The sequence below is a fragment of the Bordetella trematum genome, from assembly GCF_900078335.1.
Taxonomy (GTDB): Bacteria; Pseudomonadota; Gammaproteobacteria; order Burkholderiales; family Burkholderiaceae_B; genus Bordetella; species Bordetella trematum.
Genome location: NZ_FKBR01000012.1, coordinates 1 through 56,999 on the forward strand (window position 1 = coordinate 1; position 56,999 = coordinate 56,999).

At 65.1% G+C, this 56,999-nt stretch carries 53 protein-coding genes and 2 pseudogenes; 26 read left to right on the plus strand and 29 right to left on the minus strand.

Annotation, left to right across the window (positions count from 1 at the left end):
- Window positions 1-149: 149 nt before the first annotated feature.
- Window positions 150-344 (plus strand): hypothetical protein, encoded by a 195-nt coding sequence (locus A7V84_RS21020; RefSeq protein ID WP_147297408.1) that lies wholly within the window; start codon window positions 150-152, stop codon window positions 342-344.
- A 450-nt stretch (window positions 345-794) separates the two neighbouring features.
- Window positions 795-884: pseudogene (locus A7V84_RS21025) on the plus strand (transposase); the annotation flags it as partial.
- Window positions 885-1,180: 296 nt separating this feature from the next.
- On the opposite strand, the gene A7V84_RS06005 reads toward A7V84_RS21025, so the two are convergent.
- The 7 genes from A7V84_RS06005 to A7V84_RS06035 form a co-directional block, all read right to left on the minus strand.
- The gene (locus A7V84_RS06005) at window positions 1,181-2,479 is read right to left on the minus strand and encodes a citrate synthase (protein WP_025517791.1); all 1,299 of its coding nucleotides are present in this window, start codon (window positions 2,477-2,479) and stop codon (window positions 1,181-1,183) included.
- Window positions 2,480-2,499: 20 nt separating this feature from the next.
- On the minus strand, window positions 2,500-2,760 hold the full coding sequence (locus tag A7V84_RS06010) for a succinate dehydrogenase assembly factor 2 (protein WP_025517792.1): 261 nt from the start codon (window positions 2,758-2,760) through the stop codon (window positions 2,500-2,502).
- Between the two features lie 26 nt (window positions 2,761-2,786).
- Window positions 2,787-3,503, minus strand: a complete 717-nt coding sequence (locus tag A7V84_RS06015) for a succinate dehydrogenase iron-sulfur subunit (RefSeq protein ID WP_025517793.1) — start codon at window positions 3,501-3,503, stop codon at window positions 2,787-2,789.
- Window positions 3,504-3,515: 12 nt separating this feature from the next.
- Window positions 3,516-5,294, minus strand: a complete 1,779-nt coding sequence (gene sdhA / locus A7V84_RS06020; protein WP_025517794.1) for a succinate dehydrogenase flavoprotein subunit — start codon at window positions 5,292-5,294, stop codon at window positions 3,516-3,518.
- Between the two features lie 3 nt (window positions 5,295-5,297).
- Complete coding sequence (sdhD, locus tag A7V84_RS06025) at window positions 5,298-5,681, minus strand: succinate dehydrogenase, hydrophobic membrane anchor protein (protein ID WP_025517796.1); 384 nt, start codon at window positions 5,679-5,681, stop codon at window positions 5,298-5,300.
- On the minus strand, window positions 5,681-6,094 hold the full coding sequence (sdhC, locus tag A7V84_RS06030; protein WP_025517797.1) for a succinate dehydrogenase, cytochrome b556 subunit: 414 nt from the start codon (window positions 6,092-6,094) through the stop codon (window positions 5,681-5,683). The genes sdhD and sdhC overlap by 1 nt, the downstream gene beginning before the upstream one ends.
- 121 nt (window positions 6,095-6,215) lie before the next feature.
- The gene (locus A7V84_RS06035) at window positions 6,216-6,995 is read right to left on the minus strand and encodes a GntR family transcriptional regulator (protein ID WP_063492590.1); all 780 of its coding nucleotides are present in this window, start codon (window positions 6,993-6,995) and stop codon (window positions 6,216-6,218) included.
- Window positions 6,996-7,291: 296 nt separating this feature from the next.
- Between A7V84_RS06035 and A7V84_RS06040 the strand changes: the two genes are divergently transcribed.
- From A7V84_RS06040 to A7V84_RS06145, 22 genes are all read left to right on the plus strand, one after another.
- Entirely contained in the window at window positions 7,292-8,281 is a 990-nt protein-coding gene (locus tag A7V84_RS06040; RefSeq protein ID WP_025517800.1) for a malate dehydrogenase, read from the plus strand.
- 226 nt (window positions 8,282-8,507) lie between these two features.
- Entirely contained in the window at window positions 8,508-9,401 is an 894-nt protein-coding gene (prpB, locus tag A7V84_RS06045; RefSeq protein ID WP_025517802.1) for a methylisocitrate lyase, read from the plus strand.
- Between the two features lie 75 nt (window positions 9,402-9,476).
- Window positions 9,477-10,655, plus strand: a complete 1,179-nt coding sequence (prpC, locus tag A7V84_RS06050) for a bifunctional 2-methylcitrate synthase/citrate synthase (RefSeq protein ID WP_025517804.1) — start codon at window positions 9,477-9,479, stop codon at window positions 10,653-10,655.
- Window positions 10,656-10,727: 72 nt separating this feature from the next.
- Complete coding sequence (locus A7V84_RS06055) at window positions 10,728-12,179, plus strand: bifunctional 2-methylcitrate dehydratase/aconitate hydratase (protein WP_063492055.1); 1,452 nt, start codon at window positions 10,728-10,730, stop codon at window positions 12,177-12,179.
- A 72-nt stretch (window positions 12,180-12,251) separates the two neighbouring features.
- Window positions 12,252-12,674, plus strand: coding sequence for a CopD family protein (locus A7V84_RS06060; RefSeq protein ID WP_025517807.1), 423 nt, complete (start codon window positions 12,252-12,254; stop codon window positions 12,672-12,674).
- Between the two features lie 28 nt (window positions 12,675-12,702).
- On the plus strand, window positions 12,703-14,277 hold the full coding sequence (locus A7V84_RS06065) for a THUMP domain-containing protein (RefSeq protein ID WP_063492054.1): 1,575 nt from the start codon (window positions 12,703-12,705) through the stop codon (window positions 14,275-14,277).
- Between the two features lie 165 nt (window positions 14,278-14,442).
- Window positions 14,443-14,628, plus strand: coding sequence for a hypothetical protein (locus A7V84_RS06070; RefSeq protein ID WP_025517810.1), 186 nt, complete (start codon window positions 14,443-14,445; stop codon window positions 14,626-14,628).
- Window positions 14,629-14,896: 268 nt separating this feature from the next.
- The gene (locus tag A7V84_RS06075) at window positions 14,897-15,799 is read left to right on the plus strand and encodes a LysR family transcriptional regulator (RefSeq protein WP_033534226.1); all 903 of its coding nucleotides are present in this window, start codon (window positions 14,897-14,899) and stop codon (window positions 15,797-15,799) included.
- Window positions 15,800-16,035: 236 nt separating this feature from the next.
- Window positions 16,036-17,052: a methionine ABC transporter ATP-binding protein gene (locus tag A7V84_RS06080; protein ID WP_063492589.1), complete on the plus strand. Its 1,017-nt coding sequence runs from the start codon at window positions 16,036-16,038 to the stop codon at window positions 17,050-17,052.
- A 2-nt stretch (window positions 17,053-17,054) separates the two neighbouring features.
- A complete protein-coding gene (locus A7V84_RS06085) occupies window positions 17,055-17,726 on the plus strand; it encodes a methionine ABC transporter permease (protein WP_025517814.1) in 672 nt (223 codons plus the stop codon).
- A gap of 34 nt (window positions 17,727-17,760) precedes the next feature.
- On the plus strand, window positions 17,761-18,537 hold the full coding sequence (locus A7V84_RS06090; RefSeq protein WP_063492053.1) for a MetQ/NlpA family ABC transporter substrate-binding protein: 777 nt from the start codon (window positions 17,761-17,763) through the stop codon (window positions 18,535-18,537).
- Window positions 18,538-18,575: 38 nt separating this feature from the next.
- Entirely contained in the window at window positions 18,576-19,712 is a 1,137-nt protein-coding gene (locus tag A7V84_RS06095; protein ID WP_063492052.1) for a trans-sulfuration enzyme family protein, read from the plus strand.
- Window positions 19,709-20,944 carry an MFS transporter gene (locus tag A7V84_RS06100; protein WP_232826098.1) on the plus strand — a complete coding sequence of 412 codons (1,236 nt, stop codon included), beginning with the start codon at window positions 19,709-19,711 and terminating at the stop codon, window positions 20,942-20,944. The genes A7V84_RS06095 and A7V84_RS06100 overlap by 4 nt, the downstream gene beginning before the upstream one ends.
- 4 nt (window positions 20,945-20,948) lie before the next feature.
- The gene (locus A7V84_RS06105) at window positions 20,949-22,127 is read left to right on the plus strand and encodes a M20 metallopeptidase family protein (RefSeq protein WP_025517819.1); all 1,179 of its coding nucleotides are present in this window, start codon (window positions 20,949-20,951) and stop codon (window positions 22,125-22,127) included.
- A gap of 257 nt (window positions 22,128-22,384) precedes the next feature.
- Window positions 22,385-22,636 carry a hypothetical protein gene (locus tag A7V84_RS21425; protein ID WP_063492051.1) on the plus strand — a complete coding sequence of 84 codons (252 nt, stop codon included), beginning with the start codon at window positions 22,385-22,387 and terminating at the stop codon, window positions 22,634-22,636.
- Between the two features lie 61 nt (window positions 22,637-22,697).
- Window positions 22,698-23,417 (plus strand): DUF4198 domain-containing protein, encoded by a 720-nt coding sequence (locus tag A7V84_RS06115; protein ID WP_063492050.1) that lies wholly within the window; start codon window positions 22,698-22,700, stop codon window positions 23,415-23,417.
- 42 nt (window positions 23,418-23,459) lie between these two features.
- The gene (locus tag A7V84_RS06120; protein ID WP_025517823.1) at window positions 23,460-23,945 is read left to right on the plus strand and encodes an RDD family protein; all 486 of its coding nucleotides are present in this window, start codon (window positions 23,460-23,462) and stop codon (window positions 23,943-23,945) included.
- Between the two features lie 59 nt (window positions 23,946-24,004).
- On the plus strand, window positions 24,005-24,877 hold the full coding sequence (locus A7V84_RS06125) for a UDP-2,3-diacylglucosamine diphosphatase (RefSeq protein WP_101604737.1): 873 nt from the start codon (window positions 24,005-24,007) through the stop codon (window positions 24,875-24,877).
- 140 nt (window positions 24,878-25,017) lie between these two features.
- Window positions 25,018-26,697, plus strand: coding sequence for an acyl-CoA synthetase (locus tag A7V84_RS06130; protein WP_025517826.1), 1,680 nt, complete (start codon window positions 25,018-25,020; stop codon window positions 26,695-26,697).
- A 4-nt stretch (window positions 26,698-26,701) separates the two neighbouring features.
- Entirely contained in the window at window positions 26,702-27,223 is a 522-nt protein-coding gene (locus A7V84_RS06135) for a gamma carbonic anhydrase family protein (RefSeq protein ID WP_025517828.1), read from the plus strand.
- A 37-nt stretch (window positions 27,224-27,260) separates the two neighbouring features.
- Window positions 27,261-28,181: an Hsp33 family molecular chaperone HslO gene (gene hslO, locus A7V84_RS06140; RefSeq protein ID WP_025517829.1), complete on the plus strand. Its 921-nt coding sequence runs from the start codon at window positions 27,261-27,263 to the stop codon at window positions 28,179-28,181.
- 91 nt (window positions 28,182-28,272) lie between these two features.
- Window positions 28,273-28,908, plus strand: a complete 636-nt coding sequence (locus A7V84_RS06145) for a hypothetical protein (RefSeq protein ID WP_038855268.1) — start codon at window positions 28,273-28,275, stop codon at window positions 28,906-28,908.
- A gap of 64 nt (window positions 28,909-28,972) precedes the next feature.
- Here A7V84_RS06145 and ftsB read toward each other — a convergent pair whose 3' ends face one another.
- The 16 genes from ftsB to A7V84_RS06225 form a co-directional block, all read right to left on the minus strand.
- On the minus strand, window positions 28,973-29,329 hold the full coding sequence (ftsB, locus tag A7V84_RS06150) for a cell division protein FtsB (RefSeq protein WP_025517831.1): 357 nt from the start codon (window positions 29,327-29,329) through the stop codon (window positions 28,973-28,975).
- Window positions 29,330-29,397: 68 nt separating this feature from the next.
- Window positions 29,398-30,684, minus strand: a complete 1,287-nt coding sequence (eno, locus tag A7V84_RS06155) for a phosphopyruvate hydratase (RefSeq protein WP_025517832.1) — start codon at window positions 30,682-30,684, stop codon at window positions 29,398-29,400.
- Window positions 30,685-30,688: 4 nt separating this feature from the next.
- Window positions 30,689-30,973, minus strand: coding sequence for a DUF1330 domain-containing protein (locus A7V84_RS06160; protein ID WP_025517834.1), 285 nt, complete (start codon window positions 30,971-30,973; stop codon window positions 30,689-30,691).
- Window positions 30,974-31,131: 158 nt separating this feature from the next.
- Window positions 31,132-32,784, minus strand: coding sequence for a CTP synthase (locus A7V84_RS06165; protein WP_025517835.1), 1,653 nt, complete (start codon window positions 32,782-32,784; stop codon window positions 31,132-31,134).
- 206 nt (window positions 32,785-32,990) lie between these two features.
- Complete coding sequence (locus A7V84_RS06170; RefSeq protein WP_063492049.1) at window positions 32,991-34,781, minus strand: aminopeptidase P family protein; 1,791 nt, start codon at window positions 34,779-34,781, stop codon at window positions 32,991-32,993.
- 32 nt (window positions 34,782-34,813) lie between these two features.
- Window positions 34,814-35,632, minus strand: coding sequence for a M55 family metallopeptidase (locus tag A7V84_RS06175; RefSeq protein WP_063492048.1), 819 nt, complete (start codon window positions 35,630-35,632; stop codon window positions 34,814-34,816).
- 2 nt (window positions 35,633-35,634) lie between these two features.
- Window positions 35,635-36,708 carry a DmpA family aminopeptidase gene (locus A7V84_RS06180; protein ID WP_025517840.1) on the minus strand — a complete coding sequence of 358 codons (1,074 nt, stop codon included), beginning with the start codon at window positions 36,706-36,708 and terminating at the stop codon, window positions 35,635-35,637.
- An 89-nt stretch (window positions 36,709-36,797) separates the two neighbouring features.
- Window positions 36,798-37,691 (minus strand): glutathione ABC transporter permease GsiD, encoded by an 894-nt coding sequence (gene gsiD, locus A7V84_RS06185; RefSeq protein WP_025517842.1) that lies wholly within the window; start codon window positions 37,689-37,691, stop codon window positions 36,798-36,800.
- A 7-nt stretch (window positions 37,692-37,698) separates the two neighbouring features.
- Window positions 37,699-38,619, minus strand: coding sequence for a glutathione ABC transporter permease GsiC (gene gsiC / locus A7V84_RS06190; protein ID WP_025517843.1), 921 nt, complete (start codon window positions 38,617-38,619; stop codon window positions 37,699-37,701).
- Between the two features lie 59 nt (window positions 38,620-38,678).
- The gene (gsiB, locus tag A7V84_RS06195) at window positions 38,679-40,232 is read right to left on the minus strand and encodes a glutathione ABC transporter substrate-binding protein GsiB (protein ID WP_025517845.1); all 1,554 of its coding nucleotides are present in this window, start codon (window positions 40,230-40,232) and stop codon (window positions 38,679-38,681) included.
- A gap of 76 nt (window positions 40,233-40,308) precedes the next feature.
- Entirely contained in the window at window positions 40,309-42,198 is a 1,890-nt protein-coding gene (locus A7V84_RS06200) for a dipeptide ABC transporter ATP-binding protein (RefSeq protein WP_033534220.1), read from the minus strand.
- A 37-nt stretch (window positions 42,199-42,235) separates the two neighbouring features.
- Entirely contained in the window at window positions 42,236-43,213 is a 978-nt protein-coding gene (locus tag A7V84_RS06205) for an isoaspartyl peptidase/L-asparaginase family protein (protein ID WP_025517848.1), read from the minus strand.
- Entirely contained in the window at window positions 43,210-44,097 is an 888-nt protein-coding gene (locus tag A7V84_RS06210) for a MurR/RpiR family transcriptional regulator (protein WP_063492047.1), read from the minus strand. Before A7V84_RS06210 ends, A7V84_RS06205 begins: the two co-directional genes overlap by 4 nt.
- A 187-nt stretch (window positions 44,098-44,284) precedes the next feature.
- Window positions 44,285-44,938: a 3-oxoacid CoA-transferase subunit B gene (locus tag A7V84_RS06215; protein ID WP_025517851.1), complete on the minus strand. Its 654-nt coding sequence runs from the start codon at window positions 44,936-44,938 to the stop codon at window positions 44,285-44,287.
- Window positions 44,939-44,950: 12 nt separating this feature from the next.
- Window positions 44,951-45,649, minus strand: a complete 699-nt coding sequence (locus tag A7V84_RS06220) for a CoA transferase subunit A (protein ID WP_025517852.1) — start codon at window positions 45,647-45,649, stop codon at window positions 44,951-44,953.
- 95 nt (window positions 45,650-45,744) lie between these two features.
- Window positions 45,745-46,131 carry an acyl-CoA thioesterase gene (locus A7V84_RS06225; RefSeq protein ID WP_081695138.1) on the minus strand — a complete coding sequence of 129 codons (387 nt, stop codon included), beginning with the start codon at window positions 46,129-46,131 and terminating at the stop codon, window positions 45,745-45,747.
- A gap of 191 nt (window positions 46,132-46,322) precedes the next feature.
- Here A7V84_RS06225 and A7V84_RS06230 point away from each other — a divergent pair, with 191 nt between their 5' ends.
- Both A7V84_RS06230 and A7V84_RS06235 read left to right on the plus strand, forming a co-directional pair.
- The gene (locus tag A7V84_RS06230) at window positions 46,323-47,972 is read left to right on the plus strand and encodes an electron transfer flavoprotein-ubiquinone oxidoreductase (RefSeq protein WP_033534219.1); all 1,650 of its coding nucleotides are present in this window, start codon (window positions 46,323-46,325) and stop codon (window positions 47,970-47,972) included.
- A 75-nt stretch (window positions 47,973-48,047) separates the two neighbouring features.
- Window positions 48,048-48,881, plus strand: a complete 834-nt coding sequence (locus tag A7V84_RS06235) for an NAD-dependent epimerase/dehydratase family protein (protein ID WP_025517855.1) — start codon at window positions 48,048-48,050, stop codon at window positions 48,879-48,881.
- Here A7V84_RS06235 and ltaE read toward each other — a convergent pair.
- The 6 genes and pseudogenes from ltaE to A7V84_RS06265 form a co-directional block, all read right to left on the minus strand.
- Window positions 48,878-49,891, minus strand: coding sequence for a low-specificity L-threonine aldolase (ltaE, locus tag A7V84_RS06240; RefSeq protein ID WP_025517856.1), 1,014 nt, complete (start codon window positions 49,889-49,891; stop codon window positions 48,878-48,880). The two genes, A7V84_RS06235 and ltaE, sit on opposite strands and share 4 nt — an antisense overlap.
- Window positions 49,888-50,793 (minus strand): DMT family transporter, encoded by a 906-nt coding sequence (locus tag A7V84_RS06245; protein ID WP_025517857.1) that lies wholly within the window; start codon window positions 50,791-50,793, stop codon window positions 49,888-49,890. Before A7V84_RS06245 ends, ltaE begins: the two co-directional genes overlap by 4 nt.
- A gap of 217 nt (window positions 50,794-51,010) precedes the next feature.
- Window positions 51,011-52,990 carry an acetate--CoA ligase gene (gene acs, locus A7V84_RS06250; RefSeq protein WP_063492046.1) on the minus strand — a complete coding sequence of 660 codons (1,980 nt, stop codon included), beginning with the start codon at window positions 52,988-52,990 and terminating at the stop codon, window positions 51,011-51,013.
- A gap of 171 nt (window positions 52,991-53,161) precedes the next feature.
- Window positions 53,162-54,388, minus strand: coding sequence for an MFS transporter (locus tag A7V84_RS06255; protein WP_025517859.1), 1,227 nt, complete (start codon window positions 54,386-54,388; stop codon window positions 53,162-53,164).
- A gap of 80 nt (window positions 54,389-54,468) precedes the next feature.
- Window positions 54,469-54,891 carry a heme-binding protein gene (locus A7V84_RS06260; RefSeq protein ID WP_025517861.1) on the minus strand — a complete coding sequence of 141 codons (423 nt, stop codon included), beginning with the start codon at window positions 54,889-54,891 and terminating at the stop codon, window positions 54,469-54,471.
- Window positions 54,891-56,804 (minus strand): annotated as a pseudogene (locus A7V84_RS06265) (propionate--CoA ligase); the annotation flags it as partial. The gene A7V84_RS06260 and the pseudogene A7V84_RS06265, both read right to left, overlap by 1 nt.
- Window positions 56,805-56,999 lie beyond the last annotated feature (195 nt).

Consider the following 56,999-nt stretch of genomic DNA (forward strand, 5'->3'; position numbering starts at 1 on the left):
GGCTGGCCATGGCCGCATAGTTTCTACTTTTGAAACCCGTGCAAAACGGGGGCATTACCCAAGGCGCCAAAGGCACTCTGTTTGGACTCCCGTATAGACCAGGCAGCTTGGCAGACAAAGTAGTAGAAGCTTTCGCAGGAACTCACGACATGATCGGAGGAAAGTGGAGCGGTCTTTATGACAAGGAAGGAAATGCAACCCGAGATCGTTCAAAATTTGTTTCAACAGCGCAAAATGCGTGGTCTGTTGCTGCGATAGCACCGGCAGCCCCGTTTGCCATGTCCGAGGCACTGCCAGCAAATGTGTGGCAGGCAATTTCATTGCTATTGAAGGCTGCCAAATGAGATCTGGGTTCTGGTGGAAGAAAATGGCATCATCGCTGACACTCGCCTTCCTGGCCGGCTGTGCCATTGGCAATGGTCAAATATGTGGACCGCAAACTCCAGCTGCTTATTGCGATAGCAACGCGTATAAGCAACTCACTCAGCCTCCTCCTCTACGTGATTCTTGGGTTGGCTCAAGTCTTCAATCACGGGCACAGGATTGGGTTCATTGCGGAGGCTCCTCTGATGGCTGGTTCGACGTCCAGACCAATGACCCCTCCGGGAATGATTACAACCAAAAGGCAAAAGAAAAATCGCACAGTATCCAGCGCTGCATGCTGAAGAACGGTTACCGCTACACAGGACAGTGCGATAGCTCAGTAATGAAGCAGGCACCAGCATGCCTCGATAATCCCCCAGCAAAAGCCACGCAGTCAGGAGTAGGATTTTCTCGTTGAGGAGTTCTACCGCATCAGGAAGTCGAGATTTACGGATAGCCAGATCCTTGAAGCCATCAAGCGCGTGGAGGCTGGTTTTCCCGTTCCAGAGCTGTGCCGGGAGCTGAGAACCGGCGTAGCGGCCTCGACAACGGACTGGGTGAGCTTGACCTTGGTGACGCCTGTTTCGAGCCAGTTCCCAGAAGCCTCGTAGAGGCCAAACGGTAGGAAAGCCGGTCCAGTCCTAGAAAGCACCGGCATATATTGAACGCACGTAAGTACTTGATAAACCAGCTGTATCGTGTTCTGGCATCTAGATTCAGGAGTCATCCTGAAATAAAAAAAACCCCGCGCAGGCCTGAGCCGTTGGCGGGGTTTTCCGGGCATGGCAGCGGAGCCGCAATGCCGCTCAAGCGATGATCAGCGCTTGACGTTGCGCACTTCGGAGCCGGTGTACAGCTGGCGCGGGCGGCCAATCTTGTATTCCGGATCGGACAGCATTTCGTTCCACTGGGCGATCCAGCCCACCGTGCGGGCCAGCGCGAAGATGGCCGTGAACAGCGAGGTCGGGATGCCGATGGCACGTTGCACGATGCCCGAGTAGAAGTCCACGTTCGGGTACAGCTTGCGCTGCACGAAGTAGTCGTCTTCCAGGGCGATGCGCTCCAGTTCCATGGCCAGCTTGAAGAGCGGATCGTTCTCCAGGCCGAGGGCGCCCAGGACTTCCTTGCAGGTTTCCTGCATCAGCTTGGCGCGCGGGTCGTAGTTCTTGTAGACGCGGTGGCCAAAGCCCATCAGGCGCACGCCCGAGTTCTTGTCCTTGACCTTCTCCATGAACTCGCCGACCTTCGCCACGCCGCCATTGGCCTGCAGGTCTTCGAGCATCTGCAGGCAAGCCTCGTTGGCGCCGCCGTGAGCCGGGCCCCACAGGCAGGCCACGCCGGCAGCGATGGCTGCGAACGGGCTGGTGCCAGACGAGCCGCACAGACGCACCGTCGAGGTCGAGGCGTTCTGTTCGTGGTCGGCGTGCAGGATGAAGATGCGGTCCAGCGCGCGCTCGACCACGTCGTTGACCTTGTACTCTTCGCAAGGCGTGGCAAACATCATGCGCAGGAAGTTGCCGGTGTACGACAGGTCATTCTGCGGGTAGATGTAGGGCTGGCCTTGCGAATACTTGTAAGCCATGGCGACCAGCGTCGGCATCTTGGCGATCAGACGGATGGCCGAGATGTGGCGATGCTGGGCGTTGGTGATGTCGGTCGAGTCGTGATAGAAGGCCGACAGAGCGCCCACCAGACCGGTCAGCACAGCCATCGGGTGCGCATCGCGACGGAATCCGCGCAGGAAGAAGTGCATCTGCTCGTTGACCATCGTGTGATGGGTCACTTGCGAGTCGAAGTCCTTCTTCTCTTCACCGTTGGGCAGCTCGCCGTTCAGGATCAGATAGCAGATGTCCAGGAAGTCGCACTTGACGGCCAGCTGCTCGATCGGATAGCCGCGATACAGCAGCTCGCCCTTGTCGCCGTCGATATAGGTGATGCCCGACGAGGTCGCGGCCGTCGACATGAAACCCGGGTCATAGGTGAACATGCCCGTTTGACCGTACAACTTGCGGATGTCGATCACATCCGGGCCGACCGTACCTTTGTACACCGGCAATTCGATGGGTGCGCTGCCATCCGATAGGGATAGAGTCGCTTTCTTGTCAGACAGGTTCATCGCTATTTCCTCGTAATGAATCAGAGCTCGCGCATCCGGGCAATGATGGCGCGCAGCCGCGGCGTGTCGAGTTCGCCCTCGAGCTCCTTGCGCGCCAGCAGCAGGTCGAGCAGGTCGTTGTCTCCCATCTCGAACAGCTGCGTCAGTACCGATACGTCCTCATCGGTAAGCTGGAGCTCGTAAGCGTCCAGATACCGGGTGATGATCAGGTCATTCTCGAGCAAGCCACGACGCGCGCGCCAGCGTAGCCGAGCCCTCTGCAATTCCGTGAGCTTGCTCATTGAAAGCCTTCTTTGCCAATAACCACTTAGACCGTACGCCGGACCATCAATTCCTTGATCTTGCCGATCGCCTTGGTCGGGTTCAGTCCCTTGGGACAGACGTCGACACAGTTCATGATCGTGTGGCAGCGGAACAGACGATACGGGTCTTCCAGGTTGTCCAGGCGGCGGGCGGTGGCTTCATCGCGGCTGTCCGCGATAAAGCGATAGGCCTGCAGCAGGCCGGCGGGGCCGACGAACTTGTCGGGGTTCCACCAGAACGACGGGCAGGAGGTCGAGCAGCAGGCGCACAGAATGCACTCGTACAGACCATCCAGCTCTTCACGCGCTTCGGGCGACTGCAGACGCTCGTGCTCGGGCGGCGGCGTGTCGTTGATCAGGAACGGGCTGACCGAGTGGTACTGATTGAAGAAGTGCGTCATGTCCACGATCAGGTCGCGGATCACGGGCAAGCCGGGCAGCGGCTTGAGCACGATCGGTTCTTTCAGTTCACGCAGGTTGGTCGTGCAGGCCAGGCCGTTCTTGCCATTGATGTTCATGGCATCGGAACCGCACACGCCTTCGCGGCAGGACCGGCGCATGGCCAGGCTGTCGTCGACGTCGTTCTTGATACGCACCAGCGCATCGAGCAGCATCTTGTCGGTCGGCTCAAGCTCGACCTCAAGCTTCTGCATATAGGGACGCTCGTCCTTGTCCGGATCGTAGCGGTAGATTTCGAATTTAACGATTCGCTTATTGCTCATGCCAGATCCTGCTTAGAAAGTACGGGCCTTGGGCGGGAAGGACTCGACCGTCAAGGGCTTCATCTGCACCGGTTTGTAATCCAGGCGGCTGCCTTCGGAATACCACAGCGTGTGCTTGAGCCAGTTCTCGTCGTCGCGGTTCGGGAAGTCGTTCAGGGCGTGAGCGCCACGGCTTTCCGTACGGTTGGCGGCCGACTTGATCGTGGCACGGGCTACTTCGGTCATGTTGGCCAGTTCCAGCGCCTCGACGCGCGCGGTGTTGAACACCTTGGACTTGTCCTTGAAGTAGATGCTCTTGGCGACCTTGGCCAGATCTTCGATCTGCTCGACGCCCTCGTTGAGCAGGTCCAGCGTGCGGAACACGCCGCAGTGACGCTGCATCGAGATGCGGATGGCGTTGGCCACGTCCTGGGTCTTCTCGCCGGAAGTGCGCGATTCGAGCTCGTTGACGCGGTTGAGCGAGAAATCGACGGCTTCCTTGGGCAGCGGCTGGTGAGCGCGCTGACGCTCGGGGTGCGACTCGACGATGTGGTTGCCGGTGGCGCGACCGAACACGATCAGGTCCAGCAGCGAGTTGGTGCCCAGGCGGTTGGCGCCGTGCACCGACACGGCGGCGCACTCGCCGACCGCGTACAGGCCGTTGACGATGCGGTTTTCGCCGTTGATGTACTCGAGCACCTGGCCGTGATAGTTGGCCGGGATGCCGCCCATCTGGTAGTGAATCGTCGGCACGACCGGGATCGGTTCCTTGATCGGGTCGACGTTGCCGAACTTGATGGCGATCTCGCGGATCGAGGGCAGACGCTTGTTGATGACGTCGGCGCCCAGGTGATCCAGCTTCAGCACCACGTAGCTGCCGTCAGGACCGCAGCCACGGCCTTCCTTGATTTCCTGGTCCATCGAGCGCGACACGAAGTCGCGCGGAGCCAGATCCTTCAGCGTGGGCGCATAGCGCTCCATGAAGCGCTCGCCATCCTTGTTCAGCAGGATGCCGCCTTCGCCACGCACGCCTTCGGTGATCAGCACGCCCGCGCCGGCCACGCCAGTCGGGTGGAACTGCCAGAACTCCAGGTCCTGCAGCGGGATGCCGGCGCGCGCCGCCATGCCCAGGCCGTCACCGGTGTTGATGAAGGCGTTGGTCGATGCAGCCCAGATACGGCCGGCGCCGCCGGTGGCCAGCACCGTGGTCTTGGCTTCCAGGATGTAGATCTCGCCCGTTTCCATTTCGAGGGCGGTCACGCCCACCACGTCGCCATCGGCGTTGCGCAGCAGGTCCAGCGCCATCCACTCGACGAAGAACTGGGTGCGGGCGGCAACGTTGCGCTGATAGAGCGTGTGCAGCAGGGCGTGGCCCGTGCGGTCAGCAGAGGCACAGGCGCGCTGCACCGGCTTCTCGCCGAAGTTGGCGGTGTGACCGCCAAACGGACGCTGGTAGATCGTGCCGTCGGCGTTACGGTCAAACGGCATGCCGAAGTGTTCCAGCTCGTACACGGCGTTGGGCGCTTCGCGGCACATGAACTCGATGGCATCCTGGTCACCCAGCCAGTCCGACCCCTTGACGGTGTCGTACATGTGCCAGTACCAGTTGTCTTCGCTCATGTTGCCCAGCGCGGCGCTCACGCCGCCCTGCGCCGCAACGGTGTGCGAGCGCGTGGGGAACACTTTGGACAGGACCGCAACCGAGAGTCCCGCCTGGGACAGTTGCAGCGAACAGCGCAGGCCGGCTCCACCGGCGCCTACGACCACCACATCAAATTGGCGGCGCGGCAAGGAATTCATGACAGCGACCACGGCTTAGATTCTCCAGATGATTTGCGCGAAATACACGACGGTGCCAAGCAGCCAGAGGACGGTCAGCACTTGCAGCGTCATACGCAGCCCCACCGGACGGACATAGTCCATCCACACGTCGCGCACGCCGATCCAGGCATGCCAGGCCAGCGCGATGAACGCCAGCGAAGCCAGGATCTGGCCCAGCGGAAGGGCATAGACGTGGAAGGTGAACAGCGCCTTCCAGTTTGCATAATCGAAGGCCGGCATGAGCAGCAGGCCGATGATCAGCACCAGCGTGTAGGCCGCCAGGACGACGGCGGTCAGGCGCTGGGCGATGAAGTCCATCGTGCCGTAATGCGCACCGACGACGAGGCGCTTGGGGCCATAGTTCTTGGTGTCTTGCATTACAGGACTCCGAACAGTTTGAGAGCGAAGATGAGGGTCAGGATCAGGCTGACGGCAAAGGAAGCAGCGGCGCTCTTGCGGCCGGCCTCTTTGTTCACGCCGATGTGCAGATCCATGATCAGGTAGCGGATGCCGGCACAGAAGTGGTGCAGGTAGCCCCAGATGAGGGCAAGCAGAACCAGCTTGACCAGGGGATTGCCCGCGTACTGGGCGATCTGGGCGAAGCTCTCGGGCGAGGCCAGACTGGCCGCGAACAGCGGCAGGATGACCAAGGGAAGACAGAAAAAGAGCAACATACCGCTGATGCGGTGCAGGATCGAAAGGCGCCCCGCTAAAGGCAAACGATAACGAAGAATTTGCGGGATGCTGATATTGCGAAACTGCGGACGCGGCTTGGCAGCTGAGTCGGACATGACGGCCTCGGTGTTTCGGAACTAGGGGATCGTGACGGCGAAAGTGCCATTGCCTTTGAGGGCAAACGCGCTATTTTCGCTCAGAGAACGGGTTCGTATCAAATCGTGGGGAAAAAACTCATCAATTCAAACTATTGCGGTAGTGATAGTGATCGGTAAGGTACAAGCCGCGGCGCATTTCCATCGGCCTGTCGCCATAGGTATACGAGATCCGGTCGACCTGCAAAAGCGGGGTGGCCGGGGCCACTTGCAACAAGGGCGCGATCTCCTCTGAGGCCGCCACGGCGCGGATTTTTTCATCGGCGCGCACCATGCTAACCCCGAACTCGGACTCAAACAGCCCGTAGAGCGGTACACGATTAGCCTTGAGCAATTCGAGGGTCAGACCCTTGAAGGCTGCGCCCGGCACCCAAATGTCGTCAATGATGGTCGGCACGCGGCCCAGCGACAACTGCCGGCGGATGGAAACCACGGTTTCGCCGGCGCGCAACTCCAGCGCGCGGGCCACTTCGGCCGTGGCGCGCAGGCGGCGACATTCCAGCACACGGCTTTCGACGCGGCCGGGCTCGCTGGCGTCATCGGGGGCAAGCCGCAGGAAGCGATATCGGATGCGGGCTTCATGGTGGGTGGCCACAAACGTGCCCTTGCCCTGGCGGCGCACCAGCATGTGCTCGGCAGCCAGCTCATCGACGGCCTTGCGCACCGTGCCCTGGCTGACCTGGAAGCGGGCGGCGAGATCGATTTCAGAGGGGATCAGTTCGCCAGGCTTCCATTCGCCCTGCTCCAACCCCTGCAACAACAGATCCTTGATCTGTCGGTAAAGCGGGCTGAAAGCAGCGCCAGCGCCCGCCTGCCGGATGGCACGGGAGCGTAGCGGAGAGTCGGGCCGGAAATCTGCCATGGGTGTCTTGGAAATCGGAGAAGTTTGCCCGGCGCGGGGCCAGCCCGGACGCATGAAAACATGCCGGCCCGATGAGGCCGGCACGACGGCGAACAAACGCGCCATTGTGACACAAACCTTCCAAAGCTGTCCAACGTCTTATGTCTTATATAAGATATAAGATAGTTTGACGTGAACGTAAAATCAAACTAGCATTTCCGGCTATTCGGAGCACCGCTGCCGACGCTTTCGCCGGGCTCCAGGGATTACACTATTTGGCGCGATTAATCTCGCCAGACCATCATTGGAGAACATTCATGTCCAAACCCGCCATGCGTGTCGCCGTCACCGGTGCCGCCGGCCAAATCGGCTACGCCCTGCTGTTCCGTATCGCCTCCGGCGAAATGCTCGGCAAGGATCAACCCGTCATCCTGCAACTGCTCGAAATCCCCGACGAGAAGGCCCAGAAGGCGCTCAAGGGCGTGATCATGGAGCTGGAAGACTGCGCCTTCCCGCTGCTGCAGGAAGTGACCGCCCACAGCGACCCGATGACCGCCTTCAAGGACGCCGACGTGGCCCTGCTGGTCGGCGCCCGTCCGCGCGGCCCCGGCATGGAGCGCAAGGACCTGCTGACCGTCAACGCCCAGATCTTCACCGCCCAGGGTCGCGCCCTGAACGCCGTGGCCAGCCGCGACGTCAAGGTGCTGGTGGTCGGCAACCCGGCCAACACCAACGCCTACATCGCCATGAAGTCGGCGCCGGACCTGCCCGCCAAGAACTTCACCGCCATGCTGCGCCTGGACCACAACCGCGCCCTGTCGCAACTGGCTGCCAAGTCGGGCAAGGCCGTGGCCGGCATCGAGAAGCTGGTCGTGTGGGGCAACCACTCGCCCACGATGTACCCCGACTACCGTTTCGCCACCGTTGACGGCCAGCCGCTGGCCAAGCTGATCAACGACGAAACCTGGAACCGCGAGACCTTCCTGCCGACCGTCGGCAAGCGCGGCGCCGCCATCATCGAGGCCCGTGGCCTGTCGTCGGCCGCCTCGGCCGCCAACGCCGCCATCGACCACGTGCGTGACTGGGTGCTGGGCAGCAATGGCAAGTGGGTCACCATGGGCATCCCCTCGGATGGTTCCTATGGCATCCCGGAAGGCATCATCTACGGTTTCCCGGTGACCACCGCCAATGGCGAGTACACCATGATCAAGGATCTGGAAATCGACGCCTTCTCGCGTGAGCGCATGGACTTCACGCTGAAAGAGCTGCTCGAAGAGCGCGACGGCATCAAGGATCTGCTCAAGTAATCCGCCTGCCGAAGCTGGGCCCGCCGCAAGCGGGCCCTGTTTCCAAGGGGCAGGCGCCATCGGCGCCCTCCCCTTGCCCGGCTCATCCGCCTGCCGTCTCGCACCCGTCATGGCGCTGCAAGACGGCAGACGGATAATCCGGCCTGCCGCTCAGGCGCGGCCGTATTCCTCAGAACAAGACACGCCGTGCGCCTGGCGCCCGGCACACACTCCGGAGACCCGAAGCATGTCCAAACCTGAATCGGCCGGCGCCCTGTTCCGCCGCGCCCTCGCCGAAGAACAGCCGCTGCAGATCATCGGCGCCATCAACGCCAACCACGCCCTGCTGGCCAAACGCGCCGGCTATCGCGCCATCTACCTGTCCGGCGGCGGCGTTGCTGCCGGTTCGCTGGGCCTGCCGGACCTGGGCATCAACACCCTGGACGACGTCCTGACGGACGTGCGCCGCATCACCGACGTCTGCGACCTGCCGCTGCTGGTGGACATCGACACCGGCTTCGGCCCTTCGGCCTTCAATATTGCGCGCACGGTCAAGAGCCTGATCAAGTTCGGCGCGGCCGCCTGCCACATCGAAGACCAGGTCGGCGCCAAGCGTTGCGGCCACCGTCCGGGCAAGGAAATCGTCAGCACCGAAGAAATGGCTGACCGCGTCAAGGCCGCCGCCGACGCCCGCACCGACAGCGACTTCTTCCTGATTGCGCGCACCGACGCGATCGCTTCGCACGGCGTAGACGCAGCCATCGAGCGCGCCATCGCCTGCGTGGAAGCCGGCGCCGACGCCATCTTCGCCGAGGCCGCCTACGATCTGCCCACCTATCGCCGCTTCGTGGATGCCGTGAAGGTGCCGGTGCTGGCCAATATCACCGAATTCGGCAAGACGCCGCTGTTCACGGTCGAAGAGCTCAAGAGCGCCGGCGTCGGCATGGTGCTTTATCCCCTGTCGGCCTTCCGCGCCATGAACAAGGCCGCCGAAACCGTCTACGAGACCATCCGCCGCGATGGCCACCAGAAGAACGTGCTGGACTTGATGCAGACCCGCGACGAACTCTACGATCGTATCGGCTACCACGCCTTCGAATCGCAGCTGGATTCGCTGTTCGCCAAGGACAAATCGAAGTAATGCATAGCGGCGGCAGGCCCGGCCCGCCGCCGCATGCCGATTGAGCCTATTTCCATCGCAAGGAGAACGTGAGACATGAGCACCCCGGAAAAGCAGGACGCACAAACTGAACAAAAACCCGCCTTCAAGCCGAAGAAATCGGTCGCGCTCTCGGGCGTGACCGCCGGCAACACGGCGCTGTGCACCGTTGGACGCAGCGGCAATGACCTGCACTATCGCGGCTACGACATCCTGGACTTCGCCGACACGGCCGAATTCGAGGAAATCGCCCACTTGCTGGTGCACGGCAAGCTGCCCAACAAGGCCGAACTGAAGGCCTACAAGGAAAAGCTGCGCGCCCTGCGCGGCCTGCCCGCCCAGCTGCAAAGCGCCCTGGAAGCCCTGCCGGCCGCCAGCCACCCGATGGACGTCATGCGCACGGCCGTCTCGGTGCTGGGCTGCGTGCTGCCCGAGAAGGATGACCACAACCTGCCCGGCGCGCGCGACATCGCCGACCGCCTGATGGCCAACCTGGGTTCGGCGCTGCTGTACTGGTACCACTACAGCCACAATGGCCGCATCATCGACGTGCAGACCGACGACGACAGCATCGGCGGCCACTTCCTGCATCTGCTGCACGGCGAGAAGCCCTGCGACGAGTGGGTGCGCGCCATGCACACCTCGCTCATCCTGTACGCCGAGCACGAGTTCAACGCCTCGACCTTCACCGGCCGCGTCATCGCCGGCACGGGTTCGGACATGTATTCGGCCATCACCGGCGCCATCGGCGCCCTGCGCGGCCCCAAGCATGGCGGCGCCAACGAAGTGGCCTTCGAAGTGCAAAAGCGCTACGAAAACCCGGATGAAGCCGAAGCCGACATCCGTCGCCGCGTCGAGAACAAGGAAGTCGTCATTGGCTTCGGCCACCCGGTCTACACGATCTCGGACCCGCGCAACAAGGTCATCAAGGAAGTTGCCCGCGAACTCTCCGAGGCAGCCGGCAGCACCAAGATGTTCGACATTGCCGAGCGCCTGGAAACCGTCATGTGGGAAATCAAGAAGATGTTCCCCAACCTCGACTGGTTCTCGGCCGTCAGCTACCACATGATGGGCGTGCCGACCGCCATGTTCACCCCGCTGTTCGTGATCGCACGCACCGCGGGCTGGTCGGCCCACATCATCGAGCAGCGCGTCGACAACAAGATCATCCGCCCGACCGCCAACTACACCGGCCCGGAAAACCAGAAGTACCAGCCGCTGGATGAGCGCAAGTAAGTTGCCAGTTTCTGGCAGGTAGTACCGGCGGGGCCATCCTGGCCCCGCCGCCGCATTGCAAGGGAGTGCCGTATGTCGTCTCATATCGCCAACGTCCGCCCCGAACCCGATCAGGTCCTGTCCGACATCGCGGACTATGTCCTGAACACCTCCCCGCCCAGCGCGCTCGCGCTGCAGACTGCCGCCCACTGCCTGATCGACACCCTGGGTTGTGGCCTGGAAGCCCTCGAATACCCCGCCTGCACCAAACTGCTCGGCCCGCTCGTGCCGGGAACCCTGGTGCCGCATGGCGCCAAGGTGCCGGGCACACCCTATCAGCTGGACCCGGTTCAGGCCGCCTTCAATATCGGCGCCATGATCCGCTGGCTGGATTTCAATGACACCTGGCTGGCCGCAGAGTGGGGGCACCCCTCCGACAACCTGGGGGCCATCCTGGCCTGCACCGACTGGCTCTCGCGCACGGCGGTGGCCGGCGGCCATGCGCCGCTGCGCATGCGTGATGTGCTGACGGCCATGGTTCAGGCACATGAGATCCAGGGCTGCCTCGCCCTGGAGAATGCCTTCAACGAAGTCGGCCTGGACCACGTGGTGCTGGTCAAGGTCGCCTCCACTGCCGTGGCCGCCCGTCTGCTGGGCCTGAACCGCGAAGAAATCATCAACGCCATCTCGCTGGCGTGGGTCGATGGGCAGAGCCTGCGCACCTATCGCCATGCCCCCAACACCGGCAGCCGCAAGAGTTGGGCCGCCGGCGACGCCACCAGCCGTGGCCTGCGCCTGGCGCTCATCGCGCGCACGGGCGAAATGGGCTATCCCTCGGTGCTGACCGCGCCCACCTGGGGCTTTTACGATGTGCTGTTCAAGGGCAAGCCATTCCGGTTTCAACGCCCTTACGGCAGCTATGTCATGGAGAACGTGCTCTTCAAGATCTCCTATCCGGCCGAATTCCATGCCCAGACCGCCGTCGAATGCGCCATGCAGGCGCACGCCATGATGCGCGCGCAGGGCAGATCGATCGAGGACATCGCGCGCATCACCATCCGCACCCAGGCCGCCTGCCTGCGCATCATCGACAAGACCGGCCCGCTGCACAATCCGGCCGACCGCGACCACTGCATCCAGTACATGGTGGCCGTGCCGCTGATCTTCGGCCGCCTGGAGGCGGCCGACTACGAGGATGCAGTGGCTGCCGATCCCCGCATCGATGCGCTGCGCGAGCGCATGACCTGCATCGAAGATCCGGCCTTCACCCGGGACTACCACGATCCCGACAAGCGCTCGATCGCCAACGCCCTGGCGGTGGAGTTCAAGGATGGCAGCCGCCTGCAGGAAGTGGTGTGCGAGTTCCCCATCGGCCATCGCCGCCGGCGCACCGAAGGCATCCCGCTGCTGCAGGCCAAGTTCCGCCGCAATCTGGCGCGCCGTTTCGCGCCGCGGCAGCAACAGCGCATCCTGGCGGCATCGCTCGAGCTGGAGGTGCTGCAGGAGATGGCCGTACACGAGTACGTCGACCTGTACACCCCCTGAGACGGACGGCGGGCAAGGCCCGCCGTCCCCTTACAATGGCGTCTCTTTTCAAAGGATGATGCCGCCATGGCTATGCTCTGGGTCAAGACCTTCCATATTGTCTTCGTCACCTCGTGGTTCGCAGGCCTGTTCTACCTGCCCCGCATCTTCGTCAACCTGGCCGAGGAAAGCGACAATGCCGCACTGCAACGCCTGCTGGGCATGGCGCGTCGCCTTTATCGCTTCATGACCCTGCTGGCCGTGCCGGCCATCCTGCTGGGGCTGTGGCTGTACATCGGCTATGGCATCGGCATGGGCCCGGGCAATGGCTGGATGCATGCCAAGCTGCTGCTGGTCGTATTTCTGATCGGCTACCATCACGCCTGTGGCGTGATGCTGCGCAAGTTCGAGCAAGGCCGCAACAAGCGTCCGCACACTTTCTATCGCTGGTTCAACGAAATCCCGGTGCTGCTGCTCGTACTGGTCGTGGCTCTGGTCGTCATCAAACCGTTCTAATTTTCCCGCCGGCGCAAGCCCTATTCGTATGTCCCACGATGCAGAAGATCGTCCGCGCAAGACGCTGACGATCAAATCCAAGCCGCCCGCAGAACGCGACGCGCCCCGCAAGCGCAGCGGCGCACGGGCCCGCCAGGCCTCGCAGCGCGAACGTGCCGAGGAGCGCTCGCGCGAGCGGGCCCAAACGCCCGACCCGGTCTCGGCCCCCGCCCCCAGCGGCTATGCCGCGCGTCCGTCAGGGTCCGGCCGGCCGCGCGCCTATGCGTCGGCCGAGCGCGGCACCCGTTCGCGCGGCGACGATCAGGCCGGCGAGAACCGCCGCCGCAGCGGCCTGGGCGTGGTGCGCGACGACACGCCGGCCCCCGACTGGGATGATGTGTTCGCCGCCCCGGCCGCAGACGAAGCGCCAGCGGTCGATACTCCCGAGGCCTTCCGCCAGCGCCGCCACCACGGCCGCAGTGCCGAGGTCTTCCCTTGCTATGCCCCCTGCCCGCAAGGTCTGGAAGACGCCCTCACCGCCGAAATGCAGGCCCTGGGTTTCGACGATGCGCAGGCGGGACGCGCCGGCTGCGCCTTCACCAGCGACTGGTCGGGCATCCAGCGCGCCAACCTGTACTCGCGTCTGGCCGCGCGCATTCTGGTGCAAGTCGGGCAGGCTGACCTGCGCCATGAGGACGAATTGCTTGATCTGGCCTACAGCGTCCCCTGGGAGCGCTGGTTCGGCCCCGAGGACACGCTGAGGGTCGATACGTCGGCCATCAAGAGCCCCGTGCACAGCCTGCAGTACTGCAATCTGCGCGTCAAAGACGGGATCTGCGACCGCCTGCGCGACCGCGAAGGCGCACGTCCCAGCATCGACACCGTGCGCCCCGATGCCCGGGTGCAGCTTTTCATGCAGGGCACCCACGCCACCCTTTATCTGGATACCTCGGGCGAATCCCTGTTCAAGCGCGGCTGGCGCCTGGACAAGGGCGAAGCGCCGCTGCGCGAGAACCTCGCCGCAGGCATGCTGGCGCTGGCCGGCTGGGATCCGGCAGCGGCACTGCTGGACCCCTTCTGCGGCAGCGGCACGATTCTCATCGAGGCCGCCTGGATCGCGCTGGGCGTGCCCCCGGGCATTTCGCGCCCCTTCGGCTTCGAGCGCATGCGCCACCACGATGCGCGCCGCTGGCGCGACCTCAAGGACGACGCCCGCTCGCGCGTGCGCACCCAGCTGGACATTCCGCTGGTGGGCTACGACATCGATCCCCAGGCGATCGAATTCGCGCGCGCCAACGCCGAGCGCGCCTGGCTGACCGAAGACACCATCCGCTTCGAAGTGGGCGACGCCCGGCAGGTTCAGGCCCCCGCCCCCGAAGGCTGGATCGTCACCAACCCGCCCTATGGCGAGCGCATGGAGGTCGAGGACGAGTTCTGGCGCGAATGGTCAGCCTGTTTGAAACAGCAGTTCGCCGGCTGGCAGGCCCACGTCATCTCCAGCGACATGAAGCTGCCCCAGCGCATGCGCCTGAAACCGGTGCGGCGCATCCCGCTGCACAACGGTTCCCTGGATTGCCGTCTGTTCGCCTTCGAGCTGGTTGCCTCCAGCTATCGCAAGGAATGATGCGTCGCTGTCAAATCGCCGCAACCTGCCAGCCCCAGACTACGCTCTAACGCTTTGTTGCAGGAAAGCCCCGGAACCGGGCAGATCAGCTTGCTAATTCTAGGGTTAACCCCTACAATTCGGGTTAACCCTAGAGACAAAGCAAGCAAGCCCCCTGGAGGCTGTGTGATCTACCTCAACGAAACGACCCGCCTGACCGACGAACTCGAACGCCAGCTGATGCTGCAGGCCATGGAAGAACAATTCCGTCCGCGTCCGATGCGCGCCCTGGCAGCCGGCCTGCGCAAACTGGCCCATGGTCTCAAGCAGCTGTTCAGCAGCAAGGCCGGTTCGGCCGCCCACGCGGCGTAATACCCCGGCGGCGCCAAAAGCGCCCGCCCTGCAGTACCGATTTCCCCTTGGGGGCTGCAAAGCCCCTTTTAAGACCCGCCCTTATCGGCGGGGTTTTTTTTGCCGCCGCCCCGGGCCTGGACCACCATGGGTTCAGGCCGGGCCCACACAAGCGCTCTCCTGCCGGACACATCGGGCGGCGATGGTTGCCCAAGGGCTGGACGGTCGGGTACAACACCGACCCGGCGCCATTCCTCACGCCGCACCAGCCCTTTGCGAGCGAGCCCCCATGAAACTGTCCCACATCGACGTTTGCAATGCCGTCCTGATGACCGGGTCCGTCACGGGCGCGGCCAAGCTCCTGCACCTGAGTCAGCCGGCCGTGACCAAGCTGCTCTACAGCGCCGAGAACCAGCTGGGTTTCAAGCTCTTTCTGCGCGAGAAGAACAAACTCGTGCCGACCGCCGAGGCCTTGCAACTGCAGCCCGAATTCCAGGCGATCGCCCAGCAACTCGATCGACTGCGCGAGCATTCCCGCAGCCTGGCCAACAAACCGACCCACGTGCTGCGGGTGGCCTGCGCGCCGTCCATCGCCGCGGCCCTCATCCCGCAGACCCTGGAGACATTTTCACAGCTGTTTCCGTCGGTCAGCTGCGAAATCGAGGCGCTCACCCACGACAGCATCGTGCAGAAGGTCATGCAGTGCGAATGCGATGTCGGCCTGTCGCTGGCCTCGCTGCCCAACCCCGCCCTGGTCGAGGAAGTGCTGGCCAGCGGCGTCATCGTCGGCGTGGGCCCGAATTCGATGATGGACATGGACACTTGCGGCGGACTGTCGATCAATGACCTTGCCCATCTGCCGTTGATCCGCGTGCCGCCGGGCGGCCCACATGGCGAAGACCTGGTGCCGCTGGCCAGCGGCAATGCCGCCCTGACCATTTCCACCAATTATCTGGCGCTGCGGCTGGCCGAGCGCGGCATGGGCGTGGCCCTGATCGATTCGTTCACGGCCGCCCAGGCCGATCGGCGCCACAATCGCGTCGTGGCCCTGGACCCGGCCATTCCGGTGCGCATCTACTATCTGCGCGCGCATCGCGCGCAGGGCCACAACGCCGCCAGGCGCTTCGTGGACATCGTGGCCGCCATGGCCGCCCGGGCGCACCGCTCGCTGACCGAGTCCAGCCAGGACTGACCCCGCATTGCCTGCGTCCGGACGCTGTGCCGGGGCAACCCCTGATACGCCCCGATCCGCGGGCGCGGCGGGGTTTTGACGCCGCGCAGCATAACGAAACGGAATGCCTTGGCCCGTTTTTTCATGCTTGCAACCCGACGAATTCCCACAGAATCGCAGCAGCCTTGATATTGCAAAAGGCACGGCCCGAGGGCACCGAGCACATCGATGCCCCTGACACCTACAAAGGATGCTGTGTGATTGAATTTCGGGACATCCAGAAAACCTATACCAGCGGGAAATCGGAAGTCGTGGCCCTGCGCGGCATCGACATGACGGTGAGCGAAGGAGAAATATTCGGCGTCATCGGCCACTCCGGCGCAGGCAAGTCGACGCTCATCCGCCTGATCAACCTGCTGGAGCGGCCCAGCGCCGGCACCATCAAAGTCTCCGGCGTGGATCTGATGTCGCTCAGCGATGCCGGCCTGCGCCGGTTCCGCCAGCGCGTGGGCATGATCTTCCAGCATTTCAATCTGCTGGGTTCGATGACGGTGGCCGGCAACATCGCCTACGCCATGCGCATCGTGGGCGCCAAGCGCAAATCCGAGATCGATGCGCGCGTGGACGAGTTGCTCGAACTGGTGGGGTTGTCGCGCCACAAACACAAATATCCCAGCCAGCTCTCGGGTGGCGAAAAACAGCGCGTAGGCATCGCCCGGGCCCTGGCCAACGGCCCATCGGTGCTGCTGTGTGACGAAGCCACCAGCGCGCTCGACCCCCAGACCACCCAGTCCATCCTGCAACTGCTGCGGCGCATCAATGAAACGCTCAAGCTCACCATTGTGCTGATCACCCATGAGATGGACGTCATCCGCAGGATATGCGACCGGGTCGCCGTCATCGATGGCGGGCGCATTGTCGAGCAAGGCCCGGTCACCCGGGTCTTTCTGCATCCCCGCCACCAGACCACCCAGCGATTCGTGCAGGAAGCCGAAGATGCCGACGACGGCCTGAGCACCCTGACCCGGCCGGCCGACGGCCCCGGGCTGTATCGCCTGACCTTCCTCAAGGAGGTGGTGCACCAGCCCATGCTGACGACGGCCGCGCGCGAGTTCGGCGTGGATTTCTCGATTATCTCGGGCCGTTTCGGGGCCATCAAATCCGAACCCTGCGGGCAGATACTCGTGCGCCCTCTGGGCGCGGCGGCGCAGATCCAGGCAGCCATGAAGAGCCTGGCGGCGCATGGCGTGGACGTCGAACGGATAGGAGGCTGAATATGCAATGGTTCAACGACTATTTCGCCAACGTGCAATGGCACGAGATCGGCGCAGCCACGGTGGACACCCTGGCCATGCTGGGCGCCTCGCTCAGCCTCACGGTGATCATCGGCCTGCCGCTTGGGGTGGTGCTGTTCCTCATGGGGCCGCGGCAATTGCTGGACTCTCCCAAGACCTATGCAGCGCTGTCCTTTGCCGTCAATGTGCTGCGCTCGATCCCCTTCGTGATCCTCCTGATCGCCATGATCCCGGTGACGGTGCTGCTGACCGGCACGTCCTTCGGCGTAGCCGGATCGGTGCCCTCGCTGGTGGTGGCCGGCACCCCTTTCTTCGCCCGCCTGATCGAGACGGCGCTGCGCGAGGTCGACCGCGGCATCATCGAGGCTTCCCAGGCCATGGGCGCCACCACGCGCCAGATCGTCTTCAACGCCCTGCTGCGCGAAGCCCTGCCGGGCATCCTCGCTGCGGCCACCGTCACCGCGATCGCACTGGTTTCATACACCGCGCTGGCGGGCGTGGTCGGCGGCGGCGGCCTGGGCGACCTGGCGATCCGCTACGGCTACCAACGCTTTCAACTCGACGTGATGGCCATCACCATCGTTTTGCTGCTGCTGATCGTCCAGGCGCTGCAGAGCACCGGCCACCGGCTGGTGATCCGCTACAGCCACTGACTCCCCTCCCCACAAAACCAACAGGAGACAAACCATGTTCAAGCCGTTGCTGCTGTGCGTTCTCGCCTGCCTGCCCCTGGGGGCCCAGGCTGCCGACAAGCTGATCGTTGGCGCGAGCCCCACCCCGCATGCCGAGGTGCTGGAGAAGATCAAACCGATGCTCGCCAGGCAGGGCGTGGACCTGGAGGTCCGCGTGTTCACGGACTTCATTCAGCCCAACGCCCAACTGGCGGAAAAGCGCATCGACGCGAACTTCTTCCAGCACCAGCCCTTCATGGACGAGTTCAATCGCACGCGCGGCACCCAGATCGTCAAGGTGGCCGATATCTTCATCGCCCCCTTCGGGGCCTATTCGCGCAAGGTCAAGGACGTCAAGGCGCTGCGCGAGAACGCCCTCATCGCGATTCCCAACGACTCGGTCAATGCCGGGCGCGCCCTGCAGCTGCTGCATCAGGCCGGCATCCTGCAGCTGGCCGACCCGGCCAACAGCATGGCCACCGAACGCGACATCGTGGCCAACCCCAAGCACGTCGTGATCAAGCAGTTCGAAGCCCCCATGCTGCCGCGCACGCTGCCCGAAGTGGACCTGTCCATCATCAACACCACTTATGCGCTCGAAGCCAAGCTCGATCCGCACAAGGACGCACTCTTCCTGGAGGGCGACAAGTCGCTCTTCATCAACCTGCTGGCGGCGCGCCCGGACAACAAAGACAGCGAGTCCATGGTCAAGCTGGCCGAGGCGCTGCGCTCGCCCGAGGCGCGCGATTTCATCCAGCAACGCTTCAAGGGCAGCCTGGTCCCGGTGTTCTGAGCCAACTGTCTATTCCAACCCATAACGCGAAACCCGCCATGAAACGCAAACTCCGATTCGAGACGCTGGCCGTGCACGCCGGCAACAAAGTCGACGCCGCCACCGGCGCCGTGGTCGCCCCGATCCATCTGTCCACCACCTTCGAGCGCGACCCGGACGGCGGCTATTCGCGGGGTTTCATGTACTCGCGCAATCACAACCCGAACCGCAATGCGCTGGAAGACGCCCTTGCCGCGCTCGAAGACGGCGCCGCGGCGGCGGCCTTCGGGTCGGGCCTGGCCGCCGTCACGGCGGTGTTCCAGGGTCTGCAACCCGGCGATCACGTCGTGGCGCCACAGGACATCTACCATGGCACGGCTAACGTGCTGCGGCATCTGTTCGCCAAATGGGGCGTCACTTTCACCTTCGTGGACATGACGGATCTGGATGCGACGCGCGCGGCCCTGCGCCCGGAAACCCGCATCCTGTGGATCGAAACGCCGTCCAACCCGCTGCTGCAATGCAGCGACATCGTCGCACTGGTCGAGATGTGCCGGGGCCGCGACATCCGCGTGATCGCCGACAACACCTTCGCCTCTCCCGCCTTGCAGAACCCGCTTGCGCTGGGTTGCGACATGGTGATGCACGCCACCACCAAATACCTGGGCGGACGCAGCGACGTGCTGGGCGGCATGCTGGTGACGCGCGAGCAGGATGCGCATTTCGAGGCCGTGCGCAGCGCCCAGCTGTTTGGCGGCGGGGTCCCCTCGCCTTTCGACTGCTGGCTGGTGATGCGCAGCCTCAACACTCTGCCCCAGCGGATGGCGGCGCATTGTCGCAATGCCGGGGCGATCGCCGCCTACCTGCAGGCACATCCGAAAGTCTGCGCCGTGCACTACCCTGGCCTGACTGACAGCCCTTTCCATGCCGTGGCCAAACGTCAGATGCGCGGCTTCGGCGGCATGCTGTCGTTCGAACTCAGAGAAGGCAAGGAGGCTGCCATGGGGGTAGCCGCCAAGGTCGAGCTGTTCACCCGCGCCACCAGCCTGGGCGGTGTGGAAAGCCTGATCGAGCATCGTGCCTCGATCGAGGGCCCGCAGAGCGTGACGCCGCAGGGGCTGCTGCGCGTGTCGGTCGGCCTGGAACACCCGGACGACCTGATCGACGACCTGGCACAGGCACTTGAACAGGTGTGAGCGCCGCCATGCAGGGCCGGGACTCCGCAAGCTGGCGCAACGGCGGCGTGCTGGTGGTCATCCTGGCCCAGTGCCTGGGGACGTCGCTATGGTTCAGCCCGGCCGGAGCGGCAAACGGATTGATCGCGCGCTGGCAGCTGAGCGGCGCCCAGTTCTCCTGGCTGCTGGCAGCCACCCAATTGGGCTTCATCGCCGGCTCGTTCGCGCTGGCGCTGACGGGCGCTGCCGACCGCCGATCCACCAGCCGGGTCTTTGCCTGCAGCTGCCTGATGGGTTCCCTGGCCAACGCCGCTCTGACCCTGCCGGACCTGGGCTTTGGTACAGCCTGGTGGCTAAGGGTGCTGGTGGGCATCAGCCTGGCCGGCATTTATCCCCTGGGAATGAAGCTGGTGGTGCAATGGATGGGAGGCAAGCCTGCGCTTGCGCTGGCCTGGCTGGTCGCCATGCTGACGCTGGGCACCGCCATCCCCCATGCCTTGCGCGCCATCGGTCTGGCCTGGCCCTGGGAGGCGGTACTGCTCGGCGCCTCGCTGCTCGCCCTGGCCGGGGGGGCGCTGGTGGCCCTGATCGGCGACGGCCGCGCCCCAACCGCCATCCCGCAACCCTTGCGGCTGAGCGGGCGTGATCTGCGGGCGCTGTGGGATCTCCCCCGGCTGCGCGCCGCGGCCTGCGGCTATTTCGGCCATATGTGGGAGCTGTATGCGTTCTGGGCCGTGGTGCCGGCCCTGTGCCTGGCGATCGCCGCCTCGCCGGCGGCCCCCGCGCCGGCTTTGTGGAGCGGCTGGCTGGCGGCAACCGTCATCGGCGCCGGCGCGCTCGGCTGCATCGTGGGCGGCTACCTTGCGCGCCGGATGGGCAGCGCACGCGTGGCCTGCGCGGCGCTGGGCGGCTCCGGATTGATCTGCCTGCTCTACCCCCTGCTGCCCGAGTCGATGGGCGGATTGCGCCTGGCCGCGCTGCTGCTGTGGGGCGTCCTGGTGGTGGCCGATTCGCCACACTTCTCGGCACTCTCGGCCCAGGCCGCCCCGCCCCGGCTGCTGGGCCTGGCCCTGGTGCTGCAGAACGGCATCGGCTTTCTGATTTCGGTCATCTCCATCGTGCTGCTCAGCGCCCTGATGGATCTCTGGGGCACACGCGCCTTGTGGCTGCTGGCCCCCGGCCCCCTGCTCGGTCTCTGGGCCATGCGCGGCCAGCTCGGCCGTGCGCGCCCGTGCTTCAACAAAGAGGATTGAAGTTATGCATGCACTCGTTCAAGCATCCCTGGCGCTTGCGCAGCACCTGACTGCGCTGCGCCGCGAGCTGCACATGCAGCCGGAACTGTCTTTCTCCGAACGCGAGACCGCGCTGCGGATCCGTGCCGAGCTCGATCGCCTGGACATCCCCTGGGAAGCCGTGGGCGAGTACGGCACCGTGGCTACGATCACCGGCGCCCGGACCGACCGGGCGGTGCTGCTGCGCGCCGACATGGATGCCTTGCCCATCCAGGAGGAAAACGAAGCGCTGAGCTATCGTTCACGTCGTGCGGGCGTCATGCACGCCTGCGGCCACGACGGCCACGTGGCCCTGCTGTTGGGCGCGGCCGAGTTGCTCAGACAACAGCAATCCAGTCTGCAAGGGGTGGTGAAGCTGTGTTTCCAGCAGGCCGAGGAACGCGGCGGCGGCACGGCCGAAATGATTGCGCATTTGCGCGACCAGCCCCTGGTCAGCGCATTCGCCATCCACCTGTGGTCGGAACTGCAGGCCGGGCTGATCTGCACCCGCAGCGGCCCGCGCATGGCAGGCTGCGACAACTTCGAGATTGTGCTGCAGGGCCGCGGCACGCATGGCGCGCATCCGCATCGCGGCATCGATCCGCTGCTGGCCGCCGCCGCCGTGGCCCAGGAGGCTTCCCTGCTGCCGCGTCGCGAGATCGACCCCACCCATCCGGCGGTACTGTCCTTCGGCAAGCTGCAATCCGGCCAGGCAGGCAATGTCATCCCGCAACGCGCCGAACTGGCCGGCAGCATCCGCTGGGCCCTGCCTGAAGACGGCGACCGGCTCAAGGCCGCCCTGGAGCGCGTGGTCCACAGCGTAGCGGCCGCGCATCGGGTCGAGCCCAGCCTGACCGTGCGCCGCGGCGGCGGCGCGCTCGTCAACGACGCCGCCGACAGCGCGCTAGCCACCGGCTGCGTGCGCGAACTCTATGGCCCCCAGGCCGTAACGCTGTTTCCGCCGCTTATGGTGTCGGAGAATTTCGGCGACTTCTTCGCCCTGTGCCCCGGCCTGATGGCGCTGGTCGGCGCCGGGAACGAAGCCGTGGGCGCGTGTTATCCGCATCACCATCCCAGGTTCAACATCGACGAAAGCGCGCTGTCGCAAGGCGCCGCCCTGATGGCGCTGTATGCCATCCGGCGCCTCGCGCCGGCCACCGCCTGAACCGGGCATGCCTGCCCCAGTGGCGGCGCCCCCCCGATGGTGCCGCATCCAGTCCCCAAGTACCAAATATAATGTAAACTCAATTCATTCTCATTTATTTTCACAGATTAGTTGATGGCATCGGAATCCCGAAATCATCGTGCGCAACGCCGAATTTCCGTTTTCACCATCCCCGTTCGACAACCTTCCGGCCTCGTTTTCCTAGCGGCCACCGAATCTCCGCATCCCGCCTCTCACGGCATGGCGGCAGCCCTCTCATGACTTGGGGCAACCCGATCGATGCCCCGGAAGCCGACGACGCGCTGCAGCAGCTGGCCGGTCCGCGCCACGCCAACACCCACGAGACCCCTCAACGGACTCACACCCGAACCGGGCTTGCCCCACGCCCCCGGCTTGGCGGACTGGCGTCACCCCTGTTCAAACAGCGCTACCGGGAGAGCGTCTATTGCCCCGCGCCAGGTTTGGAAATGGCTTGCGCGCTCCGGCTCGAGATGCATATGGATTTCTGACGGCCTTCGGGCCTGACCTTTCAACCCCGGCTGAAACAGCCATTCTTTTAGGATGCTCCACATGTTCAAGAAAACACTTTGCATGCTCGCCCTGGCCGCCCTGGCTGGCGCCGCCCAGGCCCACCAGGTCTGGCTGGAGCAGGCCGAGGGCGGCAAGGCCGTGCTGCGGTTCGGCGAGTTCGGCGACAACCTGCGCGAAGCCTCGCCGGGCCTGCTGGACAACTTCGTCAAGCCGGCCGGCACGCTGCTGTCGGGCAAGCAGGAACAGGCCGCCCAGGCCACCAAGACTGCGGATGGTTTCGCCCTGCCGTTTGCCGCCACGGACGGCGAAAGCATCGTGGCCGAAGAGGCCAGCTACCCGATCCACAGCTTCGAGCGCGACGGCAAGAAGATCAGCAGCTGGTACCGCCCGGCAGCCCGCCTGGTGACCACCCTGAATGCCCAGTCGCCCAAGCTGCTGTTGGACATCACCCCCACCGGCAACGAAGGCGAGTTTCTGGTGACCTTCAACGGCAAGCCGCTGCCCAAGACCGAAGTCGAACTGGTCACGCAGTCCGGCTGGGCCAAGAGCGACTACTCCGATGACAAGGGGCTGGTGAGCTTCGACATGCCCTGGAAGGGGCAGTATGTCGCGGAGGTCAGCCACACCGATCGCACTCCGGGCGAACGCCAGGGCGAAAAGTATGATGCCGTCAGTTATGTGACCTCGCTGACCTACGTCAAGCCGGCCGGCGTGGAGCCGATTCCGGCCGGCCCGGCCATGGCCCCCCACAAGAAGTAATCCGCCAGGGAGGGCGCGGCGGACCCTGCATAATAGCCACCCATGTTCGCCACCGCGCCCACCCCCGCCAGCCGCCGACGCCGTCTGGCCAGCATGCTCTACGAGGCCGTTCTGCTGTTCGGCGTCGGCTTCGTGGCGACCCTGCTGTTCGACCTCCTGATCCGGGCAGGCGGCTTCCCGCTACTGCGCCAGACCTGGCTGTTTCTGGCAATCGGCCTGTACTTCCTGCTCAACTGGTACGCCCGGGGCCAGACCCTGGCCATGAAAACCTGGCGGCTGCGCCTGCTGGATCGCCATGACAGACGCCCTGCGCCGGCGCGCCTGCTGCTGCGCTATCTGCTGTTGTGGCCGCTGCCGTTGGCCTGCGCCTGGCTGCTGCACCAAGTCGCACAGGCGGGCGACTGGCCTGCCCTGGATCTGCTCATCGTTGCGACCCCTCTGAGCCTTTTCATTCCGACCTGGTTCGATCCGCAGGGCCGCTTTCTGCATGACCGCCTAGTGGGCACTCGGCTCTGTGTTGCGCCCTAGCCGCAACGTCACGTCCCCGTCACCGTTTTTTCACGGCGCCGTCATGTGCGCTTGCTTTCATGTCCTGGCCACTTGGACAGAAGGAGCACGCCGTGAACGAAATTCGTCCCACGCACTGGCGCACCGTGTGGATATCCGACATTCATCTGGGCACGGCCGGCTGCAAGGCGGCCTATCTGCTGGATTTCCTCGAGCACAACGACTGCGACACGCTCTATCTGGTGGGCGACATCATCGACGGCTGGCAGCTGCGCAAGCAATGGCACTGGCCGCGCAGCCACAATGACGTGATCCAGCGCATCCTGCGCAAGGCCCGCAATGGCACGCGCGTGATCTTCATCCCCGGCAATCACGATGAATTCGCCCGCGAATTCGTCGGCTTTGCCTTTGGCGACATCGAGGTGCTGGACGAAGACATCCACACCACCGCCCAGGGCAAGCGCCTGCTGGTGCTGCACGGCGATCAGTTCGACGGGGTGATCCAGCACAGCAAGTGGCTCGCCCATCTGGGTGATGGCCTCTACCAGTTCGCCCTGTGGGTGAATCACCACTTCAACCGCCTGCGTCATCGCATGGGCCTGCATTACTGGTCCTTGTCGCAGTATCTCAAGCACAAGGTGAAGAACGCGGTGGCCTTCATGGGCAACTTCGAGCAGGCGCTGGCCGGCGAGGCCCGCCGGCGCGGGCTCGACGGCGTGGTCTGCGGCCACATTCACCAGCCTGCCCTGCGCGAAGTCGAGGGCGTGCTGTACTGCAATGACGGCGATTGGGTCGAAAGCCTGTCGGCACTGGCCGAAGACCACAATGGCCAGCTGCAACTGCTCGATTGGGCCCAGGCCATGGCGGCCCGTCCGGCCACGTCCACCGGACGCCGCAGCCTCGCCCTGCCTGCGCTGCCCTCCTCCTTGCGGCGCCAGGACCCACACCCGTAAATACCCTTATACGTCCCCCTTACGGATACGGGAATGTTGCAGTTCCCTGTCCTCTCGTTCATGCTTGCATTTGCGGGGAACGGGCCTGGGGCCGGTTTTCCCCGCAACTCGTTGCCATCGAGCTCTCAACACCAAGGGCCATGAACGATCAATATCAGGCGCTGTACCAAACCTTCAGCTGGCTGGTTCCTAGCTACTTCAACATCGCTGAAGTCTGCTGCCACCGGTGGGCGGCCAATACGGCCGATGCCCGCCGTATCGCGATCTTCTACGAAGATGAGGCCGGCAACCGGGAAGTCTGGACCTACGCCCGTCTGGCCGAGGCCGCCAACCAGTTGGCCAACGGCCTGATCAAGATGGGCGTGGAGCGCGGCGACCGCATCGGTGTGGTTTTAGGACAACGTCCGGAAACGGTCGTGGCCCACATGGCCATCTACAGTGTCGGCGCGGTGGTGCTGCCGCTGTCGCCGCTGTTCGGCCCCGATGCCCTGCAGGCCCGCCTGAGCGATGCCGAAGCCCGCATCGCCATCGTGGACGCCGCCTCCAGCGCCAATCTGCTGGCCATCAGCGACGACTGTCCCGACCTGAACCAGATCATCGGCATTGGTTTCGCCGACGAGCGGGTGCTCCCCTGGCGCAGCCTGCTGGCTCGCCAGCAGGCCGACTTCAAGCCCGTGCAGACACGCGCCAGCGACCCCGCCATCCTGCTCTACACCTCGGGCACCACCGGGGCGCCCAAGGGCGCACTGCTGCCGCACAGCGCCCTGATCGGCAATCTGCCGGGTTTTGTCGCCTCACAGGACTGGTTCCCACGCCAGGCCGATGTGTTCTGGTCGCCGGCCGACTGGGCCTGGACCGGCGGCCTGATGGACGCGCTGTTGCCCACGCTGTATTTCGGCCACCCGATAGTCGGCACCCGCAGCCGCTTCTCCCCCGAACGCGCCTTCGAGCTGATGGAGCGTTATCAGGTCACCAACGTCTTTCTGTTCCCCACGGCACTGAAGATGATGATGAAATCGGTGCCCCGGCCGCGCGAACGCTATCAGCTGGCCCTGCGCGCCATCATGAGCGCCGGGGAGAGCGTGGGCGAAGCCGTCTTTGAATGGTGCCGCGAGGCGCTGGATATCACGCCCAACGAAATGTTCGGCCAGACCGAGATGAACTACATCATCGGCAACAGCCAGCGGCGCTGGCCGGCACGCCCCGGCAGCATGGGCCGCCCCTATCCGGGCCACCGGGTCGCCGTCATCGACGAGGCTGGCCAACCGCTGCCTGCCGGTCAGGTGGGCGAGATCGCCCTGAACCGGCTGGACATCCACGGGCACCTGGATCCGGTGCTGTTCATCGGCTACTGGCGCAATGATGCCGCCACGGCCGACAAATACACCGGCGACTGGTGCCGCACCGGCGACCTGGCCAGCGTGGACGCTGACGGCTACTACTGGTATGCCGGACGCGCCGACGACGTCTTCAATTCGGCCGGCTACCGCATCGGCCCGGCTGAAATCGAAAACTGCCTGCTGTCGCATCCGGCCGTGGCCAACGCGGCCGTGGTGCCCAAACCCGATCCCGAGCGCGGCGCGCTGGTCAAAGCCTACGTCGTGCTCACCGACGACTATCTGGGCCGGCCGGCCGACGCCCTCACCCAGGCCTTGCAGGAGCATGTCCGCTCGCGCCTGGCCCCCTACGAATATCCCAAAGAAATCGAGTACGTCACCCAGCTCCCCATGACCACGACCGGCAAGATCCAGCGCGCTGCGCTGCGCCGCCTCGAACAGGAGCGCGCCGCCGCGGCGGCCAACGTACCCTCATCCCCCTGACCTCATGGCCATCTACCAACTCGACGACTTCATCCCCGCCATCGATCCCTCGGCCTATGTGGCCGACAGCGCCGATCTCATCGGCCAGGTGATCCTCAAGGCCAATACCAGCATCTGGTCCAACGTCAGCATCCGGGCCGACAACGACACCATCACCATCAGCGAGCGCAGCAATGTCCAGGAGGGCAGCGTGCTGCATGTGGACGAAGGCTGCCCCATGCTGATCGGCCCGGACGTCACGGTCGGGCACCAGGCCATGCTGCACGGCTGTACCATCGGCGCGGGATCGCTGATCGGCATGCAGGCCATCGTGCTCAACCGGGCCGTCATCGGCAAGAACTGCCTGATCGGCGCCGGCGCCATCGTGCCCGAAGGACGCGAAATCCCCGACAACTCCCTGGTCATCGGCGTGGGCAAGATCGTGCGCGAGCTCACCCCCGAAGAAATCGCCGGCATCCAGGCCGGCAACCAGCACTATGTCGAACGCGCCCGCCACTACAAACAGGCTCTCAAACGCATTGGCTGACATGCCGCCCGGCCGGCCGATCGGCTAACATTCCGGCATGGACGATTTACTCAAGAAATACCTTTTCGACACCCGCAACGTGCGGGTGCAGGCCGTGCGCCTGCACGACACCTGGAAACAAGCGCAGGCCCAACAGACCCATCCGGCGTGCGTCACCCGCCTGCTGGGCGAACTGGTGGCCGCCGCCACGCTGCTGGCCGCCAACCTCAAGTTCGACGGCTCGCTGGTGCTGCAGATCCAGGGCGACGGCCCGGTCGCCCTGCTGGTGGTCGAGTGCCGCTCCGACCTGAGCCTGCGCGCCACCGTCAAGATCCGCGAAGGCCACGAAGTGCCGGCCGACGGCACCATGCAGTCTCTGCTCAATGCCCGCGGCCAGGGCCGCTTCATCGTGGTGCTGGACCCGGCCAACAAAGTCCCGGGCCAGCAGCCCTACCAGGGCATCGTGCCCCTGGAAGGCGATACCGTCGCCGAGGCCCTGCAGCACTACATGAAGGCCTCCGAGCAGCTCGACACCCGCCTGTGGCTGGCTGCCAATGACGATGTCGTGGCCGGCCTGCTGCTGCAGCGCCTGCCCGACCACGGCGGCCACGAGACCGGCGACGCTTCGCCGGCCGAAACCTGGGAGCGCGCCCAGGTGCTGGCCGGCACGCTCGAGACCGAAGAGTTGCTGGCGACCGACACCGACACGCTGATCCACCGGTTGTTCTGGCAGGAAACCCTGCTGACCTTCGAACCGGCGCCGGTGCGCTGGTTCTGCCCCTGCACCCGCGAACGCGTGGCCTCGATGCTGCGCACCCTGGGCCAGGCCGAGATCGACAGCATCCTGGCCGAGCAGGGCAAGGTGGAGGTCCACTGCGACTTCTGCGGCAAGCCCTATGCCTTTGACGCGGTTGACTGCACCGGCCTGTTTGCCGCCGGCACACCGGCGGCCGAGCAGGACCCGCCCACCGTGCACTGATCCTGCCGCCGACAGGTAGCAGCCACAATCGACGGCCGGAGCCTGGCGCGCAGATACTGCCGCCATGCGCTCCGGCCCTTTGTTTTCCCGCATGCCCTTTCGCCGTCAGGCCGGCCAGGCCCTGCCTGAGTTTCTGCTCAGCGGCCTGCTGGTCCTGTGGCTGGGCAGCGCCATCTACGAAACGCTGCAATGGCGCCAGGAACGCGAGGTGCTTTATCTGGCGCTGGCCGAGGCCGCACGCGCCGGCAGCCGCCAGCAGCTGGATCCGCAGGCCATGGCACAGGCCTTCGAGGCGGCGCTGCGCCCGCTGGCGGCCCGGCGCGCCGCCGCGCTCGCCGCCGCCGGCCTGCCGCGCTGGCGCCTGGAAGTACTGCAACCGGCCGCCGCGCATTACCGCCTGCATGGCCGGACACTGCCCGGCCTGCCCGCGCCGGCCATCCGCCACGACCGCCAGCCGGAGCAACACCGCCTGCGCCCCGGGCCGCCCACCATTTTTGAAGCGAATACGCTGCGGCTACGCCTCACCTACGCCAGCAGCCCTGCCACGCCCTGGATGGCGGCGCTGCTGCCGGCCCTCGCCCCCTTGAGCACCGATCCCTGCCGGCGCGCCCTGCTGGCCGCCGGCTGGCTGCCGCAGCGCCTGGAACTCGCCATCGAGATGCAAAGCCACGCACGACGATGGCCCGACACCGTCAGCATCTTCGCGCAACGCCTGCCCTGCCGCTGACGCCAAAAAGCCCAGGGCCGCTTTTCAGCGGCCCTGGGCAGAGGCAAATGCAGGCACGATCGGCTCAGCGTCTTGGCGCGGAGCCAGCGCGCGCTGCGGGCTTGGGCGCCGTGGCCTGCGGCACGGCATTGGCCGATGGCAACGGCGTGCCTGGCGGCAGCACGTGCACGAACACCTCGCCTTCCCGCATCATGCCCAGGTCACCGCGTGCACGCTCTTCGAGCGCGCCCGTGCCACTGTCCAGATCACGAACCTCCGCCTCCAGCGCCGCATTGCGCGCACGCAGGCCTTCGTTGGTTTCGCGCTGTGCAGCGACTTCACGCTGGTATTCCCAGACCTTGAACCATCCGCCCTTACCGACCCAGAGCGGATATTGGATCAGGCCGACCAGCATGAGAAGCACCAGGAACAGCAGGCGCATAGAGCGGGCATCCAGGAGGTTGATCTGTGCCAGACGCTGCCAGGGCCTGCCGGCCCCGGCAGATCACCTTAGCGCAGGTTGTAGAAGGCCTCGATGCCGGGGTAGGAAGCCACCTCGGCGAGTTCTTCTTCGATGCGCAGCAGCTGGTTGTACTTGGCCATGCGATCCGAGCGCGACAGCGAGCCCGTCTTGATCTGCATGGCGTTGGTCGCCACGGCGATGTCGGCAATGGTCGAGTCTTCGGTTTCGCCCGAACGATGCGACACGACGGCGGTGTAGCCGGCGCGCTTGGCCATCTCGATGGCGGCGAAGGTTTCGGTCAGGGTGCCGATCTGGTTGATCTTGATGAGGATCGAGTTGCCGATGCCCTTCTGGATGCCTTCACGCAGGATCTTGGTATTGGTGACGAAAAGATCGTCGCCCACCAGCTGCACCTTCTTGCCCAATTGCTCGGTGAGGAGTTTCCAGCCGTCCCAGTCGTTTTCGGCCATGCCGTCTTCGATGGAGATGATCGGATACTTGTCGCACCAGGTGGCCAGCAGATTGGCGAACTCTTGCGAGGACAGGGACACGCCGCCTTCGCCGGCCAGCGTGTACTTGCCGTCACGGAAGAACTCCGAGCTGGCGCAGTCCAGGCCCAGCGCGATCTGGCTGCCCGGCTCGTAGCCGGCTTCGGTGATGGCCTTCAGGATGAGCTGGATGGCGGCTTCATGGTTGGCCACGTTGGGGGCGAAGCCGCCCTCGTCGCCCACCGCGGTCGACATGCCCTGATCGTGGATCAGCTTTTTCAGCATGTGGAACACTTCTGCGCCCCAGCGCAGCGCTTCGCGGAAGCTGGCCGCGCCCACCGGCAGGATCATGAATTCCTGCAGGTCCAGCGTATTGTTGGCGTGCGCGCCGCCGTTGATGACGTTCATCATCGGCACGGGCATGCTCATGGGGCCGCTGCCGCCGAAATAGCGGTACAGCGACAGGCCGGACTCGTCGGCAGCGGCGCGGGCCACGGCCATGCTGGCTGCCAGGATGGCGTTGGCGCCCAGGCGCTCCTTGCTTTCGGTGCCGTCCAGTTCGATCAAGGTACGGTCGACGAAAGTCTGTTCCTGGGCGTCCAGGCCCATCAGCGCTTCGGAGATCTCGGTGTTGAGGTTCTCCACGGCGCGCAGCACGCCCTTGCCCAGATAGCGACCCTTGTCGCCGTCACGCAGCTCGATGGCTTCGCGCGCGCCGGTCGAGGCGCCCGACGGCACAGCCGCGCGCCCCATGGCGCCGGACTCCAGCAGCACGTCGCATTCGACGGTGGGGTTGCCGCGCGAATCCAGAATCTCGCGGCCGATGATGTCGACGATTGCACTCATTGCTTCACATTCCCTGAACGATGAACATATTCATGATGGCAGCGCCTTCGCGGGCATTGCGGGCGCGCCGGTATTGCCAGGAGTCGTAGAAAGCCTGGGCGGCAGCCATGGTGGGGAACTCCATCACCACGGTGCGGCCCGGTTCACGCCCCTCAAGATGTTTGGACTCGCCGCCGCGCACCAGGATCTTGGCGTCGTAGGCACGCATGGCCAGCGTCGAAAGACGCTTGTAGTCTTCGTATTGCGTGGGTTTGGTCACCACGACGTCGGCGATCAGATAGGCACTCATGCACTTCCTTTCAGAAGAACTGGAAACGGGTTCAAGGACGGCGGCCGCCATTATGCGCATGATAGCCAGGGATGGCACGTCGGATATACAAACGGTTGTATCCGAACGTGCATGCCCGGCCCAGGCTGACGCAGCGGGGGCCAGGCCCCCAGCGGCGATCAGGCCTGTTCGCCGCGGCGGGCCTTGCTCTCCAGCACCGCACGGATATAGCTGGTGAACAGCGGATGGCCGTCGCGGGGCGTGGAGGTGAACTCAGGGTGGAACTGCACGCCCATGAACCACGGATGGCTGGGCAACTCCATGATTTCAGGCAGGTTTTCAGTCGGAGTACGGGCGCTGATCACCAGACCGGCCTCTTCGAGACGCGGCACATAGACGTTGTTCACCTCGTAGCGGTGACGGTGACGCTCGTTGACTTCGTCGCCGTAGATCGACTGGGCCAGCGTGCCGGCCTTGATCGGGCAGCGCTGGGCGCCCTTGCGCATGGTGCCGCCCAGGTCGGACGAACCATCGCGCTTCTCGATCTTGCCTTCGCGATCCATCCATTCGGAGATGAGCGCCACCACGGGATGGGGCGCCGAGGGATCGAACTCGGTGCTGTTGGCGCCGCCCAGGCCGGCCACATGGCGGGCGAACTCGATCACGGCCAGCTGCATGCCCAGGCAGATGCCCAGGTAAGGCACCTTGTTTTCGCGGGCGTAGCGGATGGCGGCGATCTTGCCTTCGGTGCCGCGCTTGCCGAAACCGCCCGGCACCAGGATGGCGTCCAGGTGCTTGAGCTGGTCGGTGCCGCGCGTTTCGATGTCTTCCGAGTCGATGTACTCGATGTTGATCTTGGAGCGCGTATGGATGCCGGCGTGCACCAGCGCCTCGCTCAGCGACTTGTACGACTCGGTCAGGTCGACATACTTGCCCACCATGCCGATGGTCAGTTCGTGGCGCGGATGCTCCAGCGCCTCGACCAGGTTGTCCCACATGGACAGGTCGGCCGGCGGCGGCGTCAGGCCCAGCGCTTCGCACACGATGTTGTCCACGCCCTGCTGATGCAGCATGGCCGGGATCTTGTAGATCGAATCGACGTCCCACACCGAAATCACGGCATCCAGCGGCACGTTCGAGAACATCGAGATCTTGGCGCGCTCATCGTCGGGAATGCGACGATCGGCGCGGCAGAGCAAGGCGTTGGGATAGATGCCGATTTCGCGAAGCTTCTGGACCGAGTGCTGCGTAGGCTTGGTCTTGAGCTCGCCGGCCGAGGCGATGTAGGGCACCAGCGTCAGGTGCACGAAGGCGGCATTGTTGCGGCCCATGCGCAGGCTCATCTGGCGGGCGGCCTCGAGGAAGGGCAGCGACTCGATATCGCCCACCGTGCCGCCGATCTCCACGATCGCGACATCGGTCTGCCCCTGCCAGGCGGCATCGGCGCCGCGCGCCACGAAATCCTGGATCTCGTTGGTGATGTGCGGGATCACCTGGACGGTCTTGCCCAGATAGTCGCCACGACGCTCCTTGCGCAGCACCGACTCATAGATCTGGCCGGTGGTGAAGTTGTTCACCTTGCGCATCTTGGCCGAGATGAAGCGCTCGTAGTGGCCCAGATCCAGGTCGGTCTCGGCACCATCTTCCGTCACGAACACTTCGCCGTGCTGGAAAGGACTCATCGTGCCGGGGTCGACGTTGATGTAGGGGTCCAGCTTGAGCATCGTGACTTGCAGACCGCGCGATTCGAGGATGGCGGCCAGAGACGCGGCGGCGATGCCCTTACCCAGGGAGGACACCACACCACCGGTGACGAATACGTATTTGGTCATCGTAAGAGACGCCCGGGATGAACGGGCGCTAGCGGGAAATTTGGATTATAGCCGGGCTGCGCCGCCTGTCTGGGTTTTCCCCTAGACATGAAAAAACGGCCGGCGGCGACTTGCGCCACCGGCCCTGGCGCGACGCGCGCCCGGGCAGGGTCAGGACCCGCCCCGCTGGTGTTGGAGATACACCACAACCGGGCAGGCCTGCGGACTCAGAGGGGCTGCGTACGGGCGAGCAGCCACGCCAGCGCCTCGCCCTGCACCAGCGGCGCCAGCCGCTCGCGCACCTGGCGGTGGTAATCATTGAGCCACTGACGTTCGTCATCGCGCAACAAGGCCGGCTCGATGCAACGCGTGTCGATGGGGCACAGCGTCAGGGTCTCGAAACACAGGAACTCGCCCATCCCGTTCTCGAGCCAGCTGCGGGCCGCCACCAGGTTCTCGATGCGCACGCCCCACTGGCCCGGACGGTAGATACCCGGCTCATTGGAGGTGATCATGCCCGGCTCCATGGCGGTATGCGGGCCGGGCGCGGCGCGGTAGGAAATGACCTGCGGGCCTTCATGAACATTGAGAAAATACCCCACGCCGTGGCCCGTTCCGTGGCCGTACTCGGCGCCGCCCGCCCAGATCGGCGCACGCGCCAGGGCGTCGAGCATGGGCGAGGCGATACCGCGCGGAAAGGCCGCCATGGACAGCGCGATCATGCCCTTGAGCACCAGGGTGAAGTCGACCTTCTGGTCAGGGTTGGGGGTGCCGACAGCCACCACGCGGGTGATATCGGTGGTGCCGCCCAGGTACTGCCCTCCGGAATCGATCAGCAACAGGCCGTCACCCTCGATCACGGCATGGGCCGCCTCGGTAGCCCGGTAGTGCGGCATGGCGCCGTTGGCATTGAAGCCGGCGATGGTGGCAAAGCTCGGGCTGACATAGCCGGGCCGGCGCGCGCGCGCGGCCGTGATCTGCGTGTCGATGGTCAGCTCGGTGATGGTTTCGCGCCCCTGGGCGGCCTCGAACCAGGCGAAGAATTCGCACAGCGCGGCGCCGTCCTGGGCCATGGCTTCGCGCACATGCGCCAGCTCGGCGTCGCTTTTGCGCGACTTCAGCAGCGTCGACGGGTTGATGGCTTCCACCCGGGGCGTGGCCGGATCCATGGCGTGAAAAACCCCGCACGTCACGCGCGCCGGGTCGATCAACAGGGTCTGGTCGCCCTGCAGCGACCCCAGCGCCTCGGCCACCTGGTCATAGGCGGCGACCTGCACCCCGTCAGCGGCCAGCACGGCCTGCAAGGCCGCGTCGATCTTGCCCTCGGCCACGAACAACGTGGCATGATCGGGACCAATGAGGGCATGTCCGAGGAAAACCGGGTTGTAGCTGACGTCGGCGCCACGCAGATTGAAGATCCAGGCCAGATCATCCAGCGTGCTCACCAGGTGCACATCGGCCCCCTTGGCGGCCATGGCCTGGCGTACCAGCGCCAGGCGCTCGGCGCGCGACTGGCAGGCATAAGGCGCCAGATGCTCGTAGACGGGCGCCTGCGGCAAGCCCGGGCGATCCTTCCAGATGTCCTCGAGCAGGTCATGGCTGATGGACAGGGCCACCCCGGCCGGCGCCAGCGCCGCCGACAAGGCACGAAAGGCCGCCAGGCCCAGCACCTGGCCATCGACCCCGACGCAGCCGCCGGCCGGCACCCGGGCGGCCAGCCAGTCGACATGGCCGGGGGCATTGGCCACCGCGATCTTCATGAGCGTGATGCAGGTGCCGGCCAGTTGCGCCTCGGCCTGCACCCAGTAACGGCTGTCGACCCACAGCCCGGCAAAATCGGCCGTCACCACCAGGGTGCCGACCGAACCGTCGAAACCGCTCAGCCAGCGCCGCCCCTGCCACCGGCCGGGCAGATACTCCGACAAATGCGGGTCGGCGGAAGGCACCACATAGGCGTCCAGCTTGTGTTGGCGCATGGCCTGGCGCAGTGCGCCGATACGGTGATCGATGGTGGGCATGGAATTCCTCTAAACAACGGGTCGGGTCGGGTTCAGCGCAGCATGAAAGACATGGCCGCCAGGCTGTTGAGCGTGCGGATCGCAGCCTGCATGGTCTGGACCTCGAAGCGCAGGGTCACGCCATCGACGCGCTCCAGGGAGGGCCACATGCAGAACAGATCGGCCAGCGCCGGGCTCTGGGTCTGAAGCCGGCATTCTATCGGGCCGCCGATGCGCAACGGAACTGCCTGACCCGCATTGCGGACGGCCTGCTCGGCCGCCTGGGCAATAGCCCGGCGCGCAGCCGCCGGCGACAGCGTCACGCCGCTGCCCTGCCCGTGCGCCACCTTGGTCTGGACCCACTGGGCCTGCGGAAACAACGGCCGGGTTTCCTCGATGAAGACATCATCGCCCGAGGCGAGGATCACGGGCACGCCCAGCTCGCCGGCCAGCGCGCCGTACAGGCCGGCCTCACCCAGCTCACGGCCATTGATCGTCACCCGCGCGAAGGCGAAGCTGTTGATGGTGTGGGCCAGGATGCCGCACCCTTGGGCGCGCGAGTGATAACCCACCATCATCACGGCATCGCACCCCTCCTCCAGCCCGCCCATCATGCCCAGATAGCGCGGCTTGCCCAGCACCAGCCGGGCACGCTCGTCGATCTGGTCAGGCAGCAGATTGCGAAAGCCGCCATGCGAATCATTGACCAGCACCTCGGTGGCGCCACCGGCAAACGCCCCTTGCACGGCAGCATTGGCCTCGCCCGTCATCCAGGCGCGGGCGCGTTCGTATTCGCCGTTGCCGGCACGCACCTGTTCGGCATGGAACACCCCGGCCACACCTTCGATGTCGGTGGAAATCAGGACTTTCATGTTCAAGCTCCTTGTTCGTGAGGACGGGTCAGCCATTGACGCCAGTCGGGAATGGCCTGCGGCAAGGCGCGCCGCACATGGCCGTCACGGCCATGCACGGTCTCGGCCCGCCACAGGGCCGCCACGATGGCCTGCTCGCAGGCCTCGGCGGCCGCTTCGAACAGCGGATCGATCAGCGCCTCGTGCAGCATGGGCAGTGCCGGCATGGCGCGCTGCGGCTCGTGCGGCACGGTATAGGCCGTCGAGAAGGCCAGCGCAATATCGCCGCTGCCATGGCCGAACACCGAGCCTGTGCGTGCCAGGCCGGCGGCCGCACGCAAGGACAGGCGGCGCAACTGACGCGCGTCCAGCGGTGCATCGGTGGCCAGCAGCAGGATGATGGAGCCCTTCTCGGGCCCGGTTTCGGCCGCCGCGGCCAGCCGCCGGCCCACGGCATGCCCGGCCACCGTCAGCAGCGGCAGGCGACCGAAGTTCGACAGCACCAGCGCGCCAACCGTGTAGCGCTGGTCCGCACCGCAATCAGCCAGGCGCGAGGCCGAGCCGATGCCGCCTTTGAAGGAAAAACTCGACATGCCACGCCCGGCGCCGACCGCGCCCTGCGCGAAGTCGGGCGCGGCCGTGGCGCAGGCCTGCAGATAGTCGGCCTCGCTCACCGCCATGGCCTGGATATCGTTCAGATAGCCGTCGTTGCACTCGAACACCAATGGGTTCACGGTGCCCCATTCGCGCCCGATGCGCGGATTGGCCGCCACCGCCTGGCGGATCTGGGCATTGGCCACGGTCCCCACGCCAAAGGTGTTGGTGAGCGCGATCGGCGTCTCCAGCACCCCCAGCTCCTCGACCTGCACCAGCCCGACGCTTTTGCCGAAACCGTTGATCACACTGGCGGCGGCCGGCACCTTGTCCAGGAACAGATCGCCGCCATGCGGGCGCACCACCGTCACGCCGGTCTGACAGGCGCCTTCGGCATGCGTGGCGTGGCCGACGCTCACGCCGGGCACGTCGCTGATGGCATCGCGCGCGCCACTGGGCAGCAGGCCCACGCGCGGCTGATCGGCAGTCTCGTATTTGCTCATTGCATTGCCGCCAATGCGGCCCCGTTCAAATCTACAGAAAAAAGGGCACGGCTCGCGCCGCGCCCCTTGCCCGCTGCCACGAGGGCGGCTCAACGACGGTCGATCTTGGGATCGAGCGCGTCGCGCAGGCCATCGCCCAGCAGGTTGAAGGCCAGCACGGTCAGGAAGATGGCCAGCGCCGGGAAAATCGCCACGTGCGGCGCGAGCACCATATCGGCACGCGCCTCGTTGAGCATCGCGCCCCACTCCGGCGTGGGCGGCTGCGCGCCCATGCCCAGAAAGGACAGGCTGGCGGCCGTGATGATGGAGGTGCCGATCCGCATCGTGCCATAGACGACGATCGGCGAGATCGTGCCCGGCAGGATGTGGCGCATGATGATGGTCCAGTCGGAGGCGCCCACGCTGCGCACGGCCTCGACATAAGTCATCTGCTTGACCGCCAGCGTATTGCCGCGCACCAGACGGGCGAAGGCCGGCACGCTGAACACCGCCACCGCCACAATGACGTTGATCATGTTCGAGCCCAGGATAGCCACCACGCCGATGGCCAGCAGCATGCCCGGAAAGGCCAGCAGCACATCGGAGATACGCATAGTGATGCGCTCCCACCAGCCCTGGTAATAGCCTGCCATCAGACCCATGAAGGTGCCCACCACGGCGCCCATGGCGACTGACAGAAAACCCGCCGCCAGCGAAATGCGCGCGCCCATCAGGATGCGGCTGAAGATATCTCGGCCCAGGGAATCCACGCCCAGCCAGTGCGCCCAGGACGGTCCCGCATTGAGCGCGTCGTAGTCGAAGTAGTTCTCCGGATCGTAGGGCACGATCCAAGGTGCAAAAATGGCCACCAGAACCAGCAGCAGCACAAACAGGCCCGCGCCGACGGCCAGTTTCTGCTTCTTGAACTTGCGCCAGAACTCCGACAGCGGAGTGCGCACATCATTGCTCTTGGCCGTGGCCGGGGCGGTAGTCGTATTGCTCATGCCCGCCTCACTTGTAGCGAATGCTGGGATTGATGACGCCATAAAGCACGTCGACAATCAGGTTGATCAGAATGAATTCGAGCGAGAACAGCAGCACCAGGCCCTGAATCACGGGATAGTCGCGCTGCGTCACCGCATCGACCAGCAGACGCCCCAGCCCGGGCCAGTTGAACACCGTCTCCACCACGATGGAGCCGCCCAGCAGAAACCCGAACTGCAGGCCCATCATGGTCACCACCGGAATGAGCGCATTGCGCAAGGTGTGCTTGATGACCACACGCCCCTCGCCCAGCCCCTTGGCCCTCGCGGTGCGCACGAAGTCTTCCTGGATCACCTCGACGAAGGAGGCGCGCGTGAAACGGGCCATCACGGCCGCCACCGCCGCCCCCAGCGTGATCGAAGGCAGGATGTAATGCTTCCAGCTGGAAGCCCCGACCGTGGGCAGCCAGCCCAGCTCGACCGAGAACACCTGCATCAGCATCATGCCGAGTGCGAAAGCCGGAAACGAAATCCCCGAGACGGCCAGTGTCATCAGCAGACGGTCAGGCCAGCGATTGCGCCACACCGCCGACACGATGCCAAAGACCATCCCGAAGGTGACTGACCAGATCATGCTGGTGATCGTCAACCATAGCGTGGGCATGAAGCGATCGGCGATCTCGGTGGATACCGGCCGCTTGGTGCGCAGCGACACCCCCAGGTCACCCTGCAACAGATGGCTGAAGTAACGCACGAACTGCTGCGGCAGGGGCAGATCGAGCCCCAGCTCCTGGCGCACCAGGTCGACGGTGGCCTGGTCGGCCTCGGGGCCGGCGGCCAGCCGCGCGGGATCGCCCGGCAGCATATGCACGAAAAGGAACACGACCACCGAGACGAGCAACAGCGTCGGGATCATGCCCAGGAGACGTTTGACGAAATAGGTCAGCATGGAAATTCCTGTGGGCCCGGCGGGAGGAAGGCCGCCGGGCCGCGGCTACTGCTTGGGCGTTACTGCTTCAGATCGATGTCGCCGAACCAGAACGAGGTGTCGGGCTCGACATACACGCCGGACAGGTTCTTCGACTTGACGTACACGTTGTTCTGCGTGACCAGGAAGGCCCAGGGGGCGTCATTCCAGATGGTCTGCTGCACCTTGTCGTAGATCTCGCCCTTCTTGGCGCGATCGGTGGTGGCCAGCGCTTCCTTGACCCCTTCGTCCACGCTCGGGTTGGAGTAATAGGAAACGTTGTTCAGCACCGGCGGGAAGGCTTCCGTCACCAGCAGCGGACGCAAGCCCCAGTCGGCCTCGCCGGTCGAGGACGACCAGCCGGCGTAGTACAGACGCACCTTGGCGTCTTCGGGCTTTTGCACCTGCTGCACACGCTGCACGCGCTGACCGGACTCCAGCACCTCGACCGAGGTCTTGATGCCTACCTGGGCGAGCTGCTGCTGCAGGAACTGCACCGCCTTGACCGACGTGCCGTCGTTATAGGCCGACCACAGCGTGGTCTCGAAGCCCTTCTCGTAACCGGCTTCCTTGAGCAGCTGGCGCGCCTTGGCCGGATCGTAGGGCCAGGGGCCGGTCTTGGCGGCGAAGTCCACGCCTTGCGGCACCACGCCATCGACCACGGTCGCATAGCCGTTGAAGGCCACCTTGGCCAGGGCCTCCTTGTTGATGGCGTAATTGATCGCCTGGCGCACGCGCGGGTCATCAAACGGCTTGACCTTCGTGTTCATGGACATGTAGCGCGTCATGATGGAGTTCTTGTGATCCACCACGTCGAGCTTGTCGTTCTTGGCCAGGATGGCGGCCTGCTCGAACGGCACCGGGAAGGCGAAATGCGCCTCGCCGGTCTGCACCACGGCAGCGCGCGTATTGTTGTCGGTCACGGTGCGGAAGGTCAGGGTGTCGACCTTGGGCTTGCCCTGGTTCCAGTAGCCGTCGAACTTCTTGACCTTCAGGTATTCGGCCGGTTTCCATTCGACGAACTCGAACGGGCCGGTGCCCACCGGATGGAAACCGATTTCCTTGCCGTACTTGGCCAGCGCGGCGGGCGAAATCATCATGGCGGCCGGGTGGGCCAACGCATTCAGGAAGGCCGAGAAAGGCTTCTTGAGGGTGATCTTGACCGTCAGCGGATCGACCACGTCCACCTTGTCGATGACGCTGAACTGGATGTAGCGCGACAGGCGGTTGTCGGGGTTGGCCGGGCGATCGAAGTTGATCTTCACGGCCTCGGCATTGAAGTCGGTGCCGTCGTGGAACTTCACGCCGGGACGCAGCTTGAAGGTATAGACCAGGCCGTCGTCGCTGATGTCGTAGTCGGTGGCCAGCACCTTCTGGATCTTCAGATCCTTGTCGAACTCCAGCAGGCCTTCGTAGTAGGCCTTGCCCACCGCCTGGTTCAGGGTGCTGTTGGTGTTGTACGGATCCAGGGTTTCCAGCGCGATGGACACCGCGAAGGTCACGTCCTTGCTGGCGTGGGCCAGCGGCGTAACGGAGACACCGAAGGCCAGCGCAGCGGCTGCCATCAGCGTCGTGGGGCGCAGAACTTTCATCATTGCAGCTCCTCGGTCGAGAAGGTGAGAGGGTCGAAAAGTCCCGGAGCAGGCGACATCATGCCGCCCGGACCGGACATCAATAAGCGCCACCAACGGCATGGCGCGCAACAAAGTGATCCGGCCCGACCTGCACCAGGGGCTCGACGACCGGCTCGTCGCCGACCTTGCGGATCGGGCTGGGGATTTCCTCGGACAACAGCGTTCGCTTGAGGTGACGCCGCGCCGGATCGGCAATCGGCACCGCCGACATCAGTTTCTTGGTGTAGGGATGCTGCGGATTCTCGAAGATGGCGCGACGCGGGCCGATCTCGACGATCTGGCCCAGGTACATCACCGCCACGCGATGGCTGATGCGCTCGACCACGGCCATGTCATGCGAAATGAACAGGAACGACACGCCCAGGTCGCTTTGCAGATCGATCAGCAGATTGACGATCTGCGCCTGGATGGACACATCCAGCGCCGAGACCGACTCATCGGCGATCACCACCTTGGGATTGAGCGCCAGGGCACGCGCGATACAGATGCGCTGGCGCTGGCCGCCCGAGAATTCATGCGGGTAGCGCTGCGCCATCTCGGGCGCCAGGCCCACGCGCTCGAGCAATTCTTCGACCCGCGCCTGCGCCTGGCGGCCGCTGGCGACACCGTGCACCAGCAACGGCTCCATGATGGAAAAACCGACCGTCACGCGCGGGTCGAGCGAGGCGAACGGATCCTGGAACACGAACTGGATGTCGCGACGCAGGGACTGCAGCTCGCTGTTCTTGAGCCTGACGATATCGCGTCCGCCGAACAGGATCTCGCCGCTCTGGCTGTCCACCAGGCGCAGCAGCGAACGGCCGGTGGTCGATTTGCCGCAACCGGACTCGCCCACCAGCGAGAGCGTCTCGCCAGGGAACAGGTCGAAACTCACCTTCTCGACCGCGTGCACGCGGCGCTGCACGCGTCCCAGGATGCCGCCGCGCACATCGAAGCGGGTCACCAGGTCGCGCACGCTGAGCACCGGCGACTGATTGGCCGGCGGCCGGTCTTCGGGATTGACCGCACTGGTAGGCTCATCGGAGGGATCAGGGCGGCCGTTGACCTGCAGCAGCGGAAAGCGTTCGGGCAGGTCGGTGCCGGTCATGGCGCCCAGTCGCGGCACGGCCGACAGCAAGGCACGGGTATAGCTGTGCTCGGGCGCGGCGAACACACGCTCGGCAGCCCCCTCCTCGACCTTGTCGCCCCGGTACATCACCAGCACCCGGTCGGCCACTTCGGCCACCACGCCCATGTCGTGGGTGATGAACACCACGCCCATGTGCATCTCTTCCTGAAGTTGGCGGATCAGCTGCAGAATCTGGGCCTGAATGGTGACATCCAGCGCCGTGGTCGGTTCATCGGCGATCAGCAGCGCGGGCTTGCAGGCCAGCGCCATGGCGATCATGACGCGCTGGCGCATGCCTCCCGAGAGTTGATGCGGATAACGCTCCAGCACCGAACGCGCTTCGGGAATACGCACCTGCTCCAGCATGCGCAGCGCCTCGGCGCGCGCGGCAGCCGCATCCTTGCCCTGGTGCAGGCGGATGGTTTCGGCAATCTGGTCACCGGCGGTGAACACCGGATTCAGCGAGGTCATGGGCTCCTGGAAGATCATGGCCATGTCGGCGCCGCGCACGCTGCGCATGGTGCGCGAAGAGGCCCGCACCAGATCCACCACCTCGCCGCTGCGCCGGCGCAGCGTCATCGAACCCTGGGCGATGCGCCCGCCCCCATGCTCGATCAGGCGCATGAGCGACAGCGACGTCACCGATTTCCCTGAGCCCGACTCGCCAACGATGGCCAGCGTCTCGCCACGATCCACATGGAAAGAGAGATTGCGTACTGCCTCCACCGTCCGTTCGGAGGTAACGAAGCGCACCGTCAGGTCATCGACCTGAACCACGCGTTTCTCCGGCAGCGTCGGCATCTGAGCGCGATCAACCATATTTAATTCCGATCCTAAATGCCCGATGACCCACGAATCATCGGTAAATGGCGACGACGGCGTCCTCGCCCACGCGGCCATAACCGCGGTACATACCTTCCGTATTGAACGGCAGCGCCACATTGCCCTGCGCATCGACGGCAATCAGCCCGCCCTTGCCATCGATGGTGGGCAGCTTTTTGTTGACCACGCAATCGGCGGCCTGCGCCAGCGACTCGCCCAGATACTCCATGCGGGCCGAGACGTCATAGGCCGCCACCATGCGGATGAACATCTCTCCGGTGCCGGTAGCCGAAATCGCGCACGTGCGGTTGTTGGCATAGCAGCCAGCGCCGATGAGCGGCGAATCGCCCACCCTGCCGACCTGCTTATTGGTGATCCCGCCGGTGGAGGTGGCCGCAGCCAGGTTGCCTCGGGCATCGACGGCCACCGCCCCCACGGTGCCGAACTTGCGGTCCGCATCCAGCGGATCGGCCGGCGCAGGCTGGCCGCGCGACACGATGGCCTGGCCGTCGTGATCCAGCACAGCCGCATCAGGGTGTTCGCGCTGCACGCGCTCGAGCTGCTGGCGACGCGCCTCGGTGGTGAAGTACGAGGGGTCGACCAGTTCCAGCCCCTGTTCGCGGGCGAACGCCACCGCGCCTTCACCCACGAACAGCACATGCTTGCTTTGCTCCATCACGCGGCGCGCCGCCAGGATCGGATTGCGCACGCAATCCACCATGGCCACGGCGCCCGTGCGCAACGTGGCGCCGTCCATCACGGAGGCATCCAGCTCGTGAGTGGCCGCGCTGGTCAGCACGGCGCCATGCCCGGCATTGAACAAAGGACAGTCTTCCAGCAGACGCACCGCCTCGGTCACCGCGTCCATCGCGCTGCCACCGGCGGCCAGCACGGCCTGGCCGGCCTCGACGATACGGCGCAGCGCCTGCTGGTATTCCTGCTCTTTCTCGGCCGACATATCGGCGCGCGAGATCGCGCCCGCGCCGCCATGAATTGCGATAACCGGGGTCATCCTCGTTTTCCTGTTCCTGGTACACCATGGATCAGCCACGGCATGACCGACTGGGTCACGCCCATGGCCGCTTCGATTGAGTCTTTGGCGCGATGCGCCACCGCCGCCGACAGCGCCTCGATCAGGCCCAGGGCCGCGGTTTCGGCGTTAGACAGCAACTGCCGCGAGCTGGGCGCATACAACGCCACGGTGACGCACGGCGCCAGCGGCGAAGTCGGTTTGTCGGTCAGCACCAGCACTGGCACGCCGGCCTGCTTGGCGGCATTGGCCAGCGTCACCGTGTCGGCCAGATAGCGGGGGAAGGCGATCGCGATCACCAGATCGCGCGGCGTCATGCGCGCCATCTGGCGCGCGGCGTGCGATACGCCCCCCGGCCCGGCCAGCGATTCGACCGAATGCAGGTGCATGCACAGGCCGCGCTGCAACAGGCCGGCCAGAAAACCACTGGCGCCGAAACCGATGATGAACACACGTTCGGCCTGCAGCACCGCATTGACTGCGCGCTCACAGGTCGCTTCGTCCAGCCCCTGGAGAGTGCGCTGCGCGTTCTGGATGTCTTCCTGCAAGGTGGCGGCAAAGATCTGCACCGCGCTGGCCGATTGCGCCAGCTCCACCCGCAACTTCTCGACTGGCTCAAGGGCCGACTCGAACCCGCGCGCCAGCTCGGCGCGAAACTGGGGGTAGCCAGGCAGATCCAGCGCGCGGGCAAAGCGGTTGGCCGTGGCCACCGACACTTCCACGGCCGCAGCGAACTCGTCGATCGTCATGGTGGCCACCTTGAACGGATGCGCCAGCACAAACTCAGCCATGCGATGCTGGCTGCGGCTGAAACCAGGCTGCGCCCGGGCAATCCGGTCAGCGAGGGAAGGGGGAGCCTGGGTCATGGAGACAAATAAAAGGCGGAACGCGCCAATGAAAATAGATTTACCTACGGATTTTAGAAAAGAAAAAATATTTTCACATATAGGGATTACCCTGCGCCGCAATGGGGCCAGGCATGTCCCGGGAATGGCTGCCGGCATAAAAAAACCCGCCCTTGCCAGGGCGGGTTTTCGATTGCAGGCGGAATACTCAGCTCACGGCCGAGACATCCAGCTTGGCAGCGGTCTTGGACTGGATTTCCTCCACCGACACGCCCGGGGCCAGCTCCAGCAGCTTCAAACCATCGGGGGTGACCTCCATCACGCCCAGATCGGTGATGATCAGATCCACCACACCCACGCCGGTCAGCGGCAGGTTGCACTCGGGCAGCAGCTTCATGTCTTCGCTGCCGTCTTTCTTCTTGGCCACGTGTTCCATCAGCACCACCACCCGGCCCACACCGGCCACCAGGTCCATGGCGCCGCCCATGCCCTTGACCATTTTGCCGGGGATCATCCAGTTGGCCAGGTCGCCCTTTTCGGAGACCTGCATCGCCCCCAGGATGGCCAGGTTGATCTTGCCGCCGCGGATCATCGCGAACGAGTCGGCCGAGGAGAAGAAGGACGAGCCGGGCAGCGTCGTGACGGTCTGCTTGCCAGCGTTGATGAGATCGGGATCGATCTCGGCCTCGGTCGGGAACGGGCCGATACCCAGCAGCCCGTTTTCGGATTGCAGCCAGACCTCCACGCCCTTGGGCACGTGGTTGGCGACCAGGGTGGGCAGGCCAATGCCCAGGTTCACGTAAAAGCCGTCTTGCAGCTCGCGCGCCGCGCGCGCCGCCATTTCATCGCGGGACCATGCCATGTCGTCGTCTCCTTAAGCCGGGCGGGTAGTACGTTGTTCGATGCGCTTTTCCGGATTGGCATTGAGCACGATCCGGTGCACGTAGATGCCGGGCAGATGGATCTGGTCGGGATCGAGGCTGCCGGTGTCGACGATCTGTTCGACCTCGACGACCGTGATCTTGCCGGCCATGGCGACATTGGGGTTGAAGTTGCGCGCGGTCTTGTGGAACACCAGATTGCCGCTGCGATCGGCGATATGGGCCTTCACCAGCGAGACGTCCGGGGTCAGCGAACGCTCCATGACGTACTGCTGCCCATCGAACTCACGGATTTCCTTGCCATCGGCGACGATGGTGCCCACGCCGGTACGCGTGAAGAAAGCCGGTATGCCTGCGCCGCCGGCGCGCAGCTTCTCGGCCAGCGTACCCTGAGGCGTGAATTCCAGTTCCAGTTCGCCCGCCAGGTACTGGCGCTCGAACTCCTTGTTCTCGCCCACATAGGACGCAATCATCTTGCTGACCTGGCGGGTATTCAACAGCTGGCCCAGCCCGAAGCCGTCCACGCCTGCGTTATTGCTCACGCAGGTCAGATTCTTCACGCCCGAGTCACGCAGCGCCGCGATCAGCGCTTCCGGGATGCCGCAAAGGCCGAAGCCTCCGACGGCAATCATCTGCCCATCCTTGACGATGCCTGCCAGCGCCTCGGTGGCGCTTGCATAAACCTTGTCCATCGCTCCAACTCCTTGTTGAGATCCTGGGATCGGTTATTGACCGGCGGGGCTGCCCCTAGCCGTGTTCCGCCATTGATTTTAACGGCACGGACCGCTCAGTTGTCCGGGTTGCTGAACTGTCCGCCCAAACGCTCCAGCACCTCGGCCGGCCACGCCATGGAACAATTCGCCACGTAGTCCATCCACACCAGCACGTTGCGCCCGCGCGCATACGGGCCGCTGTCATCGCCCACCTTTTCGAGCACCAGTTCCAGCTCCATGCTGGAGCGGCCGATACGCTTGAGCACGTGCGTGACGCGCACCGTGGCCGGGTAGACCACCGGACGCAGAAAGTCGCACGAGGCATGCGCCAGGATGGCGCCCTGATCGGCCGGCAGGTCCAGGCCGGCGCCATACAGGATCTGCATGCGCGCTTCTTCCATCATGCGGAAATACAGCGTGTTGTTCAGGTGGTTGAGCGCATCGGCATCCCCCCACCGCATTGGCAGCTCAACCTGATGGCGAGCTCCGGGTTGAATCAATGATGCACTGTCTACTGCCTGCTCCACTGCCAGCTCCTGAATCCGGGTTGATGTAATCGATTTTCCGCGCTTTGCTTCACTGCAATACAATCCAGCAATCGTCAATGATACTTCCTACAAAAGTAGGGCTCAGAGAAGGGGAGATTTTGGTAATGGCTGAACGCGAGTCGATGGAATATGACGTGGTTGTGGTGGGCGGTGGCCCAGCCGGCCTCGCCTCCGCCATCCGCCTGAAACAACTGGCGGCGGAAAAAAACCAAGAGATCAGCGTCTGCGTGCTCGAAAAGGGTGCGGAAATCGGTGCACACATTCTTTCCGGCGCCGTCATGGACCCGATCGCGCTGACCGAGCTGATCCCGGACTGGAAAGAAAAGGGCGCGCCGCTGAACGTGCCCGTCACTCAGGACAAGTTCCTGTTCCTTTCCGACAAGGGCGCACGTTCCACCCCTGACTGGCTGTTGCCGGCCTGTTTCCACAACAAGGGCAACTACATCGTCCGCCTGGGCGAGGTGGCCAAATGGATGGGCGAGCAGGCCGAGGCGCTGGGCGTGGACATCTTCCCCGGCTTTGCCGCGGTCGAGGTGCTCTACGATGAAAACGGCGCCGTGCGCGGCGTGGCCACCGGTGACATGGGCGTGGCGCGCGACGGCACGCACACGGATCACTATCAGCCGGGCATGGAACTGCTGGCGCGCTACACCCTGTTTGCCGAAGGCGCGCGCGGCCAACTGGGCCGCCAGCTGACCGAGCGCTTCAAGCTCGACGACGGCCGCAACCCTCAGGCTTACGGCATCGGCATCAAGGAAATGTGGGAGGTCGACCCCGCGCAGGCCCGCCCCGGGCTGGTGATGCACACGGCCGGCTGGCCGCTGGACGCCGACACCTACGGCGGATCCTTCCTGTACCACCTCGACAACAACATCGTGGTGGTGGGCCTGATCGTCGGCCTGGACTACGCCAACCCCTGGCTGTCGCCGTTCGAGGAATTTCAGCGCTACAAGACCCACCCGGCCATCCGCGGCGTCTTCGAAGGCGGCAAGCGCATTGCCTACGGCGCCCGCGCCATCACGGCCGGCGGCCTGCTGTCGCTGCCCAAGCTGGTGTTCCCGGGCGGCGCCCTGATCGGCTGTGACGCCGGCTTCCTGAATGCCTCGCGCATCAAGGGCAGCCATGCCGCCATCAAGTCGGGCAAGATGGCCGCCGAAGCGGCTTTCGACGCCATCGTCGCGGACCGTCGCGCCGATGAACTGAGCGCCTATCCGCAAGCCTTCGAATCCTCGTGGCTGCACGAAGAACTGAACAAGGCGCGCAATTTCAAGCAATGGTTCAAGAAGGGCCGCACCGTTGCCACCGTCATGACCGGCATCGAACAGTGGTTGCTCAAGGGCAAGATGCCCTGGACGCTGCGCGGCAACGGCAAGCCCGACCACGCCTACCTGCAGCCGGCCGCCCAGTGCGCCCGCATCGACTATCCCAAGCCGGATGGCAAGCTGACCTTCGATCGTCTGAGTTCGGTGTTCATCTCCAACACCAACCACGAAGAGAACCAGCCTATCCACCTGACGCTGAAGAATCCCGATGTGCCGGTGGAAGTCAACCTGGCCGTCTACGGCGGCCCGGAGGCGCGCTACTGCCCTGCCGGGGTGTACGAGTTCATCAAGGACGATCACGGCGCCGACAAGCTGCAGATCAACGCCCAGAACTGCGTGCACTGCAAGACCTGCGACATCAAGGATCCCAAGCAGAATATCGTCTGGGTCGCGCCGCAAGGCGGCGAAGGCCCGGTCTATAACGGCATGTGATCCTTCTCGACGGGGCGCTTCGGCGCCCCGTTTTGCTTGCGCCCTTCTCTGCCCTCGACGTTGCCGGAGACTGTCATGGCACAAACCATTCTGCTTGCCGGTTGCGGCGACCTGGGTCTGCGCACGGCCGCGCGGCTGCTCGCGCGCGGCGATACCGTCTGGGCCCTGCGGCGCCAGCCGCCGGCCGACTCGCCCGATGGGCTGCGCTGGATCCAGGCCGACCTCAGCCAACCCCAGAGCCTGCGCGGCTTGCCCGACGATATCGACCGGGTCGCCTATCTGCCCGCGCCGGGCGGGCGCGATCCGCAGCGCTACCGTGCCGTCTTTCTGGACGGCCTGGCGCATCTGCACGCCGCGCTGGCGGGGCGTCCCCGGCGCTGGGTCTTTGTCTCATCCTCGGCGGTTTACGGCGATCATGGCCAGGACTGGGTCGACGAAACGACGCCGCCCGCCCCCCTGGCCTTCAATGGTGCCACGCTGCTGGAAGCGGAGACCCGGCTGAGGCAGCTGGAGCCCGGGGCGGTCAGCCTGCGGCTGGCCGGCCTCTACGGCCCGGGCCGGCTGCAATTGCTCGAACGCTTGCGCGCCGGCCAGGCACGCGCTCCTCGCGAGCCGGCGCACTGGGCCAACCGCATCCATATCGACGATGCGGCGGCGGCGGTGGCGCACTTGCTGCACCTGCCGCAAGCCCTGCCCTGCTATCTCGGCGCCGATGACACGCCCATGCCGCTGGACCGCCTGTATGGCGAATTGGCGCGCCTGCTGCACGCGCCTTCGCCCGGCTGCGGCCCGGCGCCTGCCGGCGTCGGCAGCAAGCGGCTGAGCAATGCCCGTCTGAAAGCAAGCGGTCTGCAGCTGGCCTGGCCCGACACACTGGATGGCTACCGCGCCCTGATCGAAAACCGCTAGGCGCGCAGCAGGCGGGCCAGCGTCTGCACCGTGCGGGCGATATCCTCGCGCGAAATATCCAGGTGGGTCACCAGGCGCGTCGGCCCGCCATACACGGCGCGCATGGCGATGCCCTCGGCCTGCAGCCCGTCCTGCAGGCCGGCACAGCGCTGCGGATCAAACTGAACGAACACCATATTTGTCTGTTGCGAGAGCACTTGCACGCCGGGCAGGCCGCCCAGTCCTTCCGCCAGCAGCCGGGCATGCTCGTGATCCTGCGCCAGACGTTCGACATGATGATCCAGGGCATGCAAAGCGCCCGCAGCCAGCACCCCGGCTTGGCGCATGCCGCCGCCCAGCACCTTGCGCCAGCGGCGCGCCGTATCGATGAGAGCCTGGCTACCCACGAGCACCGAGCCCACCGGTGCGCCCAGCCCCTTGGAAAAACAGATCGAGACCGTATCGAAGGGTTGGCACAGCTCGGCCAGGCTCAGGCCGCTGGCCACGCTCGCATTGAACACCCGCGCGCCGTCCAGGTGGGTGGCCAGCTGGCGGCTGCGCGCGAAAGCCGCAGCCTCCAGGATATAGCCCTGATCGATCACCTTGCCATGGAAGGTGTTCTCAAGCGCCAGCAGGCGCGTGCGCGCATAGTGCGCGTCGCCGACCGGCTTGACGGCGGCGGCCAGCCTGGCCAGCGGCAGGCTGCCATCGGCGTCATGCTCGATGGGTTGCGGCTGGATGCTGCCGAGCACGGCGGCGCCACCGCCTTCGAACTTGTAGGTGTGCGCCTGCTGTCCGGCCAGATATTCGTCGCCACGCCCGCAATGCGCCATCAAGGCCGCCAGATTGCTCTGCGTGCCCGAAGGAAAGAACAGGCCCGCCTCCTTGCCGGCGCGCCCGGCCACGGCCTCCTGCAAGGCGCGTACGCTGGGATCGTCGCCCATCACGTCATCGCCCACCGGCGCCTGGGCCATCGCCTGACGCATGGCGGCCGTCGGCCGCGTGACGGTGTCGCTACGAAAATCGATCATGCCTTCTCCTGTCGGGAATCGGTTCTGGCCGGGGCACGCGCCCGGCTCACCACCCAGATACCTGCCATGACGCAGGCCATGCCCACCCCTTCGGCCGGGGTCGGACGCTCATTAAGAATCAACCATGCCAGCAAGACGGCAGTGACCGGCACCCCCAGGCTGGACAAGCCCGCGATCGAGGCCGGCAGGCGGCGCACCACCAGCAACCACATCACCCACGCCAGGGCCGATGCGCCGAAGATGATGTAGATCATGCCGATCCAGAGCTGCCAGCCCCAGATCGCGTCGATCTGCGGCACGAGCAGCGCCACCGGCGTCATTAGCAACGCGCCGAACAACATCTGCCAGGCAGTAAAGGTCACGATATCGGGCGAGTACTGCTCGAACATGCGCTTGGACAGGGCCGTGCCCAGCCCCCAGCACAGGCCGCTGAACACGCCCAGCACCACCGGCACCGCATCGCCCATGCCTTGCCAGGGTTCCAGAAAGCACACCAGGCCGCCACCGGCCAGGGCAATGCCGGCCCAGTGGCGCCCCGTCGGGCGCTCCTTCAGGATCAGCCAGGCGAATAGGATCAGCCAGAACGGCATGGTGTAGGCCATCAGCGAAACCTTGGCCACCCCGCCGGATACCAGGGCCGTCTGCACGAAGCCCTGGAAACCCGCCGTCTGCGTCGCGCCCACCAGCAGCGTCAGGCGCCAGGGCGGCATGGCCAGCGAGCGTCCGGTGGCGGCCGCGCCGATGAACAGCACCAGCGCCCCGCCCAGATACCGCAGCACCACGAAGTCGTAGGGGCCGATGTAGGGCACCACCAGCTTCATCGCGATCCAGCTGCCCGCCCACACCACGATGGTCGCCACCATCAAGGCCAGGCCGCTGCGGTCAAAACTGCCACGGGTCACGATGAAACTCTCCTGAATACGAACACAACGCTCGGCCCACGCAAGAGCGCCCGCCAGAGGCGGGCGACACAGAAAGGCAAGCTACCGGACTGATGGTAACGCAGCCGGCTGGCCCGCCGCGCAATTGACCGCGATGGCCGTGCAGCTATTGGCGCACGCCTGGGGCGAAAAAAAGGCCTGCGCCGTCAAGCGCAGGCCCTGGCTGCTGCCCGCTGCCTTACAGCGGGCGGGCCAGCTGTTCGAGGATGGCCGGATTCTCCAGCGTGGAGACATCCTGCGTGACTTCCTCGCCCTTGGCGACCACGCGCAACAGGCGGCGCATGATCTTGCCCGAGCGCGTCTTGGGCAGGTTGTCGCCGAAGCGGATGTCCTTGGGCTTGGCAATCGGGCCGATCTCCTTGCCCACCCAATCGCGCAACTGCTTGGCGATGGCCTGCGCCTGTTCGCCTTCCGGACGCGCGCCCTTGAGCACCACGAAAGCCACCACGGCTTCGCCTGTGGTGTCGTCCGGGCGGCCGACCACGGCGGCCTCGGCCACCAGCTCATGCGCCACCAGGGCAGACTCGACCTCCATGGTCCCCAGGCGATGGCCCGAGACGTTGAGCACATCGTCGATACGGCCCATGATCCAGAAATAGCCGTCGGCGTCGCGCTGCGCGCCATCGCCGGCCAGATAGTAGCCGCGCAACTCCGGCGGGAAGTAGTTCTTCTTGAAGCGCTCCGGATCGCCCCACACCGTACGGATCATCGCCGGCCACGGACGCTTGATCACCAGGAAACCGCCATTGCCCTGATCGACATCGGCGCCGGTTTCATCGACGATGGCCGCGCTGATGCCCGGCAGCGGCAAGGTGCAGGAGCCCGGCTTGAGCGGCGTCGCGCCCGGCAGCGGCGTGATCATATGGCCGCCGGTTTCGGTCTGCCACCAGGTGTCGACGATGGGGCAGCGCTCCTGGCCCACGTTCTTGTGATACCAGATCCAGGCTTCCGGGTTGATGGGTTCGCCCACCGTGCCGATGATGCGCAGGCTGTTCAGGTCGAAGTTGCGCGGATGGGTCTGCGGAGCCGATTCCGAGGCCTTGATGAGCGACCGGATGGCCGTGGGCGCGGTGTAGAACACGGTGACCTTGTGGCGCTGGATCATTTCCCAGAAGCGCCCGGCGTCGGGGAAGGTCGGCACCCCTTCGAACACCACCTGGGTCAGGCCGGCCGCCAGCGGGCCGTAGGCGATATAGGTGTGCCCGGTGATCCAGCCCACGTCGGCCGTGCACCAATAGACGTCGTCGGCGCGCGCATCGAAAGTCCACTTGGCGGTCATCGCTGCCCACAGGAGATAGCCGCCCGAGGCATGCTGCACGCCTTTGGGCGTGCCGGTGGAGCCGGAGGTGTACAACACGAACAGGGGGTGCTCGGCATTGACCGGCACCGGCTCGCAATGATCGGGCTGGCCCGCTTCGACGTCGTGCATCCAGACATCACGGCCCTCGTTCCAGATCACCTCGGAACCGCTGCGGCGATAGACCACCACCTTGCGAACGGCTTCGCAATGGCCCATGGCGAATGCTTCATCGACCGCCGGCTTGAGCGGGATGACCTTGCCGCCGCGCATCTGCGCATCGGCCGTGATCACCAGCGAGGCGCCCACGTCGACGATGCGCTCCTGCAGGCTCTTGGCCGAGAAACCGCCGAACACCACCGAATGCGTCACGCCCAGACGGGCGCAGGCCTGCATGGCGACCACTGCCTCGATGGACATGGGCAGATAGATGATGGCGCGATCGCCGGCCTTGTAGCCCAGGGCCTTCAGGCCGTTGGCAAAGCGCGAGACGCGCTGCAGCAACTCGCGGTAGGTGACCTTCTCGACGCGGCCGTCGTCGGCCTCGAAGATGATGGCGGTCTTGTCGGCGTTGCCGTTGGTCAGGTGCACGTCCAGGCAGTTGGCCGAGACGTTCAGTTCGCCATCGCCGAACCAGCGGTAAAACGGCGCGTCGCTCTCGTCGAGCACCTGGGTGAAAGGTTTGGTCCATTGCAGGTGTTCGCGCGCCTGACGGGTCCAGAAGCCGTCGTGATCCTGCTCGACTTCCTGACACAGTGCCCGATAGGCGTCCATGCCCGAGATGGCTGCGCCCTTGACGGCGCTTTCGGGCGGCGGGAACACGCGGTTCTCCACCAGAACGGATTGGATGGCATTCGACATGGTTTTGTCTCCGATTCGTGATTTTGGTGCTGCCGTTTTGCCGACACGCAACCGTATCGCCATGCTCTTACGGGCACCTTACGCAGGCGGGCCTCCTTGGTCCGCCTGGTGCCCCCACAACATGGTGGCCAGACCGTAAGAATAGCAGCCTGGCCTGGCATGCGCCGAGGCTCAAAGCGCCTGGCGACGGGCGATACCGCGCGCCAGATCGACCCGTTGCAACAACAGCAGGCCGACAAGAAAGAAGATTCCCGTCACCAGGATGGCCAGACGGTGATTGCCGGCGGTCAGCCAGGTCACCAGGCCATAGGTCAGGGGCCCGACTACCGCCGCCAGCTGCACGGCGAAGGTCCAGAGCGCGAAAAATTCCGCCAGCCGGCCCGGCGGCGCCAGAGCGCCGGTCATGGCGCGACCGGCGCTTTGGCTGGTGCCCATGCACAGCCCGGCGAGCAAGGCTGCTACCCAGAACACCGCTGCGGTGGTGGCCGCATAGGCCACCACCACCATGATGATCCAGCCCACCAGGGTCATGCCCAGCGCCCGCTTGTGGCCAATGCGATCCTGAAGATAACCGAAGGCGAAGGCGCCGGCGGCCGCCGCAATGTTGACGGTGAACACCAGCAGCATCACCTGCGGCATGGTAAAGCCCATGGCCTGCTCGGCATAGATGGCCGCCAGCGTGATCACCACCGCAATTCCGGCCTGATAGCTGGCGCCGCAAAGCAGCAGCCCGCGAAATTCCGGAAAATGCTCGCCTGTATCGCGCCAGGCAAAGGCCAGCCGCCGCAGCATGTCGGCCGCCCGGACCGGCACGGCCTTGGGCTGGGCCCGCTCGCGCAGCAGAAAAAACGAAGGCAGCGCCGCCAGGGCAAACACGGCACAGGTCACCAGGATCACCCAGGGCACATACTGCTCGGCCGACAATCCCCGCGCCTCGCCCCAGCTGACCACTGCCAGGCACAGGCCCAAGGTCAGCATGCCGCCGCAATAGCCGAAGCTCCAGCCCCAGCCCGAGACCCGCCCCAGCGCCTGAGGCTGAGCCAGTTCGGGCAGAAAGGCCGCCACCACCGACTCGCCGATGCAATAGCAGTAATTGGAAACCGCCACGGCCGCCAGCGCCAGCCACACATCGCCCGGCCCCGCGCGGGCCAGCAACAGGGTGGCCAGCACGCAGCCGGCCGTGCTGGTGTAGAGCAGCCGGCGCTTGCCGGCGCGCGCATCGGCGCGCGCGCCCAGCGTCGGCATGGTCAGCATGATGGCCAGATAGGACAGCGACAAAGCCGCCGTCCATGCCAGCGTGGCCCAGTCGGCGCGCTGGCCCACGACGGCCACGAAATAGGTGCTGAACACCGTCGTGAGAATCACCGTCGTGTAGCCGGAGTTGGCGAAGTCATACATGGCCCAGGCCCAGACCTCGCGCCGGCTCACCCCCGGATTGAGCACGGCGGCGCGCAGCGCCGCCTCGGGGAGCTCGCGACTCACTGTGCCTGGACCGGCAGACCCAGCGCGGCAATGCCGGCGCGGGCGATCTGGGCATCTTCACTGGATTTCACGCCAGACACGCCCACCGCGCCCACCACCTGACCATCGGCCACGATGGGCACCCCGCCCTCCAGCATCCCTTCGAGCAGCGGCACCGACAGGAAGGAATAGCGGCCATTGTTGATGGTTTCCTCGTAGAGGCGCGACTCGCGCCGCCCGAGCGCGGCGGTGCGCGCCTTGGCCGGGGCGATGTGCGCGGAGATGGGCGCCGCCCCATCGCCACGCGACATGCCCAGCAAGTGGCCGCCATCGTCGACCACGGCGATGCTGACGGCCCATTGCTGGGCCAGGGCATGCGCTTCGGCAGCGGCGAGGATTTTCTTGACGTCGTCCGCAACCAGCACGGGTTTGGATTTCATTACAGCGATTCCTTGATCTGTTCGAGCGCCGACGGATCCTCGATGGTCGTCAGGTCGCCCGGGTCACGGCCCTCGCAGACCGCCACGATGGCTCGGCGCAGCACCTTGCCCGAGCGGGTCTTGGGCAACACGCCTACGAAGTGGATGCGCGCCGGCCGCGCCACGGCACCCAGCTGCTCCTCAACCAGGCGCATGATATCCCGCTCCAGCTGCCGGGCGGCGTCATCGCCCTCGACCGTTTCGGGACGCTTGAGCACCACGAACGCCTGCGCCACCTGCCCCTTGAGACTGTCTGCCACCCCCACCACGGCGCACTCGGCCACGCCGGCATGGCTGTTGATCGACTCCTCGATCTCGCGCGTGCCCAGGCGGTGTCCGGCCACGTTGATCACATCGTCGGTGCGGCCCAGGATGAACCAATAGCCGTCCTGGTCACGCAGCCCCCAGTCGAAGGTCGAGTACAGCTGACGGCCCGGAATGGAGCTGAAATACGTCTCCACGAAACGGGCATCATCGCCCCAGATCGTCGCCAGCGCCCCCGGCGGCAGCGGCGGCACGATGGCCACCACGCCCTTCTGGTTCGGCCCCAGGTCCTCGCCGGTGGATTCGTCCACTACGCGGACATCAAAGCCATAAACCGGGAAAGAGGGGCTGCCAAAGCGGGTCGGCACGCGCTCGACCCCCGGCTGGGCCGAAAGGATAGGCCAGCCCGACTCGGTCTGCCAGTAGTTGTCGATGATGGGCTTGCCCAGGCCATCGGCGATCCACTGCGCCGTCGGTTCGTCCAGCGGCTCGCCCGCCAGGTAGAGCGCGCGCAGCGAAGACAGGTCATATTGCTTGAGCAACTCCGGATCCTGGCGCTTGAGCACGCGCACCGCGGTCGGTGCGGAAAACAGGGTATTGACCTTGTACTTCTGCACCAGGCGCCACAGGATGCCGCCATCGGGGCGCACCGGCGTTCCCTCATAGAGGATGGTCGCCTGTCCGCCGATCAGCGGCGCATAGACAATGTAAGAGTGCCCCACCACCCAGCCGATGTCGCTGGTGCAGAAGAAGGTCTCACCCGGGCGGCCGTCGAACAGATACTCCATGGAGGAAGCCAGCGCCACGGCATAGCCTCCCGTATCGCGCTGCACGCCCTTGGGCCTGCCGGTCGTGCCCGAGGTGTACAGGATGTAGCTCGGCTCGGCAGACTCCAGCCATTCGACCGGCACCTCGGCGCCCTCGTGACGGGCGCGCAGATCGGCGTAATCGAGGTCGCGGCCCGGCTGGCGCTCGAAAGGCGCCAACCCCCGGTCCAGCAGGATCACGGATGCCGGCGGATGCTCGGCCAGCGACAGGGCCTTGTCCAGCAAGGGCTTGTACGCGACCACCTTGCCCGCGCGCGAGCCGCCGTCGGTGCTGACCACCACCTTGGGACGCGCATCATCGATGCGCTGCGCCAGATTGACCGAGGCGAAGCCGCCGAATACCACCGAGTGCACCGCCCCGATGCGCGCGCAGGCCAGCATCGTGAAGACCGCCTCAGGCACCATGGGCATGTACAGCAGCACCCGGTCCCCGCGACCCACGCCCTGCTCGCGCAGCATGGCGGCCACCGCATTGACCTCCTGGTACAACTCGCGCCGGGTATAGGTGCGCTCCTGGTCGACTTCGGTCGACACCCAGATCAACGCCGGCTCATCGGCCTGCTGGGGCAACCAGCGATCGACGGCGTTGTAACAGAGATTGCTGCGCCCGCCCACAAACCAATGAGCGAACGGCGGCCGGGAAAAATCCAGCACCTCTGAAAAAGGCGTCTCCCAGTGGATCCGCTGCGCCTGTTCGCGCCAGAAGCCATCACGCTCGTGAATCGACCGGTAATGGAAATCCCGGGTTTTTTCCATGCTTTGCCTCCTGTTATGGTTCATTTCAGCCTGTGTGCGGCATCGACCGCGCTTTTTTTATTGTCGACAATCAACCTTGCACCAGGCTTGCCGCGATGACTGGGGATTCCCCCAGGTTGGCGTGGCCATGCCATTTGATCCGGGCCGCCTGGAAGCGGCTTTTTTCGTACTCGTTACACCCGGATGTAATAATAGATTTGATAGAATCGCCCCATTATTTTT

What these genes read in the sequence shown, in the direction of transcription:
- A7V84_RS21020 (WP_147297408.1), top strand. Translation starts at nt 150, where the DNA reads ATGATCGGAGGAAAGTGGAGCGGTCTTTATGACAAGGAAGGAAATGCA.
- A7V84_RS06005 (WP_025517791.1), bottom strand. Translation starts at nt 2,479, where the DNA reads ATGAACCTGTCTGACAAGAAAGCGACTCTATCCCTATCGGATGGCAGC.
- A7V84_RS06010 (WP_025517792.1), bottom strand. Translation starts at nt 2,760, where the DNA reads ATGAGCAAGCTCACGGAATTGCAGAGGGCTCGGCTACGCTGGCGCGCG.
- A7V84_RS06015 (WP_025517793.1), bottom strand. Translation starts at nt 3,503, where the DNA reads ATGAGCAATAAGCGAATCGTTAAATTCGAAATCTACCGCTACGATCCG.
- sdhD (WP_025517796.1), bottom strand. Translation starts at nt 5,681, where the DNA reads ATGCAAGACACCAAGAACTATGGCCCCAAGCGCCTCGTCGTCGGTGCG.
- sdhC (WP_025517797.1), bottom strand. Translation starts at nt 6,094, where the DNA reads ATGTCCGACTCAGCTGCCAAGCCGCGTCCGCAGTTTCGCAATATCAGC.
- A7V84_RS06035 (WP_063492590.1), bottom strand. Translation starts at nt 6,995, where the DNA reads ATGGCAGATTTCCGGCCCGACTCTCCGCTACGCTCCCGTGCCATCCGG.
- A7V84_RS06040 (WP_025517800.1), top strand. Translation starts at nt 7,292, where the DNA reads ATGTCCAAACCCGCCATGCGTGTCGCCGTCACCGGTGCCGCCGGCCAA.
- prpB (WP_025517802.1), top strand. Translation starts at nt 8,508, where the DNA reads ATGTCCAAACCTGAATCGGCCGGCGCCCTGTTCCGCCGCGCCCTCGCC.
- prpC (WP_025517804.1), top strand. Translation starts at nt 9,477, where the DNA reads ATGAGCACCCCGGAAAAGCAGGACGCACAAACTGAACAAAAACCCGCC.
- A7V84_RS06055 (WP_063492055.1), top strand. Translation starts at nt 10,728, where the DNA reads ATGTCGTCTCATATCGCCAACGTCCGCCCCGAACCCGATCAGGTCCTG.
- A7V84_RS06060 (WP_025517807.1), top strand. Translation starts at nt 12,252, where the DNA reads ATGCTCTGGGTCAAGACCTTCCATATTGTCTTCGTCACCTCGTGGTTC.
- A7V84_RS06065 (WP_063492054.1), top strand. Translation starts at nt 12,703, where the DNA reads ATGTCCCACGATGCAGAAGATCGTCCGCGCAAGACGCTGACGATCAAA.
- A7V84_RS06075 (WP_033534226.1), top strand. Translation starts at nt 14,897, where the DNA reads ATGAAACTGTCCCACATCGACGTTTGCAATGCCGTCCTGATGACCGGG.
- A7V84_RS06085 (WP_025517814.1), top strand. Translation starts at nt 17,055, where the DNA reads ATGCAATGGTTCAACGACTATTTCGCCAACGTGCAATGGCACGAGATC.
- A7V84_RS06090 (WP_063492053.1), top strand. Translation starts at nt 17,761, where the DNA reads ATGTTCAAGCCGTTGCTGCTGTGCGTTCTCGCCTGCCTGCCCCTGGGG.
- A7V84_RS06095 (WP_063492052.1), top strand. Translation starts at nt 18,576, where the DNA reads ATGAAACGCAAACTCCGATTCGAGACGCTGGCCGTGCACGCCGGCAAC.
- A7V84_RS06105 (WP_025517819.1), top strand. Translation starts at nt 20,949, where the DNA reads ATGCATGCACTCGTTCAAGCATCCCTGGCGCTTGCGCAGCACCTGACT.
- A7V84_RS21425 (WP_063492051.1), top strand. Translation starts at nt 22,385, where the DNA reads ATGACTTGGGGCAACCCGATCGATGCCCCGGAAGCCGACGACGCGCTG.
- A7V84_RS06115 (WP_063492050.1), top strand. Translation starts at nt 22,698, where the DNA reads ATGTTCAAGAAAACACTTTGCATGCTCGCCCTGGCCGCCCTGGCTGGC.
- A7V84_RS06120 (WP_025517823.1), top strand. Translation starts at nt 23,460, where the DNA reads ATGTTCGCCACCGCGCCCACCCCCGCCAGCCGCCGACGCCGTCTGGCC.
- A7V84_RS06125 (WP_101604737.1), top strand. Translation starts at nt 24,005, where the DNA reads ATGTCCTGGCCACTTGGACAGAAGGAGCACGCCGTGAACGAAATTCGT.
- A7V84_RS06130 (WP_025517826.1), top strand. Translation starts at nt 25,018, where the DNA reads ATGAACGATCAATATCAGGCGCTGTACCAAACCTTCAGCTGGCTGGTT.
- A7V84_RS06135 (WP_025517828.1), top strand. Translation starts at nt 26,702, where the DNA reads ATGGCCATCTACCAACTCGACGACTTCATCCCCGCCATCGATCCCTCG.
- hslO (WP_025517829.1), top strand. Translation starts at nt 27,261, where the DNA reads ATGGACGATTTACTCAAGAAATACCTTTTCGACACCCGCAACGTGCGG.
- A7V84_RS06145 (WP_038855268.1), top strand. Translation starts at nt 28,273, where the DNA reads ATGCCCTTTCGCCGTCAGGCCGGCCAGGCCCTGCCTGAGTTTCTGCTC.
- ftsB (WP_025517831.1), bottom strand. Translation starts at nt 29,329, where the DNA reads ATGCGCCTGCTGTTCCTGGTGCTTCTCATGCTGGTCGGCCTGATCCAA.
- eno (WP_025517832.1), bottom strand. Translation starts at nt 30,684, where the DNA reads ATGAGTGCAATCGTCGACATCATCGGCCGCGAGATTCTGGATTCGCGC.
- A7V84_RS06160 (WP_025517834.1), bottom strand. Translation starts at nt 30,973, where the DNA reads ATGAGTGCCTATCTGATCGCCGACGTCGTGGTGACCAAACCCACGCAA.
- A7V84_RS06165 (WP_025517835.1), bottom strand. Translation starts at nt 32,784, where the DNA reads ATGACCAAATACGTATTCGTCACCGGTGGTGTGGTGTCCTCCCTGGGT.
- A7V84_RS06170 (WP_063492049.1), bottom strand. Translation starts at nt 34,781, where the DNA reads ATGCCCACCATCGATCACCGTATCGGCGCACTGCGCCAGGCCATGCGC.
- A7V84_RS06175 (WP_063492048.1), bottom strand. Translation starts at nt 35,632, where the DNA reads ATGAAAGTCCTGATTTCCACCGACATCGAAGGTGTGGCCGGGGTGTTC.
- A7V84_RS06180 (WP_025517840.1), bottom strand. Translation starts at nt 36,708, where the DNA reads ATGAGCAAATACGAGACTGCCGATCAGCCGCGCGTGGGCCTGCTGCCC.
- gsiD (WP_025517842.1), bottom strand. Translation starts at nt 37,691, where the DNA reads ATGAGCAATACGACTACCGCCCCGGCCACGGCCAAGAGCAATGATGTG.
- gsiC (WP_025517843.1), bottom strand. Translation starts at nt 38,619, where the DNA reads ATGCTGACCTATTTCGTCAAACGTCTCCTGGGCATGATCCCGACGCTG.
- gsiB (WP_025517845.1), bottom strand. Translation starts at nt 40,232, where the DNA reads ATGATGAAAGTTCTGCGCCCCACGACGCTGATGGCAGCCGCTGCGCTG.
- A7V84_RS06200 (WP_033534220.1), bottom strand. Translation starts at nt 42,198, where the DNA reads ATGGTTGATCGCGCTCAGATGCCGACGCTGCCGGAGAAACGCGTGGTT.
- A7V84_RS06205 (WP_025517848.1), bottom strand. Translation starts at nt 43,213, where the DNA reads ATGACCCCGGTTATCGCAATTCATGGCGGCGCGGGCGCGATCTCGCGC.
- A7V84_RS06210 (WP_063492047.1), bottom strand. Translation starts at nt 44,097, where the DNA reads ATGACCCAGGCTCCCCCTTCCCTCGCTGACCGGATTGCCCGGGCGCAG.
- A7V84_RS06215 (WP_025517851.1), bottom strand. Translation starts at nt 44,938, where the DNA reads ATGGCATGGTCCCGCGATGAAATGGCGGCGCGCGCGGCGCGCGAGCTG.
- A7V84_RS06220 (WP_025517852.1), bottom strand. Translation starts at nt 45,649, where the DNA reads ATGGACAAGGTTTATGCAAGCGCCACCGAGGCGCTGGCAGGCATCGTC.
- A7V84_RS06225 (WP_081695138.1), bottom strand. Translation starts at nt 46,131, where the DNA reads ATGCGGTGGGGGGATGCCGATGCGCTCAACCACCTGAACAACACGCTG.
- A7V84_RS06230 (WP_033534219.1), top strand. Translation starts at nt 46,323, where the DNA reads ATGGCTGAACGCGAGTCGATGGAATATGACGTGGTTGTGGTGGGCGGT.
- A7V84_RS06235 (WP_025517855.1), top strand. Translation starts at nt 48,048, where the DNA reads ATGGCACAAACCATTCTGCTTGCCGGTTGCGGCGACCTGGGTCTGCGC.
- ltaE (WP_025517856.1), bottom strand. Translation starts at nt 49,891, where the DNA reads ATGATCGATTTTCGTAGCGACACCGTCACGCGGCCGACGGCCGCCATG.
- acs (WP_063492046.1), bottom strand. Translation starts at nt 52,990, where the DNA reads ATGTCGAATGCCATCCAATCCGTTCTGGTGGAGAACCGCGTGTTCCCG.
- A7V84_RS06255 (WP_025517859.1), bottom strand. Translation starts at nt 54,388, where the DNA reads ATGTATGACTTCGCCAACTCCGGCTACACGACGGTGATTCTCACGACG.
- A7V84_RS06260 (WP_025517861.1), bottom strand. Translation starts at nt 54,891, where the DNA reads ATGAAATCCAAACCCGTGCTGGTTGCGGACGACGTCAAGAAAATCCTC.